This is a genomic window from Candidatus Anaeroferrophillus wilburensis (assembly GCA_016934315.1).
In the GTDB taxonomy this organism is placed as follows: Bacteria; Desulfobacterota; Anaeroferrophillalia; order Anaeroferrophillales; family Anaeroferrophillaceae; genus Anaeroferrophillus; species Anaeroferrophillus wilburensis.
Genome location: JAFGSY010000042.1, coordinates 1 through 57671, shown reverse-complemented (window position 1 = coordinate 57671; position 57671 = coordinate 1). Strand labels below are relative to the sequence as shown.

Sequence of the window (57671 nt, the reverse complement as noted above, 5' to 3'; positions counted from 1 at the left end):
ACAATCCGGTGGAGATAGGGGATTGTCTCCAACTGCTTGATAATCTTCGGCATTGCTTCACCGAGAAACTCGGAATAGAGGGACGGCAGCAACAGAGTCACCTTGCGGTCATAGGCATAAATCTCAATTTCGCTCTCAATATCCATCAAGGTCCGCTTGTTAAGCATCTGCAGATTGGTAATCTTGCGATTCTGAATGAAATCAGACATGGACTCCCCTCCTCAATGAACGCCTATCCCACGCCGCCAACAGCCCTGAAACCGCTTCCGACCAGCCGGCTGGACCAGCAGCTCCAGTAATTATCACCGTATCCAATGGGCATTCGGTAGCCTGACCATCCTTATGCCGCACCAGAAATGGATGGTCCACCACGGCAAGCATGGGAAAGTCGTTGGGACTGTCCCCTAAAGCTGCTGTTACCAAGGATACCCCCGATTCTTTTTCCAGGTTCTGCACCAGTCGTTGGATGGCTGCACCTTTCGATTGTTCTGCCGCCATCAGATGATAGAAACGGCCACCTCTGACGACCTGAAACCCCAACCCGGCAGCGGCAGCCATCAAGACGCCAAGATCATCACCATGATAAAGAAACGGTTCGGTGAACAGCCGCTGCCTGGCCATGGCAGCCTCCTCAATGGTGAGCCCCGTAAGGTCGGCCACTTGAACAACACTCATATCCCCCATACCCTGGAGAGGAAACTGCCGGGCCAGAAAGGCAAACCCCCGGCGTACGTCTTCATAGGGCATGCCCAGCGCCAGATACTGCTCCCCCCCTACGTATATGCCACCACCATTTTCAAAGATAAAGCGTTCATCAAGACCGATTGCTTCACTGGCAACCCTGGTTTCAGCCATGGTCTTGCTGGTTACGGCAATGACCAAAGCCCCGCGTGTATGACACTGCTCCAAGGCTGAACGGGCAGCCTCCCAAGAGTAGGTCGCTGCATCCAGCAGGGTTCCATCAAGATCGGTAAAAACAACCAGGGACATGCGCACCAAGGAAGCCGTTCAATGTTCATATCGGGATTGCCAAAGCCTATTAGAAATGTAGCAAGCTGCAGCTTCCCTGTCAAGAAGGGGAGGAAAAGGCCAGCAAACAGTGGTAAACCCGGGCCAGCAGACGGCAATCGATCAGCGCGCCATGCAGTTGCCGTCCTGAGACATCAATGGCAAAACGATGGCATAAGGCCTCAAGGCTGTTTTTCCGGCCGGGAAAAAGGCGGCGGGCCATCTGGAGCGTGTCAACCACTGCCCGGGGCTGAAATTCACCCCGCCCGGCAAGCAGTATTTCCTGGCGCAAAAATGCCAGATCAAAGGGCGCATTATGGATAACCAGGGGACTGTCGGCGATAAAGTCAAACAGTTTAGGCGCTATCTCTGAAAAAGCTGGGCAGGAGCGGACATGGTCATCTCTGATACCGTGAATCCTTGAGGCCTGCCAGTCGATGGGACGGCCCGGATTGAGACGCTGGTGAAAAACCTTCCCGTTTGGCTGACCGTTTTCCAGTTCAAGGCAGGCAATCTCGATAATCCGATGCCCCTGGCGGGCGGAGATGCCCGTGGTTTCCGTATCAAGAACTATCTCACGCATCCATTGCCTGCCAGCAGTTCAGCAATGACGCCTTCATACCAGCAGCCGAAAGGAAGCTGATCAAGAAAGCCGCAATGGCCGCCATGCGGTTGGACAAGCAGTTCCAGCTTGTCAATCTCGGGGAGATCATAAAAGTCATCAACGGGAACCACCGGATCATCAGCGGCGGTAATGACCGTCGTCGGCACCTGCAAATCCTCAAGAACACCGCCGGTAAGGGTATACTGCTCAAAATACTCCCCATAGCTGGGAAATGGGGAATAGTCAGCAATGACCCGTTCGGTCATTTCCAGACAGGTACGGCTGCCCAACACGGTGTGAAAATCATATAGTTCGGGGAAAATATTCTGCTTGATACCCAGAGATCGGCGCCATTTTTTCAGGAAGTACCAGCGATACAGGGATGACCGGTCGATAGCCCGGGTGGTTTTCAGGGGGTCGAGGCAGGGACTGATGCAGATGATCCGGCAAAGATTGTGTATGCTTCGGCACTCCCGGTGCAAACCGACCCGGAGGGCGAAATTGCCGCCCAGGGAGAAACCGACCAGGAAGCAGGAACAACCTGCTGCCAGGGAAGCAGCCTGAGAGACTCCCTGGAATACCTCCTCCCCAAGAGTACCATTAAACAAACCGGGATTAAGATGGTGACTGGAACCATGATCACGGAGATTGAGGCGAAAGATATCGTACCCCTGCCGGTACAAAAACCTGCCGGTGGCCATGACATAGGTTGAACCGGCACTCCCTTCCCAGCCATGGAGCAGGATAACCAACCCCTTGCCGCCTCCCGGTCGACGGGAGTACCAGCCCTGCAATCGCACATCATTGCCAGCATCAACCACCCATTCCAAGGCTGTGGCAGCCATCTCATTAGTCCCCAAAAGTCGTATTTTGCGATTGGCTGCTATGGTTTGCAGGTGGGGATTGGTTGCCCAGCTTGGCGGCTGGAACGGCTTGCCGGCAGAATTCATCATGTCCGTTCCCTTAGTGTAATAATCATTTCCTGCTTGATTTGATCAACAATCCAGGCACAAGCGTCAAAAGCCGGCTTCCTGGTCGCCGCTGAAACAATAACCAGTAGCACATCATCACCGGCCTGCACGACACCCTGACGGTGGACAATAAGCACTTGATGCAGGTCAAAAGTTTCGGCTGCCTGCCTGCCAATGAGCTCTAAAGCGGCAGCAGGATCGGCAACCACCGGCGCCAGGAGAACATCCCGGAAACGGGGTACCTGCTTGCCGGGATATTTCACCTTTCCATGATGAAAGACCACGGTGCCGGTAGTCTCAGGCTCACGGGCCAAAAACTGCTGATAGCTTATCTGCAGGTCAAAAGGCTGGTCGGTACAGCAAGTATTCACTGAAACGGTCATACCATCCGCTCCTTTCACTTCAGGCCATAAAGGACAAGGCACTAACCAGATCATTAAAACGAAAAGGCTTTTTCAGCACATTTTTGACCAGCGGGTAGCCATGCACCAGTTGATAGCCATCCTTGGCCAACCCGGTCATCACCACCACTGGGATATCATGGGATCCAGAACTCATCTCCTCTAAAAATCTTTCACCACTCATAGTCGGCATAACCAGATCCAGCAGAATAACATCGGGACGGTGTCCATCCAGAAACTCCAGCCCCTGGCGGCCATCTTCAGCCGTGACAACTGAGGCGCCATGGTGTTCCAGCAGCCCGCGGACTGTTTCACGGATATCAACCTCATCATCAATCACCAGCACCGTTTTGCCATCCAGCCGCAGAACTTCAGCAGTCACCGTTTCATCGGCAAGATCATGAGCATCACCAGCCACACAGGGCAACAAAATGGAAAAGGTCGTCCCCTCCTCCCCCTTGCGGCTGCTTGCCTGGATAGTACCGTCATAGTTATGGACAACAGTATAGGCAATGGAAAGGCCAATGCCGGTTCCCTTCCGGTCAGACCACTCCTTGGTGGTAAAAAATGGATCAAAAATCCGATCAATGATCGGTGCCGGGATACCCGGTCCGTTATCGGCAACCCTGGTTTCCACATACCAGCCATCACGGGCCAGGTTCAGGCGCCGGCGGTCAAAGGAATCCATATAACAGGTACTGGTGGTGATGGTTATCCGGCCATCATCCCGCAAACCGATAGCATCCCGGGCGTTGATGAGGATATTCATCAACACCTGCATGATCTGTGCTTTATCCACCTTGACAACCGAGTCCTCGGAAGCATCCCGAAAAGAAAGGCTAATATTCTTCGGCAGAGAATGGGAGGCAAGTTCAACCGTTTCCTGAATAATGACGGAAAGCTTGGTGTTGACAGAACTCGTTTTGCTTTGCCGGGAAAAATCAAGAATCTGGCGGACCAGCTCGGAAGCCCGTAAAGAAATATTCTTCAGCTTTGCCACGTACTTCTGGCATTTCTCAGTGCCGTTTACGGTTTCAAGCTCGAGCAGCTGGATATTGCCGAAGATGCCGGCCAGCAGGTTATTGAAATCATGGGCAAAACCGGAAGCCAGCAAGCCGACGGTTTCCATTTTCTGCGACTGCGCCAATGCGCGTGTTTTGATTTCAACCTCATCTTCAAGTCGCTCGGAATAACGTTCCAGCTGACGCTTCAGCCGCATTTCGTCACTAATATCACGCTGACTACAGGCATAGCCGACAATCGCACCATTCTGAATAACCGGTGAAATACTTTGCAAGACCTCAACTATCCGTTGGTCACGGGACCTTTTCCGCACGGTTCCTGACCAGAGCTCACCGTCTGCAACAGCTTTTTTTGCGGCATTCTGACTACCATCGGTTTCCATATCCGGCTGCAGGTCATCAACCAGGCAGCCCAGCAATTCGGCGACATCATAACCAGTCATCTGGCAATAGGCTTGGTTGACATAGCGATATTTTCCTTCAAGATCGGCAATATAGAGCCCATCGCCACTGTTTTCGATGGCTGCTTTGAAGACAGTAATATCCCCCCAGTATCGATGTGTCTGGCGAAACAACCAGAAGGTCACCAAACCAATAAGGACAATCAGCGACAGAGAGCCGAAGAAAAGTGGAATGAAAATAGCCTTCCCGGCAGCATAAGGGCCGGGAAGCGGCGTACCGACCATCAGGGTCCAGAGAGTTCCGCCAATGGTAACCGGTGCAAAATAGGACTCGAAGGTCAAAGCGGAACCATCCCCTTGTTCCCCGGCTAGGCAATACCGACAGTAAAACGGCTTCTGCTGCAATAACGACCGGGAAACATAGTCATGCTGTTCCTGGTCAATCAACGAAAAACGCTGCTGGTCTGCAGCCTGGTATCCCGAAAAAGCCGGCAGGGTTTTACTGTACTGGATATTCCCAATGGTGGAATAGAGCACCAGCCCCCGGTCGCTTATCAAAGCCACCAGGCGTTCATTGGCAGCCGGCAGGGACTCGAGGAAATTGGCAATAATATAATCGAAGTGAAAAGGAATGAGAATAGTACCGGCATAGAACCCGTTGACAACCACATTCTTGGAAAAAAGGACCACCGGCATCTTGACCGCATGGTCAACAGATGGGATAAACTGAAACAGTTCGGTCACCGTTGCCGCCGCCTGGCTTTCACCAACCTGCCACCAGAATTTCTGTTTCAGATGCTGCCATTCATAGACATCCTCCATCGGAATTCCCACGGGCAGCAAGCGGCCGTCCTTGCCACTGAAAAAAATTTCTTCTTCGGTATTGGCAAAAGCAACATTGCTGATTTCCGGATAGATGGCCTGCAGCAGCTGAAAGCGGGCATTCAAAACATCAATAACATCCGTTTGGCCGACATTCTCAATAGCCAGAACTGAATCAATGCTGGTGCCGATCCGCTCAAGATAGGTTTCGATCGTATCCTTGATCCGTTCGGCAACCAGAAATTGTTCTTGGTGCAGATTGGTCCGAATAGTTCCCATCACGCCACGATAGAAGCTGGCTCCGCCAAACAGAAACAAACCGAGACAGATGGAAATGAATATAAAAAACTGGAGATAATACTTGTGTCTCACCTATTCACCAGAAACCCTTTTGGCGCTACCACCAGCTAGTCCTTGCCAAGTTGACGATCATAGACAATATCAGCTCCCAGAAGAACAGTCAGGGGGATTTTAATCCCCAAACGCTTGGCTGTCGAGATATTCAGCACTACGGTCCCCTTGGGTGGACGGTCGATGGGAATCCTGCCGGCGGGCGTTCCCTGAAGAATCTGCTGCGCTTTGAGTCCGGCGTAGTACCCTTGAGTTCTGCCGGTCACTACCACACCGCACAGTGCGGCACCCATCTCCAGATAGGGGGGATGAAAGGCCACCGCAGGAATTTGCAGATGGTCCCGGGTCCAGCTGAGCAGCTTATGGTTGGACACATGATGCCCTTTGGCCTTGATTGACTCAAGATTATAGATGAACACCACCTGATCCGGGTGATTAATCTCATCAATAAGCTCCCGATAACCGGAAAACGTCCCTATCTGGGGATGAAAAACCTTTTCCCAGGGAGTCTCCCAAGGAGCTTTCTTGAGAAAATCTATCAATTTAGTGGAGGTATAGGAATCATCCGTAATGATATTCAGCGTCGTAGTCTTGAAATCATTGGCCAACAGAATAGTTTGCAGCAGAGCCGTGGTATGCTCATAATAATGCCGTTCAAGGACACCGGTTACATTGCCCCCCGGCGCCTGGCGGTTGCCTGATGCCACCAGGCCATACTCCTCCGGCTCAGTGTTGATTCCCAGAAAAACGACCGGGATATCCTGATGGTGAAAATGGGCGGCGATAGTTTTAATGGCATTATCATCACAGGTAACAATGATATCCGGCCGAAAAGAGGCGATATCGGCAAGGCATTCAGCGACCTTCCGATCGAGCCACGCCTCGCTCTGGTGACGTTTGGTATCAAGGCAGAAACTACCATAGATAATATCCATCCCGGCAAGCGCTTCGGCAATCCCCTGTTCTTCTCCCTGCTGCCAGAAATAGTCGGGATGATAGCTGTAGACAATATAAACCCGCTGAGCTGCACTGCTTAACCCCGGCAACAACAAAACCAGCCAACAATAAAAAAGCACTGCTGCTGCTTTGCGAACGATGGCCATCCACTTCCCCTTTCACCTGTATCCGGGAGCTGATGTTTAACGATTCATAGCTTAAAACTGAACACGTGCAGGCTGACATCAAGGTGGTTTAGAGCGATCTCAGCGCCTTCAATACCTGATAATACCGGGGGTGTTCCTTCACCTCATGGCAGATTTCCTGGTAACGGATCACATCCTGTTTATCAACCAGAAAAATAGCCCGGGCCAGCAGCATCATCTCTTTGATCATGACCCCGTAGGCATAACCGAAAGAGCGATATTTATAATCGGAAAAGACCTGAACCCGGTTGATATTTCTCGCGCCGCAAAACCGGCTTTGGGCAAAGGGAAGGTCCATACTAATGGTGAGTACAGAGACATCTGCCGGCAGCTGTTCAGCCTCTTGGTTAAAACGCTGGGTCTGCAATTCACATATCGGGGTATCAAGGGATGGAACAACGCTGATGAGTTTTATCCTGCCTTTGAAATCATGCAAAGAGATGGTTTTAAAATCGGCATCAACCACTTTAAACTCCGGAGCCGAATCCCCCTCTTTCAGTGCGGGGCCCAACAGGGTAACCGGGCTGCCGCCCATGGCCACCAGGCCGCTTTTTTCCATGATCATCGTTCCCTCCTCAACAGCAGATGTTCAAGTCACTTCATGTCACCATAACATTCCTAACAGCAGATCTTACAACAAAACTGATGGTGTCCAAAAACACCGGCAACGAACTTATTTTGCCGGCCGCAGGAAAAATCCCAGCAGGGCAGGAATGAGCAGCAGGGTAAAGACTGTTGACAGCGCCAGGCCGCCCAGGACGACGCTGCCCAGCCCCCGATACAATTCCGACCCAGCCCCGGGAAACAAAACCAAGGGCAGCATCCCCAGAAGACTGGTGAGGGTACTCATGAAGATGGGCCGGATGCGGGTGCGCACCGATTCGACAATCGCCTCATCGGGACCCAGCTCGCCGGTGCGGACAAAATTAAGGGCCTGGTGAACAATGAGAATGGCATTATTGACCACCACCCCCACCAGAATGATAAAACCGAGCATGGTCAAGACATCCATGGGCTGGGAAACCAAGAAACGATTCACCAGGGCCAAACCGATAAAGCCGCCGGCCGCTGCCATGGGCACACTGACCATGATGATCAGGGGATAGAAGAAATTTTCAAACAAGGCAGCCATCAACAGATAGGTGATGGCCAGCGCCAGAAGAAAATTACCCTGCAGTGCTTTGCGGGTCTGGGTCAGCTTGTCGGCGGTGCCGGAAAGGGAAACCTCCTCATCGCCGGTGATCAGTCCCATCTTTTTGACTTGGGGAATAATGGTATCAGCGATAATATCCATGGCTTTTTCCAGCGGCACCGCCTCCGGCGGCGTAACCTGAAGGGTCACCGCCCGCTTGCGCTCCAGATGGTTGATCTGGGTGGGCCCGGCGGTCTCACGGATGCTGGCCAGGGAACTGATGGGCACCTGGCGGCCTCCGGGAGTCAGCACCGACACCCCGGCAACCTGCTCCGGCGCCTGGATCATCCCGGTCTTGCTCATCAGAGTCAAATCGATCTGGTTGCGGCCCTCGGGCTTGAAGTCATCAATTTTGCGGCCATCCAGCAGCACATCAACGGTGATTGCCAGTTCCCGGGCATCGATTCCCAGGGCGGCGCAGCGGCGCCGGTCTGGAATGACCAGCACTTCCGGATTGGTCAGTTCCAGGGAGGGAACCGGCCGTATCTGGGCACCGGGGATGGCCTGACTGATCATGCCGAACATGGTTCCCCCGATGGTCACCAGCTGCTGCAGGTCGCCGCCGCGGAGATCCACCTCAATGGTCCTCCCCTTGCCAAGACCGCTTTCAAACAGTCCCCGCTGAACCGTCACCCCGAACATTCCGGGAACACCGCTGATTATTTTCTGCAGCACTGGGATAATCGTCTTGACCTTTTCAGGATGCTCAGCCTTGGCCCCGAGGAAGAGCATCTGCCCCCGGCCGACATAAAAATAGGTATCAATCCGGTCAGCACCATCAATGGCCGCCTCCTGGTAGGGACGCAGCTGCTCACCAATATATTCACCAATCGCCTGCCGCTCGGCATCGGAATAGCCAGGGGGCGGCACCAGAATGCTTAAAATCAGGTTGCGGTTGCCTTGTGGCAGGTACTCCATCTTTGGCAGCAGCAGCCGGGAAACCCCGAGGCTGGCGGCAACAATCATCACCACCACCACGATGCGGGAAACCCAGTTCCGGTTGATCCAGCCCACCAGGACGGTTATCAGGCCGCTGAACAGGGCGCCAAAACGGGAAAACAGATCACCGGTACTATCAAGAGACCGATGTCGGTGGGAAAAAAGCTGATTGGCCAGCATGGGGATCACGGTCACCGATACCAAGAGGCTCAAGGCCACCGAGCCGCAGATGGCAATAGCCAGATCCTTGAAAAGCTGGCCCGCTTCCTCGCGAATAAAGACCACCGGCAGAAACACCGCCAGGGTGGTCACCGTTGATGCCAGCACGGCCCCCCACACCTCGGTGGTCCCCTCAAGGGCAGCGGCAAAGGGCGGTTTTCCCATTTTTCGGTGCCGGTCGATATTTTCCAGCACCACGATGGCGTTGTCAACCACCATCCCCACGGCAAAAGCCATCCCGGCCAAACTGATGACGTTCAGGTTCCGGTGGCCGACGACGAGAAAAATAAAGGTCCCCACGACGCTCACCGGAATCGCCAGGGCAATGATCAGGGTCGAAGCAAAACTGCGCAGGAAAAGAAAGAGGACCACAATGGCCAGCAATCCGCCGACCATCATGTTCTGCTTCACCAGACCGATGGCGCTGTTGATGTAGGGGGTCTGGTCATAGACCCAGTCGAGATAGAGGCCCTGGGGTTCAAGAATCTCCCGATTGAGGCGTTCCACCTCCACCTTGGCCAGCCTGGTCAGGGTCAGAACGTTGGCCCCCACCTCTTTCTTGATCCCCACGGCAATCGCCGACTGGCCATCGTGTCTGATGGCCGCCGAAACCTTCTTGTGGCCGTAGGCGACGTCCGCCACATCGGCAACCCGCACCAGCCGGTCGCGATCCTCAGTAATCACCACCTCGCCAATATCCTTGGGGCTCTTGTATTCACCCACCGTTCGAACCAGATATTTGCGTTTGCGGGTGCTGACGTCACCGGCGGAGAGATTGGTGTTCTCGGCCACCAGCCGTTCGACCATCTTCCCCATGGTCAGCCCATGGATCACCAGCCGCTGGGGATCGACCATGACCTGCATCTCATCCTCGGTCCCCCCCACCACATAGAGTTCGGCAACGCCGTCAACCCTTTCCAGGTGCTGACGGATGGAATCGTCGAAATAGGTCAGGTAGGTATTGATGTCCCGGGAGTTGCCGGGCCTGGTTTTGAAGATTGTCCAGATCACCGGCGAGGCGTTGGCCCCGGAAGCGGTAATCACCGGCTTTTCAACGTTTTCCGGATAGCTGGGCACTTCATTGAGCTTGTTGGAGGTCCGCAGGAGAATATCCTTGAGGTCGGAATCGATATCGAAGGTGAGAATGATGCGGCCCAGATCGGAGGTGCTTTCGCTCTCCATCTTCACCAATCCCTTGAGCCCCTTGAGCACCTCCTCCTGCTCCTCGATAATTTCCCGCTCGATCTCATAGGGGCTGGCCCCCGGCCAGATGGTGGTGACGGTGATCTCTGGCAGCGCCACATCGGGTGCCAGCTGTATCGGCAGCCGGCTGGCGCTGAGCCAGCCGAAGAGAACAATAAAGATGACCCCCACCACCACGGTCACTGGTTTGCGGATAACCCATTCGATGAAGTTCACTGGATAATCTCCACCGGCTGGCTTGGCCGCAGCCGCTCGTTGCCCCGGACGGCAACCACCATGCCGGGCTGCAGCCCGTCAGCAACAACCAGGGCATCCTCGCCGGCATACCCCTCCACTTGGACAGGTATCGGCTGAGCCATGGCATCAGCAATGACAAACACCCGCATCTGTTCACCGCCGGTCACCAGGGCATCCCGGGGAACGGTCAGCCAGCGGGCCGGCGGCGCCGCCGGAATTTCCACCATCGCCTCCATGCCGGCAAAAACCCCATCCCCGGCCGGCAGATTGATCAGGAAAGGAAGGCTGCGGGCCTGCCGGTCGGCTACCGGCACCAGGCGGTTTGTTGTCCCGGCCAGCGGCTTGCCACCTTCCCGCAGGTAGACCAGAAACGAAGATTGTTCCCGCACATAGGCAACTGAAGCGGCCGGCACCGGGATGGTGACCACCAGCTGCCGGTCATCAATGAGACGGCAGATTGCCTGCCCGGCGCCCACCCATTCACCCACTTCCACCAGCTTTTCCACCACCAGGCCGGCAAAAGGGGCATAAATCGCCTTCTTTGCCAACTCAGCAGTCAAATGCCGGACCCTTGCCCGGCCAACGGCAATCAGGGCTTCGGTACGCCGCACCTCGTAGAACCGGTCATCAAACAACTGGCGGGCGGCAGCCTCCTGCTCAAAGAGCTGCTCAATCCTGGAAAAGTCGGTTTTTGCTTTCTCATGGAGGACGGTAAGATGCTCAATCTCCCTCGTCTCCACCTGCAGCTGCCGCTCAAGCAGATCGCCGTTGAGCCGACACAGGCAATCACCCTTCTTGACCCGTTGACCTTCGGTAACCAGCAGCTCGGCAACCACCCCATCAAGCTCGCTGGCCACCAGACTGTCCAGATCAGCCTCCACGGTGCCGGTAATGACCATCGTCCGGGCTATCTGCTGCTCCCGCACCGGGGCAACCACCACCTTGGCCGGCGGCCGTCCGGGCGGCTGTTTTTCCGCCGCTGCCAGACTGCCTGCATAGAGCAGGAAAACTGCACCACACACGAACATCACCATCCGAACTCTATCAAAGACCAGCATACGGCCCATAGTCATGCCTTTCTGTTCAGGGATAAAAAACGATTATCAGCAACCACGCAGACTACAAAGAAACCACGGTAAAAGTCAAGATTTACTAGGCAGCTGACCAGCTTTACAGCCTTTTTTCCCACCGTCTCTTGACCCGAATGACAAAGCACAGTATAGGAGAACAGAAGGATACTCCGACCGAAGGCTGGGGAGGAGCAACAGAACATCGGCACCATGCACGTTGCCGCCAAGGAAGTTGGGGAGGAGCTGAACCGTTGATACACAGTTGGCCATTCGTCAGCGCCGGCCTGGTATTCGGCATCACGGCCGGCATCTCCCCCGGCCCACTGCTGGCCCTGGTGATCAGCGAAACCCTGAACCATGGCTTCCGGGCCGGCCTTTTGGTTTCCCTGGCGCCCCTGATCACCGATCTGCCGATTATCCTGGGAACCCTGTTCCTGCTGTCCCGCTTTTCCCGGACCACACCCATACTGGGAATCATCTCCCTGGCCGGAGCGGCATTTATCTGCTACCTGGCTTACGAATGTTTTACCGCCAGCCCCCTGGAAAAAATCATCACCCCGGCAAACCGCAGCCGCTCATTGCAGAAGGGCATTATCGGCAATCTCCTCAACCCCCACCCCTATCTTTTCTGGCTGACGGTGGGCGGCCCGACCCTGCTCCAGGCCTCAAAAACAGGTTATGGCAACGCCGGCTTCTTTCTCCTGCTTTTTTACGGCGGCATCGTCGGCTGCAAGATTGCCGTCGCGGCGCTGGCCCACCACTCACGGACACAGATATCAGCCGGCGCCTTTCGTCTCATCAACTACGGTCTGGGCGCCATCCTGCTCTTTTTTGCCTTACTCTTTGCCCGGGACGGACTGCGATTGCTGGAAATGATCGGCCAAAGAGCCCTGTGAACTACAATTATCTGTTGCCGCCGACCGCAGGATGATCTCTTGTCATACAGCTCTCAGGGCTCAAATACCCTGGAGCAGCAACGGGGTTGCGTACCTTTAACAAAAACTGTTATTGTTCCAGCACAGACCACATGACACAACGGAAGGCGGTATCCGGGCGGTAGTTCAAAGCGGTTTTGGCCGCCGGACGAATCACCCGGATGGTGATTCGCGGCGGACGCCTCGGAGCCGGCCAGGACGGCCGGCGAGAATGAGCGTGAACTGCTGCCCGGATACCGCCACGGAAATGCGCGGCACCGGACAACCATTGTCAACAAGGATATCGATGATGAAAATTCTTCTCCATTGCTGCTGCGGACCCTGTGTTATCTACCCTCTGGTTCAGCTGCGGGCTGGAGGGCATGAGGTCCACGGCTGCTTCAGCAACCACATCCACCCCTACACCGAATGGCAGCAGCGCCTGCAAACCCTGCAAACCTATGCCACCGAGGTCGATCTGCCACTGATTGTCGACGACCGCTACCGGCTGCCGTACTTCCTCAGAAACACGGTCTATCGGGAAACTCAACGCTGCACCTTCTGCTACCATGACCGGCTGGAGGTCAGCGCCAAGATTGCCAAACGGGGCAAATTCGACGCCTTCACCTCCACCCTGCTCTACAGCAAATTTCAACAGCATGAACTGATCCGGGAAATGGGTGAGGCGGCGGGGAAAGCGGCAGGGATGGCCTTTTACTACGAAGACTTCAGAGCCGGCTGGAAAGCCGGCATCGAGGAATCGAAGGAGCGGCAGATGTACCGCCAGCAGTACTGCGGCTGCATCTACAGCGAGGGTGAGCGCTATCTGGGCAGGAAGTGGCTGACCGAAAACGCATAAAAAAGGCAGGCTCCCACAAGAGCCTGCCTTTTTACTGGAATATACTTCAATACTTAAACTATTTTTTCACCGTTTTCTTTCTCACCGCCACCATTGACAGCAGGCCCACCCCCAAAAGCAGCATGGTTTTCGGTTCGGGCACCGGAGTTCCGGCATAATCCGTACCATACAAAAAATTGACCTGGCTGACTACTGAATCAGGAATTTCCCCGGGCCATTCGAAGTCAAATTGAATCAGAACGGCACTTTGGACATAAGAGGCTATGGATGCGGTAACTAAATTGTCTATATTACCACCCACCAGGCCTGCCTCGGCACCATTGGGTGATGATGCACTGGGAGAAGGAAAGGAATAATCTGTATTAATGATAGTATCGGCACCAAACCCATCCCAGTCGACAGGGGCGCCGTCTTCAGGGTCAAAACCCGTTGCCGCAATACCATAATCCCCGAGGCCACCATTGATGCCGTCGATACCGGCAAGATAGCCAAATTCACCATCCATATTATACCCTGCTCCTCCGGTCACAAGGCCTTGGAGAGTTGAACCAACCGCCACTTCAACATGCGGGTTAGAAATGGAAAAACCATCAACCAGGTCGAAAAACAGCCCCGCCAAAACGGTATTGGGCACTGTGGTTGCGCCAGCAGTATTCTCGAGTAAAATATTGAACTTACCATCAGCAAAATAAAAATCCGCACTAGCACTTCTTCCTTCACTGTCAGAAGCAGTCCAAGTCCAATAATCTGAAGTACCGCCAGGCAAAATCGGCATACCATGGGATACCTGCGTTATGCCGCATAAACAAAACACGACAAAGAATATGGCTACAACTGATCTGACTTTCATACTTATTCTCCTTAGGTCTAACTTATGTAAAAAAGGTTCCTTTCCTATCGTACATAATTAAGAGTTAGCAAGAAGCAGACCAGAGATATAAAATAAAAAATTATTTTATAGTTCTTGTTATTTCAAGATGTTATAGAACAACCTTCCACAACAGAAAACGTAATACAATATATTCAGTAAAAAAGAGAAAATTTTTACCTAATTACGCTAAAGATTTTCCATTACTGGAAAATCATTGCACTGCAAATTCTTCCCGCAGCTTGTATTTAAGAATCTTGCCGCTGGCGCTGCGGGGCATGTCGGTGACAAAAATGATTTTTTTCGGTGCCTTGTAGCCGGCAATCTCCCCTTTGCAGAAGGAGATGATCTCGTCGGTGGACAACTTTTTACCCTCTTTCGGCAGGATGATGGCGGTTACCGCCTCGCCCCATTTGGCGTCCGGCAGACCGATCACCGCTGACTGGCTGACGCCCGGATGCCGGTAGAGGACATTTTCCACCTCGGCTGGATAGACGTTCTCGCCGCCGGTGATGATCATATCCTTTTTCCGGTCGACGATGTAGATGTACCCCTGGTCATCGACGGTGCACAGATCCAGAGGATAGTACCAGCCGTTGCGGAAAACGGCCTTTGTCGCCTCCTCCTTGCGCCAGTAGCCCAGAGTGGTACCCAGTCCCCGAACCTTGATCTCGCCCACCACCCCCGGCGGCACCGGCCGGTCGTCCTCATCAACCACGACGCTTTCCATATCGGCAAACGATTTGCCGCAGGAAGCAAGAATTTCGGTTTTCCCTGACGCCAAGGCCCGGGCCACATCATCGGTGGACAGGATGGTGGTCTGGCCGATGGTTTCGCTGGTGCCAAAGAGATGAATAAAGACATTGCCGAACCGTTCGATGGCTTTCTGGAACACCACCGGGGTTACCGGCGCCCCGGCAAAGTAGATTTTTTTCAGGCTGCTATGGTCGTAGCGTTCGGAATGGGGAAAATCCACCAGAAACATGAGCATCGGGGTGGCCAGCATCCCGGTGGTAATCTTGTACTGTTCCACCAGCCGGAGAAAAAGATCCACATCCCACAGAGGCATGATCACCGAGGTGGTGCCGCTGTAGACATGGTTCATCAGGGTCACTTCGCCGGTGGCGTGAAAAAGGGGGGAGGCGATGATGCCGCAGTCATCGGCATCCATCTTCAACGCCAGCGTCAGGCTGCGACCAACATGATAGAAGTTGCGGTGGATGGCCATGCATCCCTTGGGCGCCCCGGTGGTACCGCTGGTATACATGAGGGCTGCCAGGTCATCTTCAGTCACCGCCGCTGACGGCCAGCCTGTTTTGGCGGCAGCAATCATCTCTTCGTAGTGATGCCAGCCGGCCGGAGTTTTTGCCCGATCACCAATGAAAACAAACTGCTCCACGAAGGACAAGCTAGCCCGCAACTGGTCAACAACACCTACATATTCCTCGTTCACCAGCAGGACCCGCGGCTCGGCATCAGCAAGGATATCAAGAATCTCCCGGGGCGCCAGGCGGAAGTTGAGCATCACCAGCACCAGACCGGCATTGGGGATGCTGAAATAGGACTCGGCATTCTCGATGCTGTTTTTGCTCAGGATGGCAACCCGGTCACCCTTTGCCAAACCCAGATTCAGCAGGGCATTGCCCATCCTCTGGCTGCGATCGGCAAACTCCCTGAACGTATAGGAACGCTTTCCTTCAATCAGGGCGATCTTCTCCGGATTCAGCTCCACATTGCGCCGCAGCATGTTCTGCAGGGTACAGATGGTCTTCATAATCAGCATCTCCTGGTATTTGGTAAAATGATTTTTTCAGCTCATGGCATTGATGCCCAGCAGCTCCCGACCGATCATCAGTTTATGCATCTCCGAGGTGCCCCCGAGGATGGTGGCCAGCACCGCGTCCCGGTAATGGTGCTCCAGAGGATACTCGACGCTGCAGCCATAGGCCCCGTGCAGCCGGATGGCCTCCGACGCCGCCCGGACCGCCAGTTCGGAAGCCAGCCACTTGGCCGCCGACAACTCCTTGCCGTGGGACTTGCCGGCATCTTTGAGCTGGGCGGCATAGTAGAGCTGCCAGCGAATGGTCTCAATCTCAGCCGCCAGCCGGGCGATGGTTTCCTGGACCAGCTGGAAACTGGCGATGGGCTTGCCGAACTGGAGCCGCTCCCGGGCGTATTTGATCGAGGAATTCAGGCAGCTTTGGGCCATGCCCAGCGCTCCGGCAGTGATAAACACCCGGGCGGTATCAATGCCGTGGAACGCCCCATGCAAACCGCGGCCGACCTTGCCGATGAGGTTGCCGGCCGGCACCCGGCAATCAGCAAAAGCCAGGTTGGCGATATCGCTGGTCCGGCCGCCCACCAGCTCCACATGCTCATAGGATAGTCCCGCGGTCTCCTTCTCCACCGCCAGCAGCACCATCCCCTTGGTACCCAATGACTTGTCGGTCTGGGCCAGCACCAGGATCACGTCGGCAAGCCGGCCGCCGGTGACAAAATTCTTGGTGCCGTTCAGTACCCAGTGGTCACCATTGAGCTTGGCGCTGGCTTCAATGGCGGTGGCATCGCTGCCGGCATTGGGTTCAACGGTGGCGGTGGCAAAAAGCAGCTTCCCCCGGCACAGAGGCGGCAGGTACTTTTCTTTTTGTTCATCGCTGGCCGCGTGCATGATAATGGTGCCGCTGAGCACCGCGTGGCCCACCGAACCCAGGGCCATGGTCCAGCTCACCCGGCTCAGCTCCTCCCAGATGATGGCACAGGAGAGGTAGTCAATCCCGCCGCCGCCATACTCTTTGGGCAGATGGGCACCCAACAGCCCAAGATCGGCTAGTTTGCCGATAAGTTCCCGGTTCACCTCCTGCTTCTCTTCATAGTCCCGCAGGGAAGGCAGCATCTCCTGCTCAGCGAATTTGCGGGTCATCTCCCGCAGCATGATTTGTTCTTCACTCAGCTCAAAGTTCATCTGATTTCCTTTCCCTCAATGGCATGTGATCATCATGGATCACGCTGTTCGGGGGTTGATTTAAAGCGGTTTTGGCCGCCAAGCGAATCACCCGGATGGTGATTCGCGGCGGACGCCTCAGAGCCGGCCATGGACGGCCGGCGAGAATGAGCGTAAATCAATCCCCGAACAGCGTAACACCGCATAACTACAGGGGCATATTCCCGTGTCTCCGGGACGGCTGCCGGCGCGTCTTGTTGCGCAGCAGGCGCAAAGACCTGATCAGGCAGCGCCGGGTTTCCCGGGGCTCGATAATATCCTGGACATAGGTGACATCGGAAGCCAGAGCCAGGGGATCGGCGTAGTGCTCCCGATACTGCGTCACCTTCTCCTGCCTGAAGGCCTCGGGGTTATCAGCGGCACCGATCTCTTTGCCGTAGAACAGTTCAACCGCCTGTTCCGCCCCCATGGCGCCAATCTCCGCCGTTGGCCAGGCATAGATGAGGTCAGTGCCGAACCCCGGCAGAATCCCCATGCCCAGAGCCGCCCCACCGTAGACCTTGCGCAGGAGAACCGCCATTCTGGGGACGGTGGCTTCGGAAAGGGCGTAGAGGACCTTGGCGCCGTGGCTGATAATGCCGGCATACTCCTGATCCCGGCCGGGAAGATAGCCAGGTGTATCCACCAGCAGGACCAGAGGAATGTTGAAAGCATCGCAAAAACGGATGAAGCGGGCCTGCTTGCGGGAGCTGTCGGTGGTCATGCAGCCGGCTTTCACCAGCGGCTGATTGGCAACCATACCCACCGCATAGCCATCCAGACGGCAGAAACCGGTGATGATTTCGCCGGCATACTCCTGTTTCACCTCGAGAAAATCACCGTCATCTACCACCTGACGGATCACCTGCCGCATATCATAGGCTTTGGTGGCCTTTGCCGGCACCAACTCGCCGAGATCATCGGCATACCGGTCCGGATCATCACCGGCAGCCCACCGTTCAGGGGCCTGCCGCCAGTTGTCCGGCAGGAAGCCCAAAAGCCGCCTGATCTCCCGAAAACAATCCATTTCACTCTTGACCCGGAAATCGGCCACCCCGGTTTTTTGGCAATGGATCTGGGCACCGCCCAGTTCGCCCATGGTCACCTCCTCGCCCATAACCGATTTGATCACCCGGGGGCCGGTGATGAACATGTGGGACTGCTGGTCAATCATGAAGATAAAATCCATCAGGGCCGGAGAATAGACGGAGCCGCCGGTGCAGTTGCCGAGAATGGCGGCAATCTGGGGAACGACGCCGGAACTTAAGGCATTGGCGTAAAAAACCACCCCAGCATGCTTTTCATCGCTCACCCGGTAGGGATCGTCACTACCACTCAGCTCAGGTCGCAGCACCCGGGCCCCGGGGGAGTCATTGAGGGCAATGATCGGCACCCCCATCTCCATGGCCAGTTCATGGATCTTGTAGAGTTTACGGCCGTGCATATAGCCCTGAGAGCCCCCCAGCACCGTCACATCCTGGGCATACGCACAGACCACTCGGCCGTCGATGGTGCCGTGGCCGGTGACAATGCCATCGCCGGGAGCACCAATCTTGTGCTTGATCAGTAGGTTGAATTCATTGAAACTGCCCGGGTCAAGAAGGTGTTCAATACGCTCCCTGGCCGTCAGCTTCCCCTTCTCATGCTGCCGGTCAACCTTCTCCTGACCGCCGCCGAGGACGGCCTTGGCTTTAACCTGCCGCAGCTTTCCAATTCGTTCTTTCATCACATTCCTTTCCAGCCGGCACGATCAACGACTCATGCACATGCATAATCTTTTCCTACAGACGCATATGGACCAACCATGAGATCCCTACACACTTCCAGGGTTCTATCGGCCTTTGTCTGCATATATTTTATCTTCAGGTAAACACTCCCCGGGTAAAGATCTCCAGAAACAGCTCACCCAGCTTCTCAGCTGAAATTTCGCCATCATGATGAAACCACTTGCAGGTATAGTGGACCATGCCGAAGAAAGCAAAGGCGGCCACCGACTGAGGGATGGGCTTCATAACACCCTGTTCCTGAAGTTGAGAAAATATACCGGTGAGCGCCTTGACATAGCGCCGCTCCTTGCCAATCAGGATATCACGGTAATCGCCGCTCAGACAGTCCAGCTCATTGATCAGCAAGATCAGTCGCTCCTGGTCGCCGGCATAAAAGCCGGTATAAAAACGCATAAACCGGGATAATTTTTCCGCCGGCGCACGTTCCTCGGCACACAGCTTCTCGATCTCCTCGAGGGCGACGGTGACATAGTCATCAAGGAGCAGAAAGAGCAGTTCCTCCTTGCTGGCGACATAGTGGTAGAGGGAGCTTTTCTGGATCCCCAAAACCTGGGCGATATCCCGAATAGAGGTTCCATGATAGCCCTGGCGGGCAAAAAGGGAAGCTGCCGTATCAAAAAGCAGCTGGCGTCTGCTGGAGGCGGTTTTTTTCATAGACAAACTACCGAACGATCGTTAGGTTAATACCCACGTCTTTAGCATTGAGAGTATCCCGATGTCAATAAAAAATGCCTGTCCCTGACTTACTATTTCTTCACGGTGGGCATATGCCCCAAGCAAAATGGGCTAAATGACCAACGAACACTTACCTCACCCACCTACAAACCTGCGGCAAATCACTCTTATTGTCACAAAGTCCTTTATTTTCGGCAGCCTACGGAAAAAGATAGTCAGCACTGACCAGAGAAAAGCAAACTCAAATATACCCAGAAAACGGTATGGTAATTGCTAGCCCTTTAAGAATCAGTAACCATCCGCTAACTCTTGACCTTATCCCCCTCTACGATCCATTCCATGTACCGGTGAATATGTTGGGGGAACAGCAGCACAAACCATTATCTGCCTTTTGCCCCGGATGGAACGGCAATGCCCCATACCAATGGTTCCAGCAACCCCTACATATCACCGTCCTCACCAACGATGCCAGCCACAAGAGACAAGACTTTGACAGCAGCGTGGATCATGTTCTGAGAGTAAGCATTCCCTGAGCCCACCAGCAGGAGGAAGAAATGACCAAGGCCCTGAAACCCGTTATTTTTCTGTGCTTCACTGTTTCACTACTCCTTCTCCTGCCCTTGGCAGCCAACGCCGGCAATGGTGGCCTATCTACTCCTGAAGACTGCCTTGTCTGTCATCAGCCGACCGTCCATGGCGAACACCAGACACAGAATGTCGACTGTCTTGAGTGTCACTTCAATCCCACCGACCCCGATATCATTGCAACAGTCAACTATGCCCTGAACAACGGTGGCAAAGCTTACTGTGCCTATTGCCATGAAACCGAAGCACGGGAAATCCATCTCCACTCGGGTGAGCATGACCATGCACAGGTACCTCCCGACTGCACAGCCTGCCATGGAAGTGATATCAGGGCAGCCCATATTGACCGGGATGAGGATGACCTGACGGTCAAGCTCAGCTGCTCTACCTGCCACAGCAGCACAGACCAGTCAGGAACGGACCCTACGGTAAGGACTGTTGTTGATCTGGGGCTGTCCGGAACGGAGGTAATCTGCAGCGACTGCCATCTTGGTGGATCTGCAGACCATTCAGCCGCCCACGATCATGCAGTAATCAGTGATCTCAGCTGTCTTGAATGCCATGCCGACAACGTGGTCACCGAACATGTCACCAACAATGACTTAACCTGTACTTCCTGCCATGACAGTGCCGAACCGGCGGTGCTTGATGCCATCGCAACAGGCTCAGGTCCTGAGGGGGTCGATGTTGACTGCAGTGCCTGCCACGGGGCAACCAATCATCTTGCCGACCATAACCATGCCGTTATCTACAGTCCGGACTGTCTCTCGTGCCATGCTGACAACGTGGTCACCGAACATATCACCAACCATGACCTTACCTGCGCTGTTTGTCACAACAGCACCGAACCGGTTGTTCTTGATGCCATTGCAACGGGTTCCGGTCCTGCAGGGACTGATATTGACTGCTATGCCTGCCATGGTGATGTCGACCATTCCACTGCCCACAACCAGATATTCCTGATGACCCGACAAGATGGCCTACCGGTCACTATGACCTCGTCCGACGATCCGGCCGACGGCGTCTATGACAACCTGCCGCCGTTCAGGCCCAGTGAAACCTGCGGCGCCTGCCACCGCCAGGTGGCTGACAACCATTGGGGCAACTTCCATTCTGGTCTGCGGATGCTGGAACTGCTGGATGCCCAGGGCGATCCCATCCCCCGGGGCACGTGGGATCCCAGCCGCCCCTGGATTTCCGGACCGGGGATGTTCGGCAACTGGTGTCCAACCTATCAGCGCCAGCTGGCAGACATGAACACTGTTTTTACCGATGAAAACGAATTCCTCGCCAAAGTTGATTTAAGCGCCTTTGAATTTGTCCAGCAGTGCAGCATCTGTCATGTGGGCGGCGGTATCGGCGACCTCAACCCTTACGGTTATACGGTACCCGAACCCCATTATGAACACGACAACAGTGCGCGGGCTGCTGCGCTGGCCACCGATGCCACCAATGGCAATCATGATTTGGTACCGTTGAATGCCTGGGATTTTCAGGTAAAGGAAGGCATGGTCGTCCAGGCACAATGGCATGAAGAGTCAGGGATACTGGATGTTGACTGTCTCATGTGCCACCTGGCTGGCTACAAACATCTGGCCCGCAATGCGCAGATTACCGACGGCACGTTTAAAAATGCCGCCACCGTTGGCACCGGGGTGGCTACTCCCGACCCGGAAACCCCTGATGTTTTTGATTATCAAAGCTATTATGTCTCCCGGGATCCGGAGAACAAACTGTACCTCAACAGCAATTTTTCCCGCAATATCAAAAGAATACCGGATTCGGCTAACTGCCTGGCCTGCCATATGCCCGAAAGCCTGGAATTTGAAAATGAAGTCCTGAATGGCGACGCCTGGCAGGACGGTTTCCTGGCGGCAACCGCCGTTGCCAGCAGTGATCCCCAGAACCCGGACCCGCTAATTTCAGCAAACCAGCACGCCGCGGTCTACCGCAACGACTACCTGAAACGGGGTGACAGCTGGCATGGCGACGAAGTGCACAAGGTGCTGCAGTGCGGCGGCTGTCACTCGGAAACCGGCAAGTTCACTGCGGTGAATCAGCACAGCCCCGGCAAGGGACTCGACCCCCTGAAGTTTCCTGCCGAACACGATGAGACGGTAAAGACCTGTGAAGACTGCCATCTCTATTACGGTGATCTGGATGGTGATCATATCGCTGATATAGAGCACTATGGCCCGCCGGAAATGCAGGGGAAACACCATATAGCCGGCCTGTTGGCGCCCATTGTACCCACTGCCCGGCGGATTGTCGACGCCTCGGGCACAGAAGAGGAGTTTCTCGGCAATCACCTGGACATCATCTCCTGCACCGCCTGTCATGTACAGAAACGCTATACTGCCGCCCGTTCCGTCGATTACAGCACCGGCGGCCGGTTTTACAACCTGACGGGCAATCCTCCTGACCTGCCGCCGGCCGGGGAAGAGATTGCGTTAGCCTATACCTGGAGGGAAAACACCCGCAATAAAGTTATTGCCGGCGTTCCCAATCCTGAGTGGCGGCGCAAGATCTACCCGTTCAACTACCTGACCGCCATCTACTGGGACAATATCGGCACTACTGATGCCAATGGCGACGGTTTCAGCAACGGCAGCGACAATAATGGCTCCACGGTTACCGGGGATCCTTTCTTTCTCAGAACAATAAAGGATCAGTTTCTCTACCAGGAGGTAAACGATTACAACGATCCCATCAGCAGCGGTCTGGATGGCATGGTCAATTTCGATGAGCTTCAGGAATGGGCAATGACCACCCAGGCGGGCAGCGTCATGTTTACCCAGGCGGCAGAGATCGATGCCTTCCAGACAAAAATGACCGCTGTCGACAGCGGCTATCTTCCCCGGCTAAGCCTTAAATCACAGCCTTTTCTGCTCACCCACAATGTCATGCCCACCACTCCCCGGGGCATATCCGGCGGCGACGTGTACGCTCTGGGCACCCCGGTGCGTGATCCAGAAGGCATCATCGTGCAGTATGGCTGCACCGATTGCCATAACGGCAGCAACGGCATTTTCAACGGCGCTTATGATCTGCTGGGGAGCGGCCGCCAAACAAGTGATGGCAGCGAGGAACCCATAACCATAACCTGGAATGATGCGGGTGATGTGCGCGCTGATGCCTTATGGTGGGACCGCCAGGGAACAGCGGCACTAATAGACTTCAGCTCGGGGAACCAGACCAGAACACCAACCCGCAGCGAGTTCCTTGGTTACGACCCCGCAAAAGTCACGTATCTGAACACCATTACCGCTGCTTCCCAAGGGATAGGCGTGGATCCGATTGCCGACATCCTTTCCATTGATGGCAAAACGGCTGACGGAACAATCATTGACGTCGTGGTCGGCTCGACGGTCACCATGATCGCCGCTGATGCCGGTGTCGGCGGCCCCTTCAGTTATGGCTGGACGGTGAATGACGCCAGCGAACAGCTTGCAGGACAAACCGTTGAAAAAACCTTTGGCAAAACCGGACTCTGGACGGTGATGCTGACCGTTGTGGACGAAGAAGGCAAGGTGGTTCAGAACAGTCAAAAAGTCAGCGTTGTTCCTCCCGGCGCTGAGACCGGCATTACGGCAACTGTGACACCGGGAAGCCCGTCAGTAATTCTTTCATTGAGCAATATGCCGACCCATGACAGCCTCTACTTTTACTATGGTGACGGATTGCGGGAACAGGTCTACAGCAGTGACAGCAACTACAGTCACACTCACAACTACCGACTCCGTGACAAATATCTGCTGGCCGGCAACTATACCTATCAGACCTCGGTTCGCATCTACCTGGCAGGAGCTCTGGTGGAAACCATTCAGACAACAGTGGTCATTCCTGCCAATTAGAAAAGGGTGAACAACAACTATACAACCGACGACGGCCTATGGGAATCCATAGGCCGTCGTCGGTAAAGGAGAAAGTAAATCCTTGACCATGTTCATCAATATGTGCGGGGATACCCTTTGTGTTCTATCACCGCAGCAGCAAGTTTATCACGCATAATCACGGTATTCTGCGGCAGATAATCGAGATAGCGCTTCAACACCCTCAGCATCTCAACCAGTTGTTCACCCTCAAGCACCGCAGCCAGGAGCTCTTCGCCATGGGCAGCCAGCCGGGAAAACGCAGCATAGAGATAGTTTCTGGTAGCCAGAAGGGCAAAGTCATCTTCCCGACTGTCGTCCATGGTCACCATCAATTTACCAACCCGCAGCAAGGCACTTTCCAGGGCAAAGACTTCGATAATCATTTCAGCGATCAGGCCCAGCAGTTCCTGCTGTTCATTGATATCCTGCAGATGTTTCTTGATCACCAGACCAGCAACCATTAATGTTGCCTTCTTGGCATTCCTGACCATCCTGGTTTCAACCTCCAGGAATCCCTCTGCTGGATCCCCGCACTGCCCAGCCCGGCCACTTTTCACCTCTTCCTGCAGATCTGCCAGTTTTTTCATTAGCGGCAGCTGGCCTTTAAGACCCCGACGAACCAGCATGCCGGGAATCAATATGCGGTTGATCTCATTGGTGCCTTCAAAAATCCGGTTGATCCGGGAATCACGGTAAAGCCGTTCGGCAGGATATTCCTGACAATAGCCATAGCCACCATGAATCTGGAGTCCTTCATCGACGACAAAATCAAGCATCTCACTGGCCAGAATTTTGACAATGGAACATTCAATGGCATATTCCTCGATTCCCTCAAGAACCTGCTCCGCCGAGGGATGGTCATCAGCATTCCCGGCAAGAATATCATCAATCATCCCCACCAAACGGTAGGTGGCACTCTCGGCAACAAAAATTTCGGTTGCCATCTGGGCAATTTTTTTACGGATCAAACCGAATTGGTTTAAAGATTTTTTAAACTGATACCGCTCGCCGGCATATCTGACCGCATCCTCAAGCGCCAGCTTTGCCGCCCCCAGACATCCAGCCCCCAGCTTGTAGCGGCCAATATTAAGGATATTGAAAGCGATCAGATGCCCTTTGCCAACCTCACCGAGCAGGTTTGCCGCCGGAACTTCGACATTTTCCAGAATCAGGCTGGCAGTTGAAGAACCTTTAATTCCCAGTTTTTTCTCCTCAAGGCCGATACTGACCCCGGGCATCCCCCTTTCAACAATAAAAGCACTGAAATCCTGACCATTAATCTTGGCAAAGACCACAAAGGTCTTTGCCCACCGTGCGTTGGTAATAAACTGTTTGCTACCATTCAGCAGGTAGCAGGTCCCATCATTGCTGAGGGAGGCTGTGGTTTTAGCCGCCAGGGCATCGGAACCGGAACCCGGTTCCGTAAGGCAATATGAACCAATATCACCCCGACCCAAACCCGGAAGGTATTTTCGTTTCTGCTCCTCGGTGCCATAAAAAACAAAGGGAAGGGTGGAAATTCCCACATGGGCGGCATGCGTAACGGAAAAAGAACCGGCCATGCCCATCTTTTCCGTAATCAGTGCCGAACTGGCTTTATCAAGCCCCAGCCCCTGATAGGCTTCCGGAATATCAGCCATCAGCAAACCCAGCTCCCCGGCCTGCCGCATAAGGTCTTCCGCCACCCCCTCCTGCTGAACCTCTATCTCATCAATGCGTGGCAGAATCTCACCACGAACAAAATCCTCAGTGGTTTTGGCAATCAGCCGTTGTTCCTCGCTGAAATCTTCCGGGATGAACGTGTGTTCCGGGGAGGTTTCAGTAATGAGAAACCCGCCCCCGGGGATTTGTTTGCAATTATTCATAGTCCTGCCATTAACTCAGTCTATAGTTACAATGGATGTTCACTATGGCCGCCTGCTAGAGCAGTTCAAAAATGCCGGCGGCACCCATACCGCCGCCGATACACATGGAAACGATACCCCGTTTCACCTGCCGCCGTTTCATCTCGTAGAAAAGCTGGGTCGATAGTTTGGCACCGGTGCACCCCAAGGGATGGCCAAGGGCAATAGCACCGCCATTGGGATTGATATCACCAGCCCAATAGCGCTTTTCCAGGCCGGCCTGGCGCAACGAATAGAGACATTGGGAAGCAAAGGCCTCATTGATCTCAAACAGATCAATATCCTTAGTCTTGAGACCGGCCTGCTGCAGCACCTTGGGAATGGCATACGCCGGCCCCACCCCCATGATATCGGGATCAACTCCGGCAACGGCATAGTTGGTCAACCGCGCCAGCGGCTTGAGGCCCAGGGCCTTGGCCTTGTCGGCACTCATGAGCAGCAGAAAAGCAGCCCCATCGGTCATCTGGGAGGAATTGGCAGCAGTGACTGAGCCGCCGTCCTTGAAAGGCGACTTCAGCGATGCCATCTTCTCCATGGTGGTCGGCCAACGGACACCGTCATCCATGGCAAAAACCACCTCCTCACGAACCCGACGGCCATGGCTGTCAGCGGTATACTTCCAGGCGCTTATGGGCACCAGTTCATCGGCAAATTTGCCGGTTTGAATGGCCTCATAAGCCCGACGGTTGCTTTCCATCCCCATCCGATCCTGGTCCTCCCGAGAAATCTGAAACTGCTCAGCAACATTTTCCGCGGTAATTCCCATGGACACGTAGGTGTTCGGCAGGGTTCCCCAGTCGGGATGGGGACGAAAGATGCTGCCGCCCATGGGGATATGGCTCATGGTTTCGGCCCCGCCGGCAATGATCACCTCCGACCAGCCGGCCTGGATTTTGGCCGTCGCATCGGCAATGGCCTGCAGCCCCGAAGAGCAGAAGCGGTTCACCGTCATACCACAGGTTTCCACCGGCAATCCGGCTCCCAGGCTGACAACCCGCCCCAGGTTCATCCCCTGTTCCGCTTCCGGGAAGGCACAACCGCAGATCAGGTCGTCAACCTCCGCCGGTTGCAGCTCCGGCACCCGTGCCAACAGCCCCTTTACCACCTGGATGGCAATTTCATCACTCCTGGTCTGGGCCAGGCCCCCTTTTTTATACCGACCGCCGGGACTTCTCACCGCGGCAACAATAACAGCTTCACCCATTATAATCCTCCCTCGTCAAATTGAACGCAGCAACGGCACATCGCACCTGACGCCGCTTCCTATGGTTTAGTTGCGCAACGGCTTGCCGTTTTTCAGCATATACATCATGCGGTCCTGGGTTTTTGCTTCGCCGCACAGGCTCAGGAAAGCCTCCCGCTCCAGATCAAGGATCTCTGCTTCGGAAACATAGGTCCCCTCAGCGCAATCACCGCCTGAAAGCACCCGGGCGAGTTTGCCGGCCACCTGCTGATCATAGTCGGAAATATAGTTGCCGGCCCGCATGTTATGGAGGATGGCCGCCACCATGCCGCGGAAATTATCGCCCATCACCGGAACCAGCGCCGGTTTCGGGGGCTGGTAAAATTTGGACAGGCCGAGAACCACATTTTTGGCATCGTTGATCTGCAGATCACGATTCATGCTGATGGTATCTGTTTTGCGGATAAAGCCCAATTCCATGGCCTCCACCGCGCTGGTGGCCACCTTGGCCATACCGATGTTTTCAAAAGCCTTCTGGTACAACGTCTGCAAATTGAGGCCGTTGGCCACCGTACCATCGGGAATCCCCTCGGTGCAGCGGACCATCATCTCCTTGGTGCCGCCGCCGGCGGGAATCACCCCGACCCCCACTTCCACCAAGCCCATGTAGGTTTCCCCACAGGGCTGACAGCGGGCACCATGCATGGAAATTTCACAACCACCCCCCAGTGCCATGCCCGCTGGCGCAACAACCACCGGCTTGCGGGCAAATTTCATCCGCATGTTGGCATACTGAAAATCATGGATCATCTTGTCAAGGATATCCCAGTCACCTTTCTGAATGGTAACAAACACCTGGAAGAGATTGGCGCCGACGGAAAAATTCTGCCCGTGGTTGGCCACTACCAATCCTAGGAAGTCCCGTTCGACGATGTCACAACTCTGGTAGATCATCTCCCCCACATCGCCATCAATGGCATTCATCTTGGTATGAAACTCCAGACAGGCCACCCCGTCACCAAGGTCGATCAAACTGGCACCGGGATTGCTGGCCACCACCCGTTGACGCTCCTTAAGGGCTGGCAGCAGAATAATTTTGGGATTATCTGTCAGCCTGATGTACTCCTGGGTGGCAAAATCATAGCAGTAACGACCATCCTCCTGCTGACGATAAAAGGTGGTGTGGCCACGCTTGAGCATGTCACTGATTTTCTTCGGGACTTTCAGCTTCAGGCCCTTCATTACTTTGACCACCTCTTCTACCCCGAGCAGATCCCACAACTCAAAAGGACCCATTTTGTGATTATAGCCCCACTTCATTGTGTTATCAATCGCCGCCACCGTATCGCAGATTTCCGGAATCCGGTTGGCAGCGTAGATGAAGTTGCGGCACAGGTACTCCCGAACTACTTCGGCAGCCACATCTGAACCGGCAAACAACAGCCGCAGCTTGGCGCCAAAACCGCCGGGCGCCTTCCTGGCCGCCTCCAGGGAGGAATATTTCGGCCGACTGGAAGGCACATACTCCATGGTCCGGTAGTCAAGCGCCAATTTGACCCGCTTGCCCTGCTCATCCTTGGTCTTTTTATAAAACCCCTGGCGGGTCTTGTTTCCCAGCCATTTATTTTCCATCATCTTGATCATGAAATCCTGGGGGATGAAAAAGTCCCGCATCTCATCATCCTTGACTGCCTCATGAAGATTATTCATGACATGGAAACCGGTATCGATGCCCACCAGATCCATGGTGCCGCAGATAGATGATCCGGGTCGGCCGACCCCCTTGCCAATGATGGCATCCAGTTCCGGCACCGACAAATTGCGCTCAGTCATAATCCGGATGGCGTTGGCAATATCAAAGACGCCGATCCGGTTGGCAATGAAATTGGGCACATCCTTGCAGATCACCACCCCTTTGCCCAGCCGCTCCTCACACACGATAGTCATCGCCTCGACGATCTCGGGCCGGGTCGACTCGCCGGGGATGATCTCCACCAACTTCATGTAACGAGGCGGATTGAAAAAGTGGATGCCCAAAAAGCGCTCTTTGATGGTTGCCGGCAGATTGGCGGCAATATCCTTGATGGGCAACCCCGAGGTATTAGTGGAAATGACACATGTCGGACCTACCAGAGCCGCCACTTTGGCCAGCAGTTCCTGCTTGATCTGTAGATTTTCAATCACCACCTCAATGACCCAGTCAACCTCCGCCAATGCATCCAGATCATCCTCAAAATTACCGATGGTGACCAAGGCGGCATTCTTTTTGCTGTAGAAACTGGCCGGCTTTGCTTTGACTGCCGAAGCCAGCCCTTTGGCGGCAAAACTGTTGCGCCAGGTGGAATCTTCTCTGGTCAGCCCTTTCTGCTGGTCAGCTTCGCTCAACTCAAACGGGATAATGTCCAGCAGCAGGCACTCGATCCCCGCATTGGCAAGGTGGGCGGCAATGGCAGCCCCCATGACCCCGGCTCCCAGAACGGCAGCTTTTTTCACTTCATATGACATACGCTTCCCCCCTTCTTTGTCTGTATCGTTTTGTTCAGCCGCCAAATGAACTGTCCAGCATCTCCACCGCAACTTTTTCCTGCATCGCAATGCTCTGGCACCGGCTTTTGATTGAATGCAGGATATGGACGGCAAAATACCGGGCTGCAGCCATTTTTCCCTGGTAAAAGGCAACCTCACTGTCAGTGCGGGCCAAAGCCCGCTGGCCGGCCTTATTGCCGGCAACATCCTGCCCACGGTAAATCGCCTCCAGTTTACCGGCAGCAATCGCGGCACCCTGCAGCAGCTGCCAGCCAACTACCAGATCACCGAGAATATTGAGATAGGGCCGGGCATTGAGGATGGGAACAATCAGCCCGGCACCCTCGGCCCAACCGGCAAAACTTTCCGTCAGGCCGCCCACCGCCTGCAGGGCTTTGCCCAGCAGACCGCCGTAGGTACTCAATGCATCAACCTGCTGCACCTGGGCAGCCGTTTTACCAATTTCCTGCAGCAGGTTACGGATATTCTTACCTTTATTCTGGGCCAATTTACGACCCACCAGATCAAGGGCCTGGATGCCGTTGGTCCCCTCGTACAGACAGGCGATCTTCGCATCGCGCAGATACTGCTCCACCGGATATTCACTGCAATAGCCATAGCCGCCATAGACATCAATGGCCAGGGAACAGATCTCCATGGCCTTGTCGGAAGAAAAGGCCTTGCATACCGGGGTCAGCAGTTCGGCAAACCCCTGCCAGTATTCCTGCTGCTCAATGGTTGCCGCAATTTCAGCCCGGTCAAGACAGTAGGCAACATAATAGTTCATCGCCCGTATACCCTCCACATAGGCCTTCATCCACAAAAGCATCCGTCTGACATCCGGATGTTCAATAATGGCCACCCCCTGGGCTGCCGGATTGGCAAAATCCCAGATGGGCCGCCCCTGGATGCGGTCACGGGCATACTGCAGGGACTGCTCATAGGCCGCGGTGGCATGTCCCAGCCCCTGCATGCCAACCTCCAGCCGGGCCTCATTCATCATATTGAACATGATCCGCATGCCGGTCCGCTGCTCCCCGAGCAGCTCGCCGATGCACGACTCATTTTCACCAAAATTCAGGGTACAGGTGGCCGACCCCTTGATACCCAACTTATGTTCAATGTTGCCGGTGATAACATCATTGGCAGCCCCGAGGGAACCATCGTCATTAACTTTTACCTTCGGCACAATAAAGAGGGAAATACCGTCCGTTCCCGGGGGATCGCCTTCCACCCGGGCCAGCACTGCATGGACGATATTTTCCGTCAGATCATGGTCACCACTGGAGATAAAGCACTTGCTGCCGGTTATCTGGTAGGTACCATCGGCAAGGCGGCGGGCCCTGGTTTTCAAAGCCCCGACATCACTGCCGGCACCGGCTTCCGTTAGGCACATGGTTCCACCCCATTGGCCCGAATACATTTTGTCCATATATTTCCGCATCTGCTCCTCGGTACCGTACTTTTCAATCAGTCCGGCTGCCCCCCAGGTCAGACCAGGATACATGACAAAGGCAAAATTTGCCGAATTGAACAGCTCGGCACAGGCTGAAAAAACCGTCAACGGCATCCCTTGGCCGCCCACATCCGGATCCCGGGTGGCGCAGTTCCAACCGGCCTCGCAAAATTTCTTATAGGGTTCATGAAAACAGGGCGGCGCGCTCACTTGGCCATCAGTGAACGTACATCCCTGCTGATCGCCGAGACTATAGGTGGGCTGAATCTCATTGACTGCCATCTTTTCCGCTTCGCCCAAAAGCAAATTGACATCTTCAACCGTGTAATCCTCGTACCTCCCAGCAACAAACAGGCTCTCAATGCCGATCTGCTCATAGAGAACAAATTTCTGATCCCTGGTATTCACCAGCCCGTTACCCATCGTCTTCCTCCCTCATTTCATGATAAAAGATGGCTCTTCGCTGTTATGGGTGAGTGCTCATTCATTCTTAGGACAAAAAAAGGTGTGCGAAGACACCAACAAACAACCATCGCTTATTGATTGACAAGGCCGAACCTGATAATTGCCAGAAGATCATCGGCTTTGGCAGCCAAAGAATATTTTCTTGAACTGAATACCCAGCAGCTGACAATCTCATCTAAACTGCCAAAGACAACTTCACGCGCAACTTTCACGTCAACCTGCGGCCTGATGCAGCCTTCCTCAATGCCAGCGCGTAAAAGGGTTTCAATAAAGCGATAATACTGCCGCAAAGGCTCGGTAATTCCAGCCCGAATGGTAAAACTGGACTGGCGCAGCTGCACCTGGAAAAAATTTGCCAGTACAGGATTATCTTCAAAATACGACAGATGGAAACGTACCAGTGCGGCTATCTTGTCCATGGCCGAATCCTGCTGCTCCACCAGCACGGACATTTCACTCAGAACTTCAGTCATTTTTTCCCGGAAAACGGAGATGAGGATCTCCTCTTTATTGGCAAAATAGAGATAAATGGTACCATCGGCAATCCCTGCTTTGCGGGCTATTTTTGCCACCTGGCAGTCATGGTAGCCAAACTCCGCGAAGGCTTCCATAGCTGCCTCAATGATAGCCATAAATTTTTCCCGCTTGCGCGGTTCTGTTGGGACACTAGTCTTCATACAGGGCATCAAGCTGCTGCTGAAATTTAGAAGTCACCACTTTGCGGCGCAGTTTCAGTGTCGGGGTAACTTCTTCCATATCCATGGAAAAATCGCTGCCCAACACAATAAACTTCTTAACCTGCTCATAACCGGGAATATCATTTTCTTGGTGGACTTTGGCAATACGCCGCTCAATCATCCGCAGGATTTCAGGATCTTCCAGCAAACCACGGACATCGGTATAGAGAATATCGTGTTTCAGAGCATATTCCTCCAGCTTCTCGTAGTTGGGAACCACCAGAGCGGAGATAAACTTGCGCTGATCACCATGGAGCATCACATCACTGATGTATTTGTCCATTTTCAGCAGGTTTTCCAAGTGCTGCGGAGCAATATTTTTGCCGCCGGCAGTAACAATGAGATCCTTTTTGCGATCGGTAATCCGCAGAAAGCCCTCATCATCCAGCTCGCCGACATCGCCGGTGCAGAACCAGCCATCAACAAACACCTCCTTGGTGGCCTCGGGATTCTTATAGTATCCCTGGGTGATATTAGGGCCCTTGGCCAGGATTTCACCATCATCAGCAATCTTCACCTGAACTTCAGGAATGACCCTGCCAACCGTCCCAAATTTTAATGCTTCCGGGGTATTCACCGTCAACACCGGCGACGTTTCCGTCAAACCATAGCCTTCGAGGATATAATAGCCAACAGCATAGAAAAACTCGGCAATTTTCCTTGGCAGAGGGGCACCACCGGAGACAAAAAATCTGATCCTGCCACCAAGTTTTTCCCCCATCTTACTGAAAATCAACTTTGTGGCCAGCTTGTATTGCAAGGCCAGCATTGCTCCCGGCTGCCGGTGCTCATCATGGCAGGCGGCAACCTGGGTGGCAACCCCAAAAGCCCAGAACATCAGGCGTTTTTTCAGTCCTGAGCTGTGCAAGGCAGCATCGTAGATTTTACCATAGATCTTTTCAAACAGCCGGGGAACACTGATCATGATCGTCGGTGCCACTTCAGCCATATTCAAGGGCACGGTATCAATGGCTTCAGCATAGGCGATGGTTGCCCCGGCATAGATCATCAGGTAATAGCCTGCCATTCGCTCCAGCACATGGCTAAGCGGCAGATGCGACAGGGCAATATCATCATGGTTCACTTCAACCATGGCCGCCGCGCCGACACAATTGCTGTAAAAATTCCGGTGGGTCAGCATGACACCTTTAGGATCGCCGGTGGTTCCTGAAGTATACATGATCGTTGCCAGATCATTCTCATCTATACGACTGCGTGCCTCTTCCAACCGGCCGGGATTATCCTGCAGCCAGGCAATCCCTTCAGCCTCGAAGGCGGCCAGGCTAACCACCCCATCACTGGCCAACAAGGCCTGGTCAATATCATCAAAAACCACAATAGTGCTCAGCGCCGGGCAGGAGGGCTTTGCCTCAAGGGCCTTCTGCAGCTGTTCTGCAGAAGAGACAAAGAGAAGCACGGCCTCTGAATTGTTCATCAAATAGGCCAACTGAGTCGGCCGGTTGGTGGGATAGACCGGGACATCAAGAGCCCCGCAGGAAAGAATCCCCAGATCGGCAAATGCCCACTCCGGCCGGTTTTCCGACAGGATGCCTATCCGATCACCCGATTTTATGCCAACAGCCAACAGTCCGGCAGCGACCTGATTAACCCGCCGGGCCCACTCATTCCAGGAAATGGTGCTATACTGCCCCGCTTTCTTCACCATCATTGCCCGGTCATCACCGTATCGGTTGACCCGATCAAAAAACATCTGGACGAGATTCATATGCCTTCCTTTCACCGGAATGAATGATCACTCATTTGCAGCGAATAGAACATTTTTTTATCCTTGTCAAGGGAAATTGGTGCAGCAACAGGCAAAAGGAATGAAAAGTGGAGTTTTTAGCCGGCAATGGCCGAAAGTGAGGCGAAGTATTCACAGGCCCGGGGAGTAGCAACCCGTCCACGAGGAGTCCTGGCCAAGAAACCAAGCTGCAGCAGATAGGGCTCACATATATCTTCCAGGGTATCGCCCTCTTCATGCAGAACGGCAGCCAGGGTTTCGATACCCACTGGCCCGCCGGCAAATTTGTGAATGAGAGCCTGGAGATACTGGCGGTCAAGGGGATCGAGACCATAGGTGTCGATCTCCATCTTTTCCAGGGCGTGGCGGGCAACGTCGCCGGAGATCAAAGGCGCTCCATGGATCTGGGCAAAATCCCTGACCCGTTTCAGCAGTCGATTGGCAATTCTTGGCGTACCTCGTGACCGACAGGCTATTTCAGCCTCACCATCATTGTCAAGAGAGACGTTCAATATCCCGGCTGACCGGCGGATAATGCGGGCAAGTTCTTCATGCTTATAGAAATTAAGCCGAAAGGTAATGCCGAAACGACCCCGCAGGGGGGAGCTGAGCAAACCAGCCCTGGTGGTAGCCCCCACCAGGGTGAAGGGAGGCAGATCGAGGCGAATGGAACGGGCAGCAGGCCCCTGACCAATGATAATATCAAGTTTAAAATCTTCCAGGGCCGGATAGAGAATTTCCTCGACGGAGCGATTCAAACGATGAATTTCATCGATAAAAAGGATATCCATCTCGTGCAGGTTGGTAAGAATCGCCGCCAGATCACCGGGACGTTCAATTGCCGGTCCGGACGTTGATCTGACCTGGACACCCATTTCATGGGCAACAATGTTCGACAACGTAGTTTTTCCCAAACCGGGAGGGCCGGAAAAAAGCACATGATCCAAGGGTTCACGCCGTTCCCTGGCCGCGGCAATATATACTTTGAGGTTATCGATAATCTTCGTCTGGCCGACATACTCCGCCAGCCGGGCCGGTCGCAGGGACAGCTCGTCGGGCAAATCATCGGTAACCGGATGCTGATCAACCAACCTGTCATCCACGGTGTATTCCTTTAAGCACCTGTTTCAGCAGTTCTTCCAACGTTCCCTCAGGATGCTTGGCAAGCGCCGCATCAACCATTCCCAGACAGTCTGTTGGTTTAAAACCCAGCGACTCCATCGCCCTGAGCAGTTCATGGCGAACGGTTTCACCACCGCTGCTTGATGGAGACGGCAACTGGCCCCAGGTGCCCGAACGATGTTTCTTCAGTTCTTCACCCAACTCCAGCGCCAGCCGCTGGGATAGTTTTTTCCCCAATCCGGGGATTTTTGTCAGCAGGGCGACATCCTGATTGATGAGCATCTGTTCCAGCTGGCCAGGTTCAATCCGCGAAATAATGTTTAACGCCAGCTTTGGCCCAACACCGGCAACCGAAAGGAGCCGCAAAAACATCTGCTGTTCTTCGGCGGCAGCAAACCCATAGAGAATGAACTGGTCATCCCTGATCCTGGTCGTCACCCAGAGTACCAGCTGCTGCTCCAACGGCGGCAGCCGCCGGTAGGTACCGGCTGGGATAAAAAGCTGATAGCCCACCCCGGCCACATCAACAATAATCTGATCAGGCTCCTTGACTATCAACGTTCCCGCAAGCCTGGCAATCATAAATGCTTTACCGCTGCTGCCCGGCAGGCAGCTCGGTGATGTTGGTGGTGACAAATGGCAACCGCCAGGGCATCCGCAGCATGCTCTCCCCTGATGGAACGGTTATTGAGAATTACCGAAACCATTTGCAGCACCTGGCTTTTATCAGCCTTACCATAACCAACCACCGTCTGCTTAACCACCGCCGGGGGATATTCAAAAATTTCCAGGCTGCAATTGGCGGCAGCCACCATTGCTGCCCCGCGAGCCTGGCCCAGGATAATCATACTCTTAATATTACGACCGAAAAAAATCCCTTCAACCGCCATGAGATCCGGCTGATGCTGATTAATAAGCTCCAGGGTGGCAGCATACAAGCGGGCCAGTTTCTGAGAAAGCGTCAGGGATGAAGGGAGTGATAGCTGAGAGTGGTGGACAAGCTGCAGATCGATGCCGGCATTAGCCACCAGACCAAATCCGGTTGAGGAACTGCCGGGATCTATACCTAAGACCAGCATGAGACCATCTCGACCTGCTTTCAAAAAATCGCCCCCCGACTGCCACCTGGATTCAGACCCATGGCAACCGGCAGAATTCAGCCTTGGAATTGTTCCAGCGTCTCGTTATCAATATCAAAATTGGCATACACATTCTGAACATCATCAGAATCCTCCAATTTTTCCATCAGCCGCAGCATCTGCTCTGCTTCCTTGCCCTCAAGTTTGACGGTGTTCTGGGGAATTCTAGTCACCTCTGCCGACACATAGCTCCAGCCACGGTCATCAAAGGCCTGTTTAACCGGTTCATAGTTTTCCGGATCAGTCAACACTTCAAAGGTGCCATCCTCCTCGATCTCATCGACATCATCAGCGCCGGTTTCAAGGGCCAGGTCAAAAAGAGCCTCTTCCTCAACGTCCTTCTTCTCAAAAACGATCAGGCCCTTTTTATCAAAAATCCAGGAAACACAGCCGTTTTCCCCCAGATTGCCGTTGCTTTTATTAAAGATATGCCGGATTTCGGCGGCTGTCCGGTTCCGGTTATCAGTGAGGATTTCAACCATCACCGCTACCCCGCCGGGGCCGTAGCCTTCATAGGTCAACTCCTCATAGTTGACCCCTTCCATCTCACCGGTCCCCCGTTTGATGGAACGGTCAATATTTTCTTTCGGCATATTGACCGCTTTGGCGGCTGCGACCGCAGACCGCAGCCGCGGGTTGGCGTCGATATCCCCACCACCCTGACGGGCGGCAACGGTGATCTCTTTAATCAGCTTGGTAAATATCTTCCCCCGCTTGGCATCGACCGCACCTTTACGGTGTTTGATGGAACTCCATTTATTATGACCTGACATCGTTTATTCCTATAAGACTAAAAATAAAAATTGCTTGCAATAATCAGTAAATACCCCTCACAAGGGAAGTCCCTTTAAACCTCTGCCGAAGTATGTAACGCACCTGTCCAGCCTCTGTCAAGGCTGAAAAAAACGGGGCCGGCTTTTGCCAGCCGGCCCCGTTGATCTTCATCCTGCAGCCATGATTAGCCAATCATCAGCAACGGTGCGATAACCAGTGAAACAATGGACATCAATTTGATCAAAATGTTCATTGCCGGACCGGAGGTATCTTTGAAGGGGTCACCAACCGTATCGCCGGTAACCGCGGCTTTATGGGCATCTGATCCTTTGCCGCCCAGATGTCCCTGCTCAATGTACTTTTTGGCATTGTCCCAAGCACCACCGGCATTAGCCATAAACAGAGCCATGAATACCCCGGCCAGAGTTGCCCCGGCCAACGTACCTCCAAGAGCCTCTGCACCAAGGCCGAAACCAACCGCAATCGGCACCACAACGGCGAGCATGCCGGGCAGAATCATCTCTTTCAACGAAGCAGCGGTGCTGATATCAACACACTTTTCATATTCAGGCCGGGCCGTACCTTCCATGATCCCCGGGATATCGCGAAACTGCCGGCGGACTTCCTCAACCATGGCAAAAGCAGCTTTACCCACCGAAGACATAGTCAAGGCGCCAACGAGGAACGGCACGATGCCGCCGATAAAAAGACCAATAACCACCATGGGATTGGTCAGGTTGATAACTTCGAGGCCAACCGCAGAGCTGTAGGCAGAAAACAGCGCCAGAGCGGTAAGGGCAGCGGAGCCAATGGCAAACCCTTTACCAATGGCCGCCGTGGTGTTGCCCAGCGCATCGAGGCTGTCGGTAATCTTGCGGGTCTCCTCGCCCAGACCGGACATTTCCGAAATCCCGCCGGCATTGTCGGCAATGGGACCATAGGCATCAACTGACATGGTAACACCAACCGTGGCCAGCATGCCGACCGCAGCAATACCGATGCCGTAGAGGCCGATCAACTTGTAGCTACCGAAAATCGCCGCACAGATGAGCAGCACGGGAATGGCACAACTTTCCATCCCAACTGCCAGGCCGGTAATGATGTTGGTCGCCGGACCGGTCTGGCTGGCTTCGGCGATTTTGATAATCGGGCCAGCTGCAGTATAGTATTCGGTGACCAGCCCGATCAGGATCCCGCAGGCACAACCGAACAGTACCGCCCAGAAGGCGCCAATGGGCAGGCCCAGTGCTTGAGACATATAATAGGTACCAATCAGCATGGCGCCGGCACCTATAAAGGTGCAGTAACGCAGGGCGTCGGCCGGGTTGTATTTTTCCAGCACCTTCATGGACAGGACGCCAAGCATGGAACTAACAATGCCGATCATGACCACCAGCAGGGGGAAGCACATGAACTGGTAGCGCATGGTGCTGAAAATTGCCCCGGATGCGGTGGCGGCAATGGCAATGGTGGCGATGACCGAACCGACATAGGACTCAAAAATATCAGCACCCATACCGGCAATATCACCAACGTTGTCACCAACGTTATCAGCGATGGTGGCCGGGTTGCGGGGGTCATCCTCAGGAATACCCGCTTCCACCTTGCCAACCAGGTCGGCACCGACATCAGCTGCCTTGGTGTAGATACCGCCACCAACCCTGGCGAACAGGGCAATGGAGCTGGCACCCATGGCAAAGCCGTTGATATACTGGGACGTTTCCGGCGTACCGCCAAAGAAGTAGAAGAGAATGCCAACACCCAGCAGACCAAGGGCAGCAACGCTCATCCCCATGACAGCGCCACCGCTGAAGGCAACACTCAGGGCTTTGGCCTGACCGGACAGATTAGCGGCGGATGACGTCCTGACATTGGCGCGGGTTGCGGCAACCATGCCAAAATAGCCGGCCAGCACCGAGCAGATGGCGCCGCCAAGGAACGCATAAGCCGTATAACGGCTGAGAAAAGCATACAACAAGACAAACACGGCAATAACAAAGACGGCCAGAATTTTATACTCGCGTTTAAGAAACGCCATTGCCCCTTCGTGAATCGCATCCGAAAGGTCACGCATCGTGTCATTCCCCACAGGCTGCTTGACAACATACGCGTACAGCACACCGGCAAACAGGAGACCGATAATCCCCAGAATCGGTGCATAAATCGTTAAATTCTCCATTCTCTCCCTCCTTACAATAGTGTTAACATATTAAAATAACGATACCTTAATCAACCTCGTTAGAACGGCGATGAAACAAATTCATGGCCTTGGATGCACCTTGATTGACCAATACCCCAAGGGCCTCCACTGCCTTGCCAACCATTTCCTCGACCACCTCGGCTTCCTGAACGGTAAAGGGTGACAGCACATAATCCACCACATCAGGCGGCCGTATTGAAAGCCCGATCCCCAGCCGCAGGCGCAGGAAATCAGCTGTCTGCAGGAACTCCATAACCGAGGCAACTCCATTATGGCCGCCGCCCCCCCCCCTTTTTTTAATCTTTACCTGGCCGAGGGGAATATCCAGATCATCATGGACGACAATGACCCGGGCAGGATCTGCAATCTCAAAGAACGTCACCAGCGAGACAACGGAACGGCCACTCAGATTCATGTAGGTTTGCGGCTTTGCCAGCGCTACCTGCTGTTTTCCCAGAAGGCCTCGACAGTATTCCGCCTCCAGAGATGGAGAATACCGAAAAGAGACGGACAGCTCCTGCGCCAGCCGATTGAGAACCTGAAAACCAAGATTATGCCGGGTGGCGGCATATTCCCCGCCGGGATTGCCCAAACCGATGACCAGGAAATCAGTCATCTATCCTGCAAAACCCGCACGAGGCTACTCTTCGACAGCCTGAGATTCTTCCACCTCTGCCTCAATTTCCTCTTCGGCGGCTTCTGTTTCTTCGGCTTTCGTCCCCTGCACGGTAACAATAGTGAAGTTTACCGGCGCGACAAACTCTATTCCCTCAATATCCAGATCATGGACATGGATAGCATCACCAACATCAAGATTGGCGACATCAATAGTAATATGCTCAGGGATCTCACGGGGTAGACATTTTATCACCAGGGTTCTCCTGGCCGGCTGCAGTACGCCACCCTTGGAAATCCCGATGGCCTTTCCTTCAAATACCAGTGGCACCTCAACATCAATCGGCACCCCGATGCGGATACCATAGAAATCGAGATGAATAACCCGACCGGATACCGGATGGTACTGAACATCCTTGATAATTGCCAGTTTTTCATCGCCTTCGGAACCAGCCCCACCCAGAGAAACCAGAGTACTGTAACCATGTTCCTTGAACAGGCGGGCCAGTTCCCGCTCAGCAACGGCCAAGGTGGTATTCTCGTGGTCTGAACCATACAAAACAGCAGGAATAAACCCATCCCTGCGGATTTGTTTCATTTCATTTTTACCTAGTGCGCTTCTGGCCTGCACTGCCAACTCTGCAATAGCCATACGAATCTATTCCTCCATTAGGTTGAACCGCCGACCATCATTTCCATACCATCCGGCATGGTATAATGGTCACCAGACAGAACTATTTACACAAAAAGACAACTGACGGAATCTTCTATATATATTCGCTTAATGGCATCCGCAAGCAACCCCGCCACCGACAGAACAACGATCTTATCACACTGTTTGGCATTATCCTTGAGGGGTATGCTGTCGGTAATCACCACTTTCGCCAGACGGGAGGTTGCTATTCTTTCGATAGCCGGCCCGGAAAGGACACCGTGGGAAGCAAAGCCATAGACGCCGGCAGCACCCTCTTCCATCAACACATTGGCGGCCTTCGTCAGGGTACCGGCAGTATCAATCATATCATCAATAATCACCGCAACTTTACCTTCGATGTCACCGATGATGTTCATCTCCTCTTCCAGCACATTGGGAGCGCTTCGCCGCTTATCGATGATGGCCAGGCTGGCACCCAATTTCTTCGCATACGCCCGGGCCCGCTCAACCCCCCCGGCATCGGGAGAAACAACAACCATATCGTCTTGGATATGATTTTCCACATAGGAGATCATCGCCGGCAGGGCATACAGATGGTCAACGGGAATATTAAAAAATCCCTGGATCTGGCCGGCATGAAGATCCATGGCAATCACCCGGTTTGCACCGGCCGCCGTCAGCAGATCCGCCATCAGCTTGGCTGTTATCGGTGCCCTGGGGGCTACCTTGCGGTCCTGGCGGGCATAACCGTAATAGGGAATAACCGCATTGATCTCCGATGCTGACGCACGTTTCAGCGCGTCAATGAGAATCAGCAACTCCATGATATTGCTGTTAACCGGGTCGCAGGTTGACTGGACAACAAAAACCCGCATGCCACGCACGCTTTCATGGATTTCCACCATGATTTCGCCGTCACTAAACCGTTTGACAATCGCCTTGCTTAACGGAACCTGCAGATGCTGGCAGATAGCTTCAGCCAATGAGGGGTTTGAATTCCCGGCAATAACTTTTAATCGATCCATGAACACCAGTTACCTTATAGCACAGCTTCACCGGCCCCGGGACAAAATCCGTCGCCAACAGCCGAAATTTCATCAAAACACCGCTGCGTTCCAATACCGCAAGCCGAAGAGGAAGATGGCTGGGGTGGGAGGATTCGAACCTCCGAATGCAGGTTCCAAAGACCTGTGTCTTACCGCTTGACGACACCCCAACAATGACGGTGCCGGAAATTCAGACCGTTACAGCAGAAATCCCCAAGCCCCCAGCAAGAAAAAAGCGCAGTCCGGCACATGAAAAAACGGGCCATGCATGCGCGTGCCCGCTGATGGAGACACTGCCAAAACTACGGTCACTAACCGGCATCCACAACAAAGAAAGTATTCAAAATACAGTATGCGCAAGGAAGATGCGACAGTCCGAACCCTCCCACTGCTCACAGGCTTGACGGTAAGCCGCTACTGCTGACCGGTAATCAAAAAACACTGCATACACGGCCGACCCGCTGCCACTCATCAGTGCCCCGGCTACCGCCAAACGGCCCAAAAGCCACTCTTTAATCTCCGCCAACAAGGGAAACTCAGAAAAGACAATTTCCTCAAAGTCATTGAAGAGATTATACTTTTTCACCAATTTTGCCGGTCGAAAAAATTGCCGCATGTTAATATTAAAATTTTTTTTTGTCAACTTATAATTTAACTTTTTGTAGGCCCAAAAAGTGTCAATTAAAACCGGTGGTTTGACCAGAACATACCAGCGTCGCCGGCTTTTTCCAGCCGGAAGTACCCGGTCTCCGATCCCCTTAACCCGACATAAGGTTGGGGTCATAAAAAAAGGAACATCAGCACCAATACCGGCAGCAAGTTGGCTCAGCTCAGCTGTTTCCAGAGGCAACGAAAGCACCTCAGCAAGCAACCCGATAACAGCAGCCGCATTACTACTGCCACCACCAAGACCTGCACCGTGGGGAATTCTTTTATCAAGATAAAAATGAAATTTATAGGCTGTTGGGACCCCCCGCTCTGCCGCCAGAGTGAGAATACGGTGGGCCGTTTTCACCACCAGGTTGTCTGCCGATGCAACCGCCGGCAGAGCAGGACATTGTAGCTCGACCGTTGGGCTCGATGAAGGGGAAACGGTAAGGTGGAGAAGATCATAAAGGCTGATGGGTTCCATGGCCATATCCAGCAGGTGATAGCCGTCACTTGACCGTCGGCCAACAACCGAAAGGACCAGATTAACTTTTGCCGGACAGGGAACAACAAAAGAGCGTTGGGTCGCCATCATGCTTTCTGAATTTGAATGGCTATCTTTGACGGCGCTTCAATCTTCGGTATCCGTATTGACAGAACCCCATTTTCCAAGGTAGCCACCGCCTTCTCCGGGTCTACTTTAACCGGAAAGGACAACCGCCGGTCAAAGACGCCTGACGGCCGTTCCAAGCGATGGATCTTTTCCTGGTCAATGGTCTGCAGAAATGTTTTCCGGCCTTTTATCCTGATATAATCAGGCATGATGGAAACATCGAGATCTTCCTGTTTGATTCCCGGCAACTCAACTTCTAGGATATAGTCAACGCCGTTGTCATACATGTCAACCGGCGGACACCACTGGCCCTGCGGCGCATGCTCTTTTGTTCCCACCCGTCCGAGTGAGGTCCGGAAAAGCTTGTCCATCTGCTCTTTCATGGAATAAAGCTCTTCAAATGTTTCACCGAATCTTTTACTCATCCAAATCCCACCTTTCTCCTTTGTGTGCCTGTCATCCTCGCAGCGAACAGTTGCCATTGCCGGTAGTTTCATGGAAAGAAAAAAGATCACCAGCCCCGCCGCCGGGAACAATCAGCTGAAAAGCCGGCAGCCTTTGCCAAAGTCTCGTCAGCTGTAGAGCCAGCAGCAGACCTGATGCCCAGGCTCAGGAACAACAACACCGGGAACCTGATCCCGACAGACAGCCATGGCCTGCCGGCAGCGATTGGCAAACCGGCAACCCCGGGGAATATGAAGCATATCCGGAACCATCCCGGGAATTGCGGTCAGCCGTTTCCCCGGCTGGTCAAGTCTGGGGATGGAGTTCAGCAGACCTTTGGTATAGGGGTGCAGCGGCTGCTGAAACAACGCTTCAGCCGTCCCTTTCTCGACAATCATGCCAGCGTACATAATGGCAACCTGCTCGGCAACTTCGGCAACCACCCCCAAATCGTGGGTAATCATGATCATTGACATCCCCATCTCCCGCCGCAGTTCCTGCATCAAATCCAGCACCTGAGCTTGAATAGTAACATCAAGAGCCGTGGTTGGTTCATCTGCCAACAGCAGTTTAGGTTTACAAATCAAAGCCATGGCAATCATGACTCGCTGACGCATGCCGCCGCTCAGTTGGTGGGGATAATCAGCAAGGAGTTTTGCCGGTTCCGGCATTCCCACCCGGTCCAGCATGGCAACCGCCAACTCCCTGGCCTGTCTCCGGGAAACCGTAAAATGGGTCCGTACTGCCTCCATAATTTGATTGCCGATCGTGAAAACCGGATTAAGGGAAGTCATGGGTTCCTGAAAAACCATTCCCATTTCCCGGCCACGAAGCCGGCGGTATTCTGCCGGCGTCAGCCGCAGCAAATCACGGCCGGCAAAGGTCAGGGCGTTTGCCTTTACCGTGCCGGGCGGCGAAGGCACCAGGCCCATCAAAGACAGAGCGGTGACACTTTTGCCGCAGCCGGATTCACCGACAATTCCCAGATTGGCTCCCTGGCCAACGGTAAAACTGACGCCATCAACCGCCGTAACCGTGCCCTGAGCGGTCTTAAACGTTACGTTGAGGTTGTCTACGGTAAGCAAGGGTTGTTGCATAGTATAAGGTATGCGTTTCACTCTCTGGCATGACGCCATGGCCAACAACCGGCCGCCGAAATCAGACTCACGCCAGCCAATGATCGCGGCCTGAAACTGCCAGGAACCGGCTAAAGAACGGCAAATATCTCCCCGGCATCAACCCGGCCGCCATGCACCACTGAAAGAAGATATTCACCCGGGGAACTTTTTTCTGGAGCAAGGGACTGAAGAACAGCGTCACCAAGCAGGAACATGCGATCAGCTTTAAAAACCGCAGCAGGTCTGCCATCGGTTACCACCAGTCCGGACGGCAACCGGTCAAAAGCCACCCGCCCGGCACCATTCATTGGTTCCAACAGGTAGCCTCCCTCCGGCGCCCGGGAATGCAGGCGCAAGATTTCTCCAGCAACGACAGTTAAGGGGGCGGCAACGGCAACGGCATAATCAGGATTGATGTAATGGCCGCTGCGTCCACCCCGCTTTTCCAATAAAGCAATGGGACCAATAACCATATTTTTGTCAACCGCCTTGCACATATCGTAAATCGTCAACGCCGCAAGGGAGACAGCTGTCAACGCTTCCATTTCAACCCCGGTTTTCCCGGTTACCCGGGCCTCGGCAATGATGACAACTTCCCGCCTGGATTTCTCAGGCAGCAGTTCGACCGCCACATGGGTTATGGGCAAAGGATGGCAGAGGGGTATCAGATTTCCCGTCTGCTTCGCCGCCATGATTCCGGCTATTCTGGCAGCCGCCAGCACATCCCCTTTGACATTCTCACCCGCCACCAACTGATCGATGGTTTCGGCAGTCATCCTGACAGCCCCCCATGCGCGAGCCAAACGGGACGTCTCCCCTTTGCTGCCGACATCAACCATGCGGGCGTTGCCATGCTCATCCAGATGCGTCAACACACCACCCATGAGTTCCCCCCTCAACCGCCGATGGTGCTCATCAGGCGGGTACATTTCTTCATGGAATTGCACGACAGTCCATGCCCCTGCGTTTTATTGGCAACCGCTTCGGCAAAAAGGGAACGGATTGCCCCGGCATCAGCACCGTTGCGCACCACTTTTTTCAGATTATATTCAAGATCGGCAAGCAGACATGGACGCAGCCGCCCATCGGCAGTAATCCTGACCCGGTTGCAGCGGTCGCAGAAATGATCCGACAGGGAGCTGACAAAACCAACCATCCCCCGGCCGCCGGAAAGGGTGAAAAGCCTGGCCGGGCCCGAAACATGATCAGCCGGTACCGGCATCAAACGACCATACTCGGCTTCAATCCTCATGCGAATCTCAGCGGCGGAAATAACTGCATCAGGCTGCCAGCGGGTAGATGAACCAATGGGCATGTATTCGATAAATCTGACCTGCACCGGACGGTCGATCGACAGCGCAACAAAATCGAGGATTTCATCATCATTAAAGCCCCGCATGGCAACAACGTTAAGCTTAACCGGCGCAAACCCGGCAGCCAGGGCCGCATCAATACCAGCCATGACCCGGAGAAAATCATCACGCCTGGTAATGTAAAGAAATTTTTCCGCTTTCAAGGTATCCAGACTGACATTGACCCGGCCAAGACCGGCAGACCGTAGATCACCAGCCATCTCGGCCAGTAGGACACCGTTCGTCGTCAGGCTGACATCACGGATTCCCTCAATATCGTTGATGCAGGCGATCAGCCGGGGCAAGCCCCTGCGAACCAGCGGCTCCCCGCCGGTCAATCGTATTTTATCTATGCCAACGGGCACCAGCGCCTTGATAATCAGAATGATTTCCTCATAGGTGAGAATATCACCGTGACCAAGAAGAGGAAACTGTTCTTCAGGAGTACAGTAGCGACACCTGAGATTACAACGATCTGTAACTGAAATCCGCAGATAGCTGATGCTGCGTTGGGCACCGTCATAAAGCTGATTCATTGGTCGTAGAGTTTCGATCCCACAACGCGGGCAGCTGCAACGGGTCGTGAAATTTCACGCCGGCTGCGGTCCCACACTACAGGTTTCACTGGTAGCATTAAAAAAAATCCGGGGATTTTCACAACTCGAAAGCGCCAACGGCCGCCCCGGCACCCTCTGAACCATGGCCGCCAACAGCAATGAAGTTCCAGAGCTCAATGAGGGTCATGTACCACCGAAAACGCCTACCGTCAACCGCTTTCCAAAGGGAAAACGGCACCAGGCGAGTTACTCAGGCGTAGGAACTGCCGCCGGCACATACCATAAAAAACTGCTTGATTTTCATCTTCCCCTATGATAGGGCCAAAGCTCACTGAAGTTGGAAGCAAAACCTGAAGCAACATAGCAGTTATTTGCAGGATACAATGATCAACCACAACAGCACAGCCTGGCGTTATTATTTTTTCAAAGACTCCCATCCAAACCTGAAGGTATAGTGAATACCAAAAGGTAGTGGATGGGAGCAATACCCGTTCACTGCCTGCTTAATGCGCAGTAAGGCCGTGGACATCATGTTCCCGGCCTTTTTTATTGAGCGGCATAGCGGTCACCCTGAGGAGAACATCATGATTCTGGTCCTGAAACCCCGAACGAGCGAAGAAACCATCAAGCAGATTGCCCAAAGGATTGAAGAGTTGGGGTTTAAACCCCATATCAGCCAGGGAAAATATAAGACCATTATCGGCATTATCGGCAAAAATGGGGCTTCCCGGCCAGCCAACGCGGTTAATGAACTGGCCAACCACCCCCAGGTGGAAAAAGCCATCCCCATCATGGAACCGTACAAGCTGGCCAGTCGGGAAACTGCGGTTGGCAACACCATGATCAAAGTCGGCGACGTCACCGTTGGCGAGGGCTACTTTACCGTCATGGCTGGTCCGTGTGCGGTTGAATCCCGCCAGCAGATGATCGAGACCGCCACCGGCATACAAAAACACGGTGCCCGGATTCTCCGGGGAGGAGCATTCAAACCCCGCACCTCTCCCTATGATTTCCAGGGGATGGAAAAGGAAGGCCTGCTTCTCTTGCAGGAGGCAAAACAGGTTTCAGGGATGCCGATCATTACCGAAGTGCTGCGGGAAAAAGACCTGCAACTGGTTGCCGACTATACCGATATCATTCAGATCGGGGCGCGCAATATTCAGAATTTCTCTCTTCTCCGGCTGGTGGGGCAAACCAACAAACCTGTCCTGCTTAAGCGGGGGATGTCCACCACCATCAAAGAGCTGTTGATGTCAGCTGAGTATATCCTGGCCGAGGGCAACCCCCAGGTCATCCTCTGTGAACGGGGCATCAGAACCTTTGAATCGTCAACCAGAAGTACATTGGACATCAGCGCCGTACCCGTACTCAAGGAAAAGACCCACCTGCCTGTTATTGTCGACCCTTCCCATGCGGCTGGCAAGCGGTCACTGATCCCGGCCCTGGCCAGAGCTGCCCTGGCCGCCGGTGCCGACGGCATTCTGATCGAAGTCCATTATCGACCGGAAACCGCCCTTTGCGACTCCATCCAGCAGCTCGACATTGACGGATTCGGCCAATTGATGGATCAACTGCGCAGCCTCTGTCTGGCAATGGGAAAAACCATGAGCTGACCATGACGCGCAGCTAGAGCGCAAGCTTGCCTCGAATCGAGCACGGTTACGGTGCCATCCGGTTTTTTTAGGGAGGGGTGCCGGTTGTCAGGAGATCATCTCGTCTAATTGGCAGGAAACCAGTGTCTGCGGACGGCCTGCAGCTGGTCTTATCTGTTCAGCAACGGTAAACTTGCCGGTTGAAAAACGCCGTTAACGGACCAGCAGCACCGGGCAGGGGGCATGATGAGTAACATAATTGGCCACTGATCCGAAAACCAGATCGCTCATTTCACTGCTGTTGCTGGGCGACAGGCAGATCATCTCAACCCCCTGACGGCGGGCTACCGCACAGATGACCGCCCCCGGGTCATCACCCTTTTCGAGAATGGTATCAAAAAGGATCCCCGCAGCGGCATATTCTTCCGCATGCCGCTCAAGAGTCAGCTTGCCCATTTTCAAGGCATTATCCCGGATCATCTCCTGCTGGAAATCGGGAATACACCGATAGGCCAGGTTGGACATCGAAATAACCGTCAACAAGGTTACCGTCGGCCGCAGGCTCTCTTTCATCCTGATCAGGTACTGCTGGGTCCGGAACGAGGCCAGCGTGTCGTCAACCGGCACTAAAATCCGCAAAGTCATATCACTACCCCTTCTCCCGTTGCCAAAACATCGATTTCCATCCGTCTTTCATACCGTCAGCCAACATTATAAAAGAGTTTCGGCAAAAACAGCACCAGATCAGGCCAATAGGTCAGGACCAACAGAACCGCTATTTGAATGGCCAGGAATGGCAGCACCGACCGGGTGACATAGATTAGCCCGCGGTTCACCAGGGCGCCGGTAATATACAGACTGACTCCCAATGGCGGCGTACAGTAACCGATTCCCAGGTTGACCGTCATCAACAGCCCGAAATGCAGGGAGCTGATATGGAATTCCGGCAGAATCGGCAGCAGAATGGGCGCCAGAATCAGGGTGGCCGAGATGATGTCCATAAACATCCCGACAATCAACAGCATGATGTTGACCACCAGCAGAAAAACCCAAGCGGAATGGATGTGTGATACCACCGCATCGGTTATCAGGGCCGGAATCTGTTCCAGGGTCAGGTAACGACCGAAGGTTGAAGCACCGGCGACAATAATCAGCAGGGTTGCCGAGGTTACCGCTGAAGAAACCACCACACCTTTGACATCTTTCAGCTTCATGTCCCGATGGATCAGCAGTTCGACAATAAAGGCGTAGACACAGGCAATCACCGCCGCCTCATTGGCGGTAAAAACCCCGGAAAAGATACCACCGAAGATCAGTACCGGCAGCATCAGGGACCAGAATCCCTCTTTCAGCACCGCCACCAGCTCCTTCACATTTGGCGGTGGCATGCGCTTGAAATTTCTGTTTTTACAGTAAAAATAGGAATAGATGGAAAAGGCAACGATAATCAGGGCTCCGGGGACAAAACCGGTCATAAAAAGGGCGGCCAGCGAATCGTTGCTGACCATGGAATAGAGAATCATCGAGATGCTGGGGGGAATGATGATCCCGAGAATCGGGGAAGTGGTCATAATCCCGACACTGAACTCTTCATCATACTGATTCTCCATCAAGGCCGGAATCATGAACCCGCCAATGGCCACCACGGTCGCCACGGTCGATCCGGAAATGGCACCGAACATACCGCAGGCCAGTACACCGGCCATAGCCAGGCCACCTGGGAAGAATCCCACCACCGCCTGGGCCACCTTGACCAGTTTCTGCACGATGGAACCCGATGTCATAATGTTGCCGCAGAGAATAAAAAACAGGACCACCACCAGGGCAAAATTATCCATACTGCGGAACAGCGTCTGGGCCAGCATCAATACCGGCATATCCGTTAAAAAATAAAAGCCGACGACTGCGGTAAAAAAGAGCGCCATGAAAACCGGCACCGTCGATGCCAGAAAACCCAACATGCAGAGGACTATAATGAGATAACTTGATTCCATAAGGTACGTAACACCTGATTGCTAAGACATTACAATTAAAAATACTGAACCTGGCAGCATGAAAAATAACGAGATAAAAACAGTTTATGATTTCTGCCGGCCGGGAAGCTCCTCCCACATCACCTGCAGGGTGCGGATAAACATCATCACACCCATCAACGGCAGCACACTATAGAGAACCACCAGGGGAATATGAAGGATGATGGTCTTCTGGTGGGTGTGCAGCTGCAGCAGAGCCATTTGCCAGCCAAGCCGGGTAATAATAACACAGTAGACCAGGACACAAAAATGGCTGAAGTAGTTCAACGGCTTTTTCAACGCGGGAACCATCTGAGGCAGGGCATCAATTCTGATCATCGCCCGCGTTCTGATCGCCGCGCTGCAGCCGATGAAGGTCGTAACAATAATAATCTCCCTGATCAACTCCTCCGACCAGGCCAGAGAATAATGGATCGTATAACGCAACACCACATTAACAAAGAGGGAGATCAACCCTGCCATAACAGCCACGAACAGGGTCCACTCTTCGATGAAGGTAAGCAATCCATCCAAACCACGGTACAATGTACGGATCATAACCGGAATCCCTTGACAAATGCGCACAAAAAGGGCCGGGAAGTCTCCTCCCCGGCCCTTTTTCTCCTATTAATAATCCAGAATCCTCTTGTAGCCGACGAAATCCTGAACTTTTTTCAGGTAATCAATACCAATCTGGTTGGCCCATTCTTTATGTACCTTGTCACCAAGCACCCGCAGCTTTTCATGCTCATCATCGGAAAGCTGATAAAAGCTCACGCCGCTTTCCTTCGCTTTAGCAATCTCGGTCGCTTCCTGCGCCCGGGTCAGCTCCCTGGTTTTGGCACTTTCTTCATGGAAAACATCCAGCACCGTCTTCTGCAGATCAGCCGGCAGGGCATCAAACCAGGCTTTATTGATCAGATGGATGAACAGCCCCTGGGCATAGTTGATCTGGGTGAAGTTTTTGCAGATCTCAAATTTCTTGGTAATATTACAGACCATCGGGGTATGGTCAAGACCGGTGATAACCCCCTGCTTCAGTGAGATGGGAACATCAGGCCAAGGCATGACGACCGGATGGAAACCCCATACTTCGTACAGGGATTTATTGACCGCGGCTTCAGCAATACGGAATTTCACTTTCTTGGCATCATCAATGGACTGTACGGGAATTGTCGTCGCCCAGCCGTAGTTGCCATAACCGGTAATATCGACCCCCATCACCCCCTGATGAGACATGCCATCGAGAAAATGATCAAAGAGTTCCTTATTGTTGACAAAACTTTCCAGCTTATCAAAAGAGTTGATCAAAAACGGCAGATTGACAATGCCCATCCGGGGTGCCAGGTTGGTAACCGCCACCGAGGAACAAAGCATCCCCTGGACCGTGCCGGTCTGGAGCATGTTCAGCACTTCCACCTCACCGCCAAGCTGACAGAGGGGATAGTACTGCAGAGCGATCTGCCCGTTGGACCGCTGCCACAAAGAGTCACGGATGCGGTAACCAACCCCTACCCCTTCGATAACGGGGTGGGAAACATTGGATACCTTCATGACATATTTCGCCTGCGACATGTCAACGTCAGACTTCCATTTGGCCAATGGGTTTGCCTTAGCTCCCCAGGCAGACGGAATCATAATCAGTACTGCCAGAGCCACCAGCGTAACAATTTTACACCATCTCCGTACCATACATCCCTCCTTAGCGTTTGCAGTTTACAACATGGATCAAAAAAGTAGAATCAGGTTTTACCATGAGTACAGAGCAAAATCAAGAAAAAGCGTTCTATTTTTTCCAACAGTCACGAAATGGCTAACAGCCGCTGCCGGCATGGCAGGAAATGCCGCTATTTCGTTGCTTTTTCAGCACAACTTATTTATGATGGCTGGCACTGTCACAAACGATCCGCTCACAATCCATCTTCCACGTTCTGACTGAAAGGCACCATGCGGCAGAGAAAAACAACCATCCAATGTGCGTTGATCCTCATCGCAATGATGACGGCTCTCTTTTCAGCGTGCAAGTTGGATGCCAGAGAAACTGCAAATCTACCATTGAATGCCGACAACCCCCCTTACCTGGAAGATTTTGTCATCGGCAAAAGACAGCAGGCGATCTGGCTTACCCTGTCGGTAAGCAACCCCTTCGATAAAAAGCTTAAAGGCCTTATTCTCAATGGCGTTACCCAGAAAATAACCCTGAACACCACCACCAGCGAGAAGAAAAGTTACCTTTTTCTGGTAAATTCTGACCGGCTGATGGCTGAAAACACCATTAGCCAGAGCATCACCTATGATAACCTTAAAAAGGTGTTTGTCGTCGCCTATGAGGGCCGCCAGCCCGAGCTGACAACCACCTCCTATCCCCAGGCCCTGGCCGCGGTTTCAACTTTTGCCGATATCAATCTCCTGGAACTGCAACATGCAAGACCAAAGACCCGCTACGAGGTAAAGGTGCAGGCCGAGATCAGAAAAACCCGGTTGCCGTTTCACCTGGAATACCTCTTTTTCTTCCTTTCCGCCTGGGACCGTAAAACCCAAACCTATGTCCTCGACATTCCGGACCAGTTTCTTCCTGCAGCACAGCAATAGATCGGTTAGCGGATGAAATCTGATTTACAGCTCAAGAAACAGGGTGAATCCCGCCGCCGAAAACGGGAAAAAATCCTGCTGCTTGCCCTCATCCTGACGCTGGTTATTCTTTTTTATATCGAGCTAAATTTTCCGGCGCTGCCTGCGGACCTGCCACTTTCCAGCAACATCATCGTTTTTGCCCTGATCAACATCAACTTCATCCTCCTGCTTTTGCTTATTTTCCTGATCGTCCGCAACACCCTGAAGCTGCTCCTGGAACGAAAACGTAAAATTGTCGGTTTCCGCCTGCGGTCAAAGCTGGCCGTTGCCTTTGTTTCCCTGTCGCTTTTCCCCACCCTCCTGCTCTTTGCCACCGCCACCGGATTCATCCGCTACAGTATCGACAGCTGGTTTTCAGCCCAGTTTGAGACCGCCCTTGACTCGTCGCTGGAGATCGCCCAGGATTACTATAAAACGTTGAGCGAACAGAACCTTCAACTGGCAAAAGCCATCGCTGCCGAAATAACCAGCAAGGGGCTGTTTATCGGCGAAAACCCGAAACCCATGCTTGACTACATCGCCAGCAAACGGACGGAATACAACCTGACCGCCATTGCCGTGTATGCTGGCAAAAACCACCTTCCCCGGGCGACGACCTGTGCAGACGGTTTTTCACCAGCCCTGCTGCACCTGGCAACCAGCGCCAATGATACCTTGTATAAGCCGCTGTCGCGGGTAGTCCCCCTCGACAACGGCAGCGGGCTCATCCAGGGAACGGCGCCGGTTTTTTCGGTCTGGAATGAGAAGGAGATCCTGGCAGTGGTGGTCGCCACCCGGGCCGTCTCCCCCCGGATGAGCCATAATTTCGACGCGGTCTCGCAGAAATTCAGCACCTACCAGCAAACCAAAAGCATGGAACGGTACATAAAGTACAGTTACGTTCTCTCATTTCTGCTGATTACCGCGCTGATCATTTTCATCTCCATCTGGTTTGGTTTTTACCTTGCCAAAAACATCACCGAACCACTGCAGGAGCTGGCCTTGGCAACCAGGAAGATAGCCGGTGGCGAGCTGGATTTCTCCATCGAAATCGCCGCCAGTGATGAAATCGGCATCCTGGTCCAGTCGTTCAACGAAATGACTGAACGGCTGAAAGCCAGCAAGCTTGAAGGGGAGCGTGCCAACCTTGAGCTGGTGAAAACCAACGCCCAGCTGGAGCAGCGGCGCAAGTACATTGAAATTATTTTGAAAAATGTCAATGCCGGCATTATTTCCCTTGATCGCAGCGGCAAGGTCATCACCATCAATGAGACCGCGGCCCGCTTTTTCGGGCTCCAGGCAGAAGACTGTCTCGACAAGAACTACCGGGATATTTTCACCAGTGAGATCATCAACCGGATCAGGATGCTGCTGAAAAACCAGGAACAGCTGGATGACCATCTGGAAAGTCGGGAGCTCGAACTGACCTTACCGGAGAACAATCTCCACCTGGCAATCCGGTTTACCCGCCTTGACAACGAACAGCAGCAGTATGTCGGCATGCTGGTCATCCTTCATGACCTGACTGAAATGGTCAACGCCCAGAAAGCGATCGCCTGGCGCGAAGTTGCCCGGCGCATAGCCCACGAGATCAAAAATCCCCTGACCCCCATTGCCCTGTCGGCCCAGCGCATTCAACGTAAATATGGATCATTGGTGGAAACCGGCGACCAGATACTGCACAACTGCACCTCGATCATTATCAAGCAGGTGGAGGTCATGAAGCAGCTGGTCAATGAATTTTCCAATTTTGCCCGCATGCCCCAGGCGAAGCCGTCGATGCAGGATTTACACACGGTCATCAAAGAATCGTTGATGCTCTATCAAGATGCCCACCAGGATTGTCATTTCATCTTCCTGCCGGAAGCACGTCTTACCTCGTTTCTTTTTGATCCGGAACAGCTGAAACGGGCTTTGACCAATCTGTTTGATAACGGCTTGGCGGCCATCAAACATGTGGGCACTGGAACGATTACCATCCGCACGAAACTTGACAAAAACCTGCAGATCGTTATTATTGAAATCTGCGACACCGGCCTCGGCATCAGCGAGAAGGACAAGAGCCGGCTTTTTGAACCCTATTTTTCCACCAAGAAAACCGGTACCGGCCTGGGGCTGGCAATCGTCAAATCAATCATCCAGGATCACCGCGGGTTCATCCGGGTCAAGGACAATCATCCCCGGGGAACCTGCTTTATCATTGAACTGCCCTTCAATACCAGGACACCATGAAAACCACGATCATGATCGTTGATGACGAACCCGATATCCGGCAATCCCTGATGGATGTTTTTACCGACGAGGGCTACGAAGTCATCGGGGCTGAAAACGGCCAGGAGGCCCTGCAGCTGGCAGCCCAGGAAAATCCGGATCTGGTTTTCCTGGATATCTGGATGCCGGAGCTGGACGGCATGCAGGCGCTGCAGCAGTTGAAGTCAACCCATCCGGAGATGCCGGTTATTATGATTTCCGGTCACGGAACCATTGAAACCGCAGTCCAGGCAACCAAACTGGGCGCCTTTGACTTCATTGAAAAGCCTTTCTCGCTGGACAAACTGGTTATTACCACCAGGCACGCCCTGACCATCTCCCGTCTGCAGCAGGAGAACCTGCTGCTCAAAGAACGCTTTCAGGAGGAACCAAAACTGATCGGGGTCAGTCCGGTGATCCAGACACTCCAGGAACAGATTGTCGTCATCGGACCAACCAACGGCTGGGTCCTGATTACCGGCGAAAACGGCACCGGCAAGGAACTGGTGGCCCGGGCAATCCACCGCCTCAGCCACCGGCGTGACAAGCAGTTCATCGATGTCAACTGCGCCGCCATCCCTGAAACCCTGATCGAATCAGAACTGCTGGGCCATGAGAAGGGTTCCTTTACCGGCGCAACCGAACGTAAAAAAGGTAAGTTTGAATTGGCTAACGGCGGCACCATCTTTCTCGACGAGATCGGCGATATGAGCCTCACCACCCAGGCCAAAATTCTTAGGGTCCTACAGGAACAGTCGTTCAGCCGCCTGGGCAGCAGCAAAACCATTGCCATTGATGTCCGGGTGATTGCCGCCACCAACAAGAACCTGGAGGCGGAAATCAGCAGCGGGGCTTTCAGGGAGGACCTCTACTATCGGCTCAACGTCATTCCGGTCCATGTTCCCCCCTTACGGGAACGTCGGGCCGACATCCCCCTGCTGGCCGAACAGTTCCTGCACTATTACGCCTATGAAAAAGGAGAACCCGACAAGCATCTCCATCCGGCGGTGATGCCCATACTGCAGCAGTACCCCTGGCCGGGAAATGTGCGCGAGCTGAAAAACCTCATGGAGAGGCTGGCCATCATGTCCATGCATACCGAGATTTCCCCCGACGATCTGCCCCCCTATCTCAGGCAGGGAGGAGCGGACAGCCCCCATGCTGACCTGGGCAATAATGCCCAGCTGCACATGTTCCTGGCGGACCATCTGCAGGTCGCGGTCAACCGGTTTGAAAAATTCTACCTGGAGAAGAAACTGCAGGAATTTGACGGCAATGTCTCCCGTACCGCCACCCAAATCGGCATCACCCGCCGCAACCTGCACCGTAAAATAAAGGCACTGGCCATCAAGCCCCATGATGAATAACCGTAACCTGCAACGATCAGCAGCCGGCGGACGACGATGATGCTCGAAGAAGGACTGATTGCCGCCCTGGATAACGATACCGCTCTGGTCAGAAAAGCCAGGGGATCGGCATGCGACAACTGCAGCGGCAAGGGATCATGTAACGTCCTGAACGGCGGCTGCGAGGTGGTTGTCAGGGTGGCAAATACCCTGCATGCCAGGCCGGGGGAAAAGGTCATGCTGGAGTTTGATCAGCCTTCCCGGCAGCTGAGGAAAATCCTGTTTATCCTGGTTCCCCTCCTTGCCCTGTTGACCGGCGGCATCCTCGGCCGGCTGGGGGCGGGTTTTTTCCCCGCCCTGGAACCGCAGGTGCTGGCCACCACCTGCGGGGTGGTGACCATGGCCGGCGCAACCATGGCCCTCTACGCTTATTACCGCTATCGGGAACAACATCAGAAACCGCCGGTGATGAAAAAAATTATCGCCGGGACACCATAGGCAGCACCCATGAGCATAAAACTGATCTGCAGCAATAAAAAGGCCCGCCTCAATTTTGAAATTCTGGAAACCTTTGAGGCTGGCATCGTCCTCCAGGGAACCGAGGTCAAGTCCCTGCGCGACGGCAAGGCGAGCATGAACGAAAGCTATGCCCGGATCACCGACAGCGAAATCTGGCTGGTCCAATTCCACATCAGCCCCTACACCCATGGCAACATTGCCAACCATGAACCTCTGCGGCCCCGGAAACTGCTGCTCCATAAGCGGGAGATCCGCCGGCTGATCGGCAAAGTCACCGAGAAGGGGTTAACCCTGGTGCCCTTGAAAGCCTATTTCAAGGACGGCAAGGCCAAGATTGAACTGGCCCTCGGCAAGGGCAAAAAGATTCATGACAAGCGTGATGACCTCAAACAGAAAGCGGTCAAAAGGGATATGGAACGGGAGTTCAAGGCCCGCTGACCGGCTGCAAAAAACTTGCATTGCCGGTCATTTCATGCTAGATATGAACATATCTGACAACATTCATAAACTATGGGGGTGATCCGGGTTCGACGGGAATGCTAAGCCTGAAGTTGCATGTGGAGGTCCCTGCTGCCCTCCTTAAACCGGCAGGAACTAAAATAAACGCAGATAACGAATACGCCCTGGCTGCCTAGTGCAGCCAGCGCCCGACCGGCAGACTCCTGCTACGCCGGATTTCGGGTGTCATCCTGAGCAGGATAGTCTATCGACAGGTTTCCGGTAGGTAGGCGAAACTCCAGGGAAGCTCGCTGCCCTCGTATCCCGACCAGAGGAGACGATGACCGCTAAATCCAGTATCTGGCTAAACATGTAGATGCTTCAGAGTAAAGGTTTTCGGACGCGAGTTCGATTCTCGCCACCTCCACCATTTAGAAAAGACAAACCCGTCTCTCTGGGGTCATTCTCCGGGGTGACG

The 57671-nt window shown here is 53.7% G+C and carries 47 protein-coding genes, 1 tRNA gene and 1 other RNA gene (1 of these 49 running past the window's edge); 10 read left to right on the top strand and 39 right to left on the bottom strand.

The window, feature by feature from the left end; genetic code table 11:
• From JXO50_11000 to JXO50_10955, 10 genes are all read right to left on the bottom strand, one after another.
• A protein-coding gene (locus JXO50_11000) for a glycosyl transferase (protein ID MBN2333617.1) crosses the window boundary here: on the bottom strand, positions 1-209 show its 5' portion. It extends 1006 nt beyond the left edge of the window; 209 of the gene's 1215 nt are visible here — the first part of the coding sequence; its start codon is at positions 207-209; its stop codon lies beyond the left edge, outside the window.
• Positions 202-990: an HAD-IIB family hydrolase gene (locus tag JXO50_10995; GenBank protein MBN2333616.1), complete on the bottom strand. Its 789-nt coding sequence runs from the start codon at positions 988-990 to the stop codon at positions 202-204. Before JXO50_10995 ends, JXO50_11000 begins: the two co-directional genes overlap by 8 nt.
• A gap of 79 nt (positions 991-1069) precedes the next feature.
• Positions 1070-1591, bottom strand: coding sequence for a DNA polymerase III subunit epsilon (gene dnaQ / locus JXO50_10990; GenBank protein ID MBN2333615.1), 522 nt, complete (start codon positions 1589-1591; stop codon positions 1070-1072).
• Positions 1579-2565, bottom strand: coding sequence for an alpha/beta fold hydrolase (locus JXO50_10985; protein ID MBN2333614.1), 987 nt, complete (start codon positions 2563-2565; stop codon positions 1579-1581). The genes dnaQ and JXO50_10985 overlap by 13 nt, the downstream gene beginning before the upstream one ends.
• Positions 2562-2966: a molybdenum cofactor biosynthesis protein MoaE gene (locus JXO50_10980; GenBank protein MBN2333613.1), complete on the bottom strand. Its 405-nt coding sequence runs from the start codon at positions 2964-2966 to the stop codon at positions 2562-2564. The genes JXO50_10985 and JXO50_10980 overlap by 4 nt, the downstream gene beginning before the upstream one ends.
• 19 nt (positions 2967-2985) lie before the next feature.
• On the bottom strand, positions 2986-5601 hold the full coding sequence (locus tag JXO50_10975; GenBank protein ID MBN2333612.1) for a response regulator: 2616 nt from the start codon (positions 5599-5601) through the stop codon (positions 2986-2988).
• 35 nt (positions 5602-5636) lie between these two features.
• A complete protein-coding gene (locus JXO50_10970; protein MBN2333611.1) occupies positions 5637-6683 on the bottom strand; it encodes a hypothetical protein in 1047 nt (348 codons plus the stop codon).
• A gap of 88 nt (positions 6684-6771) precedes the next feature.
• Entirely contained in the window at positions 6772-7287 is a 516-nt protein-coding gene (gene tpx / locus JXO50_10965) for a thiol peroxidase (GenBank protein MBN2333610.1), read from the bottom strand.
• Between the two features lie 108 nt (positions 7288-7395).
• The gene (locus tag JXO50_10960; GenBank protein MBN2333609.1) at positions 7396-10491 is read right to left on the bottom strand and encodes an efflux RND transporter permease subunit; all 3096 of its coding nucleotides are present in this window, start codon (positions 10489-10491) and stop codon (positions 7396-7398) included.
• Positions 10488-11534, bottom strand: a complete 1047-nt coding sequence (locus JXO50_10955; GenBank protein MBN2333608.1) for an efflux RND transporter periplasmic adaptor subunit — start codon at positions 11532-11534, stop codon at positions 10488-10490. Before JXO50_10955 ends, JXO50_10960 begins: the two co-directional genes overlap by 4 nt.
• Before the next feature lie 182 nt (positions 11535-11716).
• Between JXO50_10955 and JXO50_10950 the strand changes: the two genes are divergently transcribed.
• Positions 11717-12478: a LysE family translocator gene (locus JXO50_10950; protein ID MBN2333607.1), complete on the top strand. Its 762-nt coding sequence runs from the start codon at positions 11717-11719 to the stop codon at positions 12476-12478.
• A 328-nt stretch (positions 12479-12806) separates the two neighbouring features.
• Complete coding sequence (locus JXO50_10945; protein ID MBN2333606.1) at positions 12807-13355, top strand: epoxyqueuosine reductase QueH; 549 nt, start codon at positions 12807-12809, stop codon at positions 13353-13355.
• 58 nt (positions 13356-13413) lie between these two features.
• Here JXO50_10945 and JXO50_10940 read toward each other — a convergent pair whose 3' ends face one another.
• From JXO50_10940 to JXO50_10920, 5 genes are all read right to left on the bottom strand, one after another.
• Positions 13414-14205 carry a PEP-CTERM sorting domain-containing protein gene (locus JXO50_10940; GenBank protein MBN2333605.1) on the bottom strand — a complete coding sequence of 264 codons (792 nt, stop codon included), beginning with the start codon at positions 14203-14205 and terminating at the stop codon, positions 13414-13416.
• 232 nt (positions 14206-14437) lie between these two features.
• Entirely contained in the window at positions 14438-15997 is a 1560-nt protein-coding gene (locus JXO50_10935) for a long-chain-fatty-acid--CoA ligase (GenBank protein ID MBN2333604.1), read from the bottom strand.
• A gap of 36 nt (positions 15998-16033) precedes the next feature.
• The gene (locus tag JXO50_10930) at positions 16034-17185 is read right to left on the bottom strand and encodes an acyl-CoA dehydrogenase family protein (protein MBN2333603.1); all 1152 of its coding nucleotides are present in this window, start codon (positions 17183-17185) and stop codon (positions 16034-16036) included.
• Positions 17186-17372: 187 nt separating this feature from the next.
• Positions 17373-18929, bottom strand: coding sequence for an acyl-CoA carboxylase subunit beta (locus JXO50_10925; protein MBN2333602.1), 1557 nt, complete (start codon positions 18927-18929; stop codon positions 17373-17375).
• A 136-nt stretch (positions 18930-19065) separates the two neighbouring features.
• The gene (locus JXO50_10920; GenBank protein ID MBN2333601.1) at positions 19066-19644 is read right to left on the bottom strand and encodes a TetR family transcriptional regulator; all 579 of its coding nucleotides are present in this window, start codon (positions 19642-19644) and stop codon (positions 19066-19068) included.
• Positions 19645-20219: 575 nt separating this feature from the next.
• On the opposite strand from JXO50_10920, the gene JXO50_10915 reads away from it, so the two are divergent.
• Positions 20220-24104 (top strand): hypothetical protein, encoded by a 3885-nt coding sequence (locus tag JXO50_10915; GenBank protein ID MBN2333600.1) that lies wholly within the window; start codon positions 20220-20222, stop codon positions 24102-24104.
• Between the two features lie 95 nt (positions 24105-24199).
• Here JXO50_10915 and JXO50_10910 read toward each other — a convergent pair whose 3' ends face one another.
• The 20 genes from JXO50_10910 to moaA all read right to left on the bottom strand — a co-directional run bounded on the left by JXO50_10910 (position 24200) and on the right by moaA (position 46402).
• A complete protein-coding gene (locus tag JXO50_10910; protein ID MBN2333599.1) occupies positions 24200-25990 on the bottom strand; it encodes an acyl-CoA dehydrogenase family protein in 1791 nt (596 codons plus the stop codon).
• A 55-nt stretch (positions 25991-26045) separates the two neighbouring features.
• The gene (locus tag JXO50_10905; protein ID MBN2333598.1) at positions 26046-27233 is read right to left on the bottom strand and encodes a thiolase family protein; all 1188 of its coding nucleotides are present in this window, start codon (positions 27231-27233) and stop codon (positions 26046-26048) included.
• A 66-nt stretch (positions 27234-27299) separates the two neighbouring features.
• Entirely contained in the window at positions 27300-29717 is a 2418-nt protein-coding gene (locus tag JXO50_10900; protein MBN2333597.1) for an enoyl-CoA hydratase/isomerase family protein, read from the bottom strand.
• A gap of 34 nt (positions 29718-29751) precedes the next feature.
• A complete protein-coding gene (locus JXO50_10895; protein ID MBN2333596.1) occupies positions 29752-31617 on the bottom strand; it encodes an acyl-CoA dehydrogenase in 1866 nt (621 codons plus the stop codon).
• A gap of 113 nt (positions 31618-31730) precedes the next feature.
• Entirely contained in the window at positions 31731-32291 is a 561-nt protein-coding gene (locus tag JXO50_10890) for a TetR/AcrR family transcriptional regulator (GenBank protein ID MBN2333595.1), read from the bottom strand.
• A 34-nt stretch (positions 32292-32325) separates the two neighbouring features.
• Positions 32326-34122, bottom strand: a complete 1797-nt coding sequence (locus JXO50_10885) for a long-chain fatty acid--CoA ligase (GenBank protein ID MBN2333594.1) — start codon at positions 34120-34122, stop codon at positions 32326-32328.
• Between the two features lie 116 nt (positions 34123-34238).
• Positions 34239-35243 carry a Holliday junction branch migration DNA helicase RuvB gene (ruvB, locus tag JXO50_10880; protein MBN2333593.1) on the bottom strand — a complete coding sequence of 335 codons (1005 nt, stop codon included), beginning with the start codon at positions 35241-35243 and terminating at the stop codon, positions 34239-34241.
• Positions 35236-35844 carry a Holliday junction branch migration protein RuvA gene (gene ruvA / locus JXO50_10875; protein MBN2333592.1) on the bottom strand — a complete coding sequence of 203 codons (609 nt, stop codon included), beginning with the start codon at positions 35842-35844 and terminating at the stop codon, positions 35236-35238. The genes ruvB and ruvA overlap by 8 nt, the downstream gene beginning before the upstream one ends.
• Positions 35841-36341 (bottom strand): crossover junction endodeoxyribonuclease RuvC, encoded by a 501-nt coding sequence (ruvC, locus tag JXO50_10870; protein ID MBN2333591.1) that lies wholly within the window; start codon positions 36339-36341, stop codon positions 35841-35843. Before ruvC ends, ruvA begins: the two co-directional genes overlap by 4 nt.
• Before the next feature lie 77 nt (positions 36342-36418).
• Positions 36419-37174: a YebC/PmpR family DNA-binding transcriptional regulator gene (locus JXO50_10865; GenBank protein MBN2333590.1), complete on the bottom strand. Its 756-nt coding sequence runs from the start codon at positions 37172-37174 to the stop codon at positions 36419-36421.
• Between the two features lie 185 nt (positions 37175-37359).
• Positions 37360-39354 (bottom strand): sodium-translocating pyrophosphatase, encoded by a 1995-nt coding sequence (locus JXO50_10860; protein MBN2333589.1) that lies wholly within the window; start codon positions 39352-39354, stop codon positions 37360-37362.
• A gap of 46 nt (positions 39355-39400) precedes the next feature.
• Positions 39401-39991, bottom strand: a complete 591-nt coding sequence (locus tag JXO50_10855; protein MBN2333588.1) for an aminoacyl-tRNA hydrolase — start codon at positions 39989-39991, stop codon at positions 39401-39403.
• A 24-nt stretch (positions 39992-40015) separates the two neighbouring features.
• A complete protein-coding gene (locus tag JXO50_10850) occupies positions 40016-40588 on the bottom strand; it encodes a 50S ribosomal protein L25 (GenBank protein ID MBN2333587.1) in 573 nt (190 codons plus the stop codon).
• Positions 40589-40728: 140 nt separating this feature from the next.
• Positions 40729-41670 carry a ribose-phosphate pyrophosphokinase gene (locus JXO50_10845; GenBank protein ID MBN2333586.1) on the bottom strand — a complete coding sequence of 314 codons (942 nt, stop codon included), beginning with the start codon at positions 41668-41670 and terminating at the stop codon, positions 40729-40731.
• Between the two features lie 116 nt (positions 41671-41786).
• Positions 41787-41861 (bottom strand) — tRNA-Gln (locus JXO50_10840).
• A gap of 170 nt (positions 41862-42031) precedes the next feature.
• Complete coding sequence (gene ispE / locus JXO50_10835; protein ID MBN2333585.1) at positions 42032-42934, bottom strand: 4-(cytidine 5'-diphospho)-2-C-methyl-D-erythritol kinase; 903 nt, start codon at positions 42932-42934, stop codon at positions 42032-42034.
• Positions 42931-43377, bottom strand: coding sequence for an Hsp20/alpha crystallin family protein (locus JXO50_10830; protein MBN2333584.1), 447 nt, complete (start codon positions 43375-43377; stop codon positions 42931-42933). The genes ispE and JXO50_10830 overlap by 4 nt, the downstream gene beginning before the upstream one ends.
• Positions 43378-43524: 147 nt before the next feature.
• Positions 43525-44493, bottom strand: coding sequence for an ABC transporter ATP-binding protein (locus JXO50_10825; GenBank protein ID MBN2333583.1), 969 nt, complete (start codon positions 44491-44493; stop codon positions 43525-43527).
• A 110-nt stretch (positions 44494-44603) separates the two neighbouring features.
• A complete protein-coding gene (gene moaC / locus JXO50_10820) occupies positions 44604-45398 on the bottom strand; it encodes a cyclic pyranopterin monophosphate synthase MoaC (GenBank protein ID MBN2333582.1) in 795 nt (264 codons plus the stop codon).
• Between the two features lie 11 nt (positions 45399-45409).
• On the bottom strand, positions 45410-46402 hold the full coding sequence (moaA, locus tag JXO50_10815) for a GTP 3',8-cyclase MoaA (protein MBN2333581.1): 993 nt from the start codon (positions 46400-46402) through the stop codon (positions 45410-45412).
• A gap of 605 nt (positions 46403-47007) precedes the next feature.
• Between moaA and aroF the strand changes: the two genes are divergently transcribed.
• Positions 47008-48036 carry a 3-deoxy-7-phosphoheptulonate synthase gene (aroF, locus tag JXO50_10810; GenBank protein ID MBN2333580.1) on the top strand — a complete coding sequence of 343 codons (1029 nt, stop codon included), beginning with the start codon at positions 47008-47010 and terminating at the stop codon, positions 48034-48036.
• 192 nt (positions 48037-48228) lie between these two features.
• Here aroF and JXO50_10805 read toward each other — a convergent pair whose 3' ends face one another.
• From JXO50_10805 to JXO50_10790, 4 genes are all read right to left on the bottom strand, one after another.
• The gene (locus tag JXO50_10805; GenBank protein ID MBN2333579.1) at positions 48229-48660 is read right to left on the bottom strand and encodes a universal stress protein; all 432 of its coding nucleotides are present in this window, start codon (positions 48658-48660) and stop codon (positions 48229-48231) included.
• 56 nt (positions 48661-48716) lie between these two features.
• Complete coding sequence (locus JXO50_10800; GenBank protein MBN2333578.1) at positions 48717-50009, bottom strand: TRAP transporter large permease; 1293 nt, start codon at positions 50007-50009, stop codon at positions 48717-48719.
• Positions 50010-50093: 84 nt separating this feature from the next.
• On the bottom strand, positions 50094-50585 hold the full coding sequence (locus tag JXO50_10795; protein ID MBN2333577.1) for a TRAP transporter small permease: 492 nt from the start codon (positions 50583-50585) through the stop codon (positions 50094-50096).
• A 69-nt stretch (positions 50586-50654) separates the two neighbouring features.
• Positions 50655-51719: a TRAP transporter substrate-binding protein gene (locus JXO50_10790; GenBank protein MBN2333576.1), complete on the bottom strand. Its 1065-nt coding sequence runs from the start codon at positions 51717-51719 to the stop codon at positions 50655-50657.
• A 255-nt stretch (positions 51720-51974) separates the two neighbouring features.
• On the opposite strand from JXO50_10790, the gene JXO50_10785 reads away from it, so the two are divergent.
• From JXO50_10785 to ssrA, 6 genes are all read left to right on the top strand, one after another.
• The gene (locus JXO50_10785; protein MBN2333575.1) at positions 51975-52619 is read left to right on the top strand and encodes a DUF4390 domain-containing protein; all 645 of its coding nucleotides are present in this window, start codon (positions 51975-51977) and stop codon (positions 52617-52619) included.
• Positions 52620-52631: 12 nt separating this feature from the next.
• Complete coding sequence (locus tag JXO50_10780; protein ID MBN2333574.1) at positions 52632-54872, top strand: HAMP domain-containing protein; 2241 nt, start codon at positions 52632-52634, stop codon at positions 54870-54872.
• On the top strand, positions 54869-56257 hold the full coding sequence (locus JXO50_10775; protein MBN2333573.1) for a sigma-54-dependent Fis family transcriptional regulator: 1389 nt from the start codon (positions 54869-54871) through the stop codon (positions 56255-56257). The genes JXO50_10780 and JXO50_10775 overlap by 4 nt, the downstream gene beginning before the upstream one ends.
• A gap of 36 nt (positions 56258-56293) precedes the next feature.
• Positions 56294-56734 (top strand): SoxR reducing system RseC family protein, encoded by a 441-nt coding sequence (locus JXO50_10770; GenBank protein MBN2333572.1) that lies wholly within the window; start codon positions 56294-56296, stop codon positions 56732-56734.
• Positions 56735-56743: 9 nt separating this feature from the next.
• On the top strand, positions 56744-57193 hold the full coding sequence (gene smpB, locus JXO50_10765; protein MBN2333571.1) for an SsrA-binding protein SmpB: 450 nt from the start codon (positions 56744-56746) through the stop codon (positions 57191-57193).
• Between the two features lie 74 nt (positions 57194-57267).
• Positions 57268-57623: a transfer-messenger RNA gene (gene ssrA, locus JXO50_10760) on the top strand.
• Positions 57624-57671 lie beyond the last annotated feature (48 nt).

What these genes read in the sequence shown, in the direction of transcription:
- ispE (MBN2333585.1), bottom strand. Translation starts at nt 42,934, where the DNA reads ATGATGGCGACCCAACGCTCTTTTGTTGTTCCCTGTCCGGCAAAAGTT.
- JXO50_10945 (MBN2333606.1), top strand. Translation starts at nt 12,807, where the DNA reads ATGAAAATTCTTCTCCATTGCTGCTGCGGACCCTGTGTTATCTACCCT.
- ruvA (MBN2333592.1), bottom strand. Translation starts at nt 35,844, where the DNA reads ATGATTGCCAGGCTTGCGGGAACGTTGATAGTCAAGGAGCCTGATCAG.
- JXO50_10805 (MBN2333579.1), bottom strand. Translation starts at nt 48,660, where the DNA reads ATGACTTTGCGGATTTTAGTGCCGGTTGACGACACGCTGGCCTCGTTC.
- JXO50_10935 (MBN2333604.1), bottom strand. Translation starts at nt 15,997, where the DNA reads ATGAAGACCATCTGTACCCTGCAGAACATGCTGCGGCGCAATGTGGAG.
- ruvC (MBN2333591.1), bottom strand. Translation starts at nt 36,341, where the DNA reads ATGCTGGTCTTAGGTATAGATCCCGGCAGTTCCTCAACCGGATTTGGT.
- JXO50_10905 (MBN2333598.1), bottom strand. Translation starts at nt 27,233, where the DNA reads ATGGGTGAAGCTGTTATTGTTGCCGCGGTGAGAAGTCCCGGCGGTCGG.
- JXO50_10845 (MBN2333586.1), bottom strand. Translation starts at nt 41,670, where the DNA reads ATGGATCGATTAAAAGTTATTGCCGGGAATTCAAACCCCTCATTGGCT.
- moaA (MBN2333581.1), bottom strand. Translation starts at nt 46,402, where the DNA reads ATGAATCAGCTTTATGACGGTGCCCAACGCAGCATCAGCTATCTGCGG.
- JXO50_10895 (MBN2333596.1), bottom strand. Translation starts at nt 31,617, where the DNA reads ATGGGTAACGGGCTGGTGAATACCAGGGATCAGAAATTTGTTCTCTAT.
- JXO50_10855 (MBN2333588.1), bottom strand. Translation starts at nt 39,991, where the DNA reads ATGACTGATTTCCTGGTCATCGGTTTGGGCAATCCCGGCGGGGAATAT.
- JXO50_10930 (MBN2333603.1), bottom strand. Translation starts at nt 17,185, where the DNA reads ATGAACTTTGAGCTGAGTGAAGAACAAATCATGCTGCGGGAGATGACC.
- JXO50_10800 (MBN2333578.1), bottom strand. Translation starts at nt 50,009, where the DNA reads ATGGAATCAAGTTATCTCATTATAGTCCTCTGCATGTTGGGTTTTCTG.
- JXO50_10795 (MBN2333577.1), bottom strand. Translation starts at nt 50,585, where the DNA reads ATGATCCGTACATTGTACCGTGGTTTGGATGGATTGCTTACCTTCATC.
- JXO50_10995 (MBN2333616.1), bottom strand. Translation starts at nt 990, where the DNA reads ATGTCCCTGGTTGTTTTTACCGATCTTGATGGAACCCTGCTGGATGCA.
- JXO50_10825 (MBN2333583.1), bottom strand. Translation starts at nt 44,493, where the DNA reads ATGCAACAACCCTTGCTTACCGTAGACAACCTCAACGTAACGTTTAAG.
- JXO50_10970 (MBN2333611.1), bottom strand. Translation starts at nt 6,683, where the DNA reads ATGGCCATCGTTCGCAAAGCAGCAGCAGTGCTTTTTTATTGTTGGCTG.
- JXO50_10780 (MBN2333574.1), top strand. Translation starts at nt 52,632, where the DNA reads ATGAAATCTGATTTACAGCTCAAGAAACAGGGTGAATCCCGCCGCCGA.
- JXO50_10885 (MBN2333594.1), bottom strand. Translation starts at nt 34,122, where the DNA reads ATGAATCTCGTCCAGATGTTTTTTGATCGGGTCAACCGATACGGTGAT.
- aroF (MBN2333580.1), top strand. Translation starts at nt 47,008, where the DNA reads ATGATTCTGGTCCTGAAACCCCGAACGAGCGAAGAAACCATCAAGCAG.
- JXO50_10925 (MBN2333602.1), bottom strand. Translation starts at nt 18,929, where the DNA reads ATGAAAGAACGAATTGGAAAGCTGCGGCAGGTTAAAGCCAAGGCCGTC.
- JXO50_10770 (MBN2333572.1), top strand. Translation starts at nt 56,294, where the DNA reads ATGATGCTCGAAGAAGGACTGATTGCCGCCCTGGATAACGATACCGCT.
- JXO50_10900 (MBN2333597.1), bottom strand. Translation starts at nt 29,717, where the DNA reads ATGTCATATGAAGTGAAAAAAGCTGCCGTTCTGGGAGCCGGGGTCATG.
- JXO50_10890 (MBN2333595.1), bottom strand. Translation starts at nt 32,291, where the DNA reads ATGGCTATCATTGAGGCAGCTATGGAAGCCTTCGCGGAGTTTGGCTAC.
- moaC (MBN2333582.1), bottom strand. Translation starts at nt 45,398, where the DNA reads ATGGGTGGTGTGTTGACGCATCTGGATGAGCATGGCAACGCCCGCATG.
- JXO50_10915 (MBN2333600.1), top strand. Translation starts at nt 20,220, where the DNA reads ATGACCAAGGCCCTGAAACCCGTTATTTTTCTGTGCTTCACTGTTTCA.
- JXO50_10980 (MBN2333613.1), bottom strand. Translation starts at nt 2,966, where the DNA reads ATGACCGTTTCAGTGAATACTTGCTGTACCGACCAGCCTTTTGACCTG.
- JXO50_10940 (MBN2333605.1), bottom strand. Translation starts at nt 14,205, where the DNA reads ATGAAAGTCAGATCAGTTGTAGCCATATTCTTTGTCGTGTTTTGTTTA.
- JXO50_10830 (MBN2333584.1), bottom strand. Translation starts at nt 43,377, where the DNA reads ATGAGTAAAAGATTCGGTGAAACATTTGAAGAGCTTTATTCCATGAAA.
- JXO50_10950 (MBN2333607.1), top strand. Translation starts at nt 11,717, where the DNA reads ATGACAAAGCACAGTATAGGAGAACAGAAGGATACTCCGACCGAAGGC.
- tpx (MBN2333610.1), bottom strand. Translation starts at nt 7,287, where the DNA reads ATGATCATGGAAAAAAGCGGCCTGGTGGCCATGGGCGGCAGCCCGGTT.
- smpB (MBN2333571.1), top strand. Translation starts at nt 56,744, where the DNA reads ATGAGCATAAAACTGATCTGCAGCAATAAAAAGGCCCGCCTCAATTTT.
- JXO50_10775 (MBN2333573.1), top strand. Translation starts at nt 54,869, where the DNA reads ATGAAAACCACGATCATGATCGTTGATGACGAACCCGATATCCGGCAA.
- JXO50_10865 (MBN2333590.1), bottom strand. Translation starts at nt 37,174, where the DNA reads ATGTCAGGTCATAATAAATGGAGTTCCATCAAACACCGTAAAGGTGCG.
- JXO50_10985 (MBN2333614.1), bottom strand. Translation starts at nt 2,565, where the DNA reads ATGATGAATTCTGCCGGCAAGCCGTTCCAGCCGCCAAGCTGGGCAACC.
- dnaQ (MBN2333615.1), bottom strand. Translation starts at nt 1,591, where the DNA reads ATGCGTGAGATAGTTCTTGATACGGAAACCACGGGCATCTCCGCCCGC.
- JXO50_10910 (MBN2333599.1), bottom strand. Translation starts at nt 25,990, where the DNA reads ATGAATAATTGCAAACAAATCCCCGGGGGCGGGTTTCTCATTACTGAA.
- JXO50_10920 (MBN2333601.1), bottom strand. Translation starts at nt 19,644, where the DNA reads ATGAAAAAAACCGCCTCCAGCAGACGCCAGCTGCTTTTTGATACGGCA.
- JXO50_10790 (MBN2333576.1), bottom strand. Translation starts at nt 51,719, where the DNA reads ATGGTACGGAGATGGTGTAAAATTGTTACGCTGGTGGCTCTGGCAGTA.
- JXO50_10860 (MBN2333589.1), bottom strand. Translation starts at nt 39,354, where the DNA reads ATGGAGAATTTAACGATTTATGCACCGATTCTGGGGATTATCGGTCTC.
- JXO50_10785 (MBN2333575.1), top strand. Translation starts at nt 51,975, where the DNA reads ATGCGGCAGAGAAAAACAACCATCCAATGTGCGTTGATCCTCATCGCA.
- JXO50_10850 (MBN2333587.1), bottom strand. Translation starts at nt 40,588, where the DNA reads ATGAAACAAATCCGCAGGGATGGGTTTATTCCTGCTGTTTTGTATGGT.